This window comes from Kribbella sancticallisti (assembly GCF_039530625.1).
Lineage (GTDB): Bacteria > Actinomycetota > Actinomycetes > Propionibacteriales > Kribbellaceae > Kribbella > Kribbella sancticallisti.
The window spans coordinates 110662-157329 of record NZ_BAAAOS010000054.1; the positions used below are offsets into that span (position 1 = coordinate 110662).

The 46668-nt window shown below is 67.2% G+C and carries 37 protein-coding genes and 1 pseudogene; 24 read left to right on the plus strand and 14 right to left on the minus strand.

Features of this window, described 5'->3' with window-relative positions:
• The first annotated feature begins 516 nt into the window (after positions 1 to 516).
• The 4 genes and pseudogenes from ABD255_RS34040 (at position 517) to ABD255_RS43925 (ending at position 4252) form a co-directional block, all read left to right on the plus strand.
• Entirely contained in the window at positions 517 to 1431 is a 915-nt protein-coding gene (locus tag ABD255_RS34040) for a DNA processing protein DprA (protein WP_020385386.1), read from the plus strand.
• Positions 1428 to 2204 (plus strand): phosphoribosyltransferase, encoded by a 777-nt coding sequence (locus tag ABD255_RS34045; protein WP_020385387.1) that lies wholly within the window; start codon positions 1428 to 1430, stop codon positions 2202 to 2204. Before ABD255_RS34040 ends, ABD255_RS34045 begins: the two co-directional genes overlap by 4 nt.
• Positions 2205 to 3680: 1476 nt before the next feature.
• Positions 3681 to 4058: pseudogene (locus ABD255_RS43920) on the plus strand (GMC oxidoreductase); the annotation flags it as partial.
• Between the two features lie 86 nt (positions 4059 to 4144).
• The gene (locus ABD255_RS43925; protein ID WP_425554600.1) at positions 4145 to 4252 is read left to right on the plus strand and encodes a GMC oxidoreductase; all 108 of its coding nucleotides are present in this window, start codon (positions 4145 to 4147) and stop codon (positions 4250 to 4252) included.
• Positions 4253 to 4318: 66 nt separating this feature from the next.
• Here ABD255_RS43925 and ABD255_RS34055 read toward each other — a convergent pair whose 3' ends face one another.
• Both ABD255_RS34055 and ABD255_RS34060 read right to left on the minus strand, forming a co-directional pair.
• Positions 4319 to 6172, minus strand: coding sequence for a UvrD-helicase domain-containing protein (locus ABD255_RS34055; protein WP_344220885.1), 1854 nt, complete (start codon positions 6170 to 6172; stop codon positions 4319 to 4321).
• A complete protein-coding gene (locus tag ABD255_RS34060) occupies positions 6156 to 8237 on the minus strand; it encodes an ATP-dependent nuclease (RefSeq protein ID WP_344220886.1) in 2082 nt (693 codons plus the stop codon). Before ABD255_RS34060 ends, ABD255_RS34055 begins: the two co-directional genes overlap by 17 nt.
• 1130 nt (positions 8238 to 9367) lie before the next feature.
• Between ABD255_RS34060 and ABD255_RS34065 the strand changes: the two genes are divergently transcribed.
• From ABD255_RS34065 to ABD255_RS34080, 4 genes are read left to right on the plus strand one after another with little or no spacing between them, the layout of a single operon-like run.
• Positions 9368 to 11044 carry a DUF3375 family protein gene (locus ABD255_RS34065; protein WP_344220887.1) on the plus strand — a complete coding sequence of 559 codons (1677 nt, stop codon included), beginning with the start codon at positions 9368 to 9370 and terminating at the stop codon, positions 11042 to 11044.
• Positions 11041 to 11892 (plus strand): DUF4194 domain-containing protein, encoded by an 852-nt coding sequence (locus tag ABD255_RS34070; protein ID WP_344220888.1) that lies wholly within the window; start codon positions 11041 to 11043, stop codon positions 11890 to 11892. The genes ABD255_RS34065 and ABD255_RS34070 overlap by 4 nt, the downstream gene beginning before the upstream one ends.
• Positions 11889 to 15386, plus strand: coding sequence for an ATP-binding protein (locus tag ABD255_RS34075; RefSeq protein WP_344220889.1), 3498 nt, complete (start codon positions 11889 to 11891; stop codon positions 15384 to 15386). The genes ABD255_RS34070 and ABD255_RS34075 overlap by 4 nt, the downstream gene beginning before the upstream one ends.
• A complete protein-coding gene (locus ABD255_RS34080) occupies positions 15383 to 16549 on the plus strand; it encodes a Wadjet anti-phage system protein JetD domain-containing protein (RefSeq protein ID WP_344220890.1) in 1167 nt (388 codons plus the stop codon). Before ABD255_RS34075 ends, ABD255_RS34080 begins: the two co-directional genes overlap by 4 nt.
• Before the next feature lie 523 nt (positions 16550 to 17072).
• Here the strand turns inward: ABD255_RS34080 and ABD255_RS34085 are convergent.
• Both ABD255_RS34085 and ABD255_RS34090 read right to left on the minus strand, forming a co-directional pair.
• A complete protein-coding gene (locus tag ABD255_RS34085; RefSeq protein WP_344220891.1) occupies positions 17073 to 18020 on the minus strand; it encodes a nucleotidyl transferase AbiEii/AbiGii toxin family protein in 948 nt (315 codons plus the stop codon).
• Entirely contained in the window at positions 18017 to 18736 is a 720-nt protein-coding gene (locus tag ABD255_RS34090) for a type IV toxin-antitoxin system AbiEi family antitoxin (RefSeq protein WP_344220892.1), read from the minus strand. The genes ABD255_RS34085 and ABD255_RS34090 overlap by 4 nt, the downstream gene beginning before the upstream one ends.
• A gap of 286 nt (positions 18737 to 19022) precedes the next feature.
• Here ABD255_RS34090 and ABD255_RS34095 point away from each other — a divergent pair, with 286 nt between their 5' ends.
• From ABD255_RS34095 to ABD255_RS34110, 4 genes are all read left to right on the plus strand, one after another.
• The gene (locus tag ABD255_RS34095) at positions 19023 to 21419 is read left to right on the plus strand and encodes a TOTE conflict system archaeo-eukaryotic primase domain-containing protein (protein WP_344220893.1); all 2397 of its coding nucleotides are present in this window, start codon (positions 19023 to 19025) and stop codon (positions 21417 to 21419) included.
• Between the two features lie 136 nt (positions 21420 to 21555).
• Positions 21556 to 23541, plus strand: a complete 1986-nt coding sequence (locus tag ABD255_RS34100) for a thioredoxin domain-containing protein (protein ID WP_344220894.1) — start codon at positions 21556 to 21558, stop codon at positions 23539 to 23541.
• A gap of 225 nt (positions 23542 to 23766) precedes the next feature.
• Entirely contained in the window at positions 23767 to 25842 is a 2076-nt protein-coding gene (locus ABD255_RS34105; RefSeq protein WP_344220895.1) for a M4 family metallopeptidase, read from the plus strand.
• Between the two features lie 110 nt (positions 25843 to 25952).
• Positions 25953 to 27371: a M20/M25/M40 family metallo-hydrolase gene (locus ABD255_RS34110; protein WP_344220896.1), complete on the plus strand. Its 1419-nt coding sequence runs from the start codon at positions 25953 to 25955 to the stop codon at positions 27369 to 27371.
• 8 nt (positions 27372 to 27379) lie between these two features.
• Here the strand turns inward: ABD255_RS34110 and ABD255_RS34115 are convergent, their stop codons facing one another.
• Positions 27380 to 27898: a hypothetical protein gene (locus tag ABD255_RS34115; RefSeq protein WP_344220897.1), complete on the minus strand. Its 519-nt coding sequence runs from the start codon at positions 27896 to 27898 to the stop codon at positions 27380 to 27382.
• A gap of 44 nt (positions 27899 to 27942) precedes the next feature.
• Between ABD255_RS34115 and ABD255_RS34120 the strand changes: the two genes are divergently transcribed.
• Positions 27943 to 28413, plus strand: coding sequence for a nitroreductase family deazaflavin-dependent oxidoreductase (locus ABD255_RS34120; protein ID WP_344220898.1), 471 nt, complete (start codon positions 27943 to 27945; stop codon positions 28411 to 28413).
• On the opposite strand, the gene ABD255_RS34125 is transcribed toward ABD255_RS34120, so the two are convergent.
• Positions 28406 to 29590: a phosphotransferase gene (locus ABD255_RS34125; RefSeq protein ID WP_344220899.1), complete on the minus strand. Its 1185-nt coding sequence runs from the start codon at positions 29588 to 29590 to the stop codon at positions 28406 to 28408. The two genes, ABD255_RS34120 and ABD255_RS34125, sit on opposite strands and share 8 nt — an antisense overlap.
• Before the next feature lie 115 nt (positions 29591 to 29705).
• Here ABD255_RS34125 and ABD255_RS34130 point away from each other — a divergent pair, with 115 nt between their 5' ends.
• Positions 29706 to 30191, plus strand: coding sequence for a MarR family winged helix-turn-helix transcriptional regulator (locus ABD255_RS34130; RefSeq protein ID WP_344220900.1), 486 nt, complete (start codon positions 29706 to 29708; stop codon positions 30189 to 30191).
• A gap of 22 nt (positions 30192 to 30213) precedes the next feature.
• Here ABD255_RS34130 and trhA read toward each other — a convergent pair whose 3' ends face one another.
• The gene (gene trhA / locus ABD255_RS34135; protein ID WP_344220901.1) at positions 30214 to 30915 is read right to left on the minus strand and encodes a PAQR family membrane homeostasis protein TrhA; all 702 of its coding nucleotides are present in this window, start codon (positions 30913 to 30915) and stop codon (positions 30214 to 30216) included.
• Positions 30916 to 31135: 220 nt separating this feature from the next.
• On the opposite strand from trhA, the gene ABD255_RS34140 reads away from it, so the two are divergent.
• The 4 genes from ABD255_RS34140 to ABD255_RS34155 all read left to right on the plus strand — a co-directional run bounded on the left by ABD255_RS34140 (position 31136) and on the right by ABD255_RS34155 (position 36202).
• Positions 31136 to 31915 carry an isoprenyl transferase gene (locus tag ABD255_RS34140; RefSeq protein WP_344220902.1) on the plus strand — a complete coding sequence of 260 codons (780 nt, stop codon included), beginning with the start codon at positions 31136 to 31138 and terminating at the stop codon, positions 31913 to 31915.
• A 1453-nt stretch (positions 31916 to 33368) separates the two neighbouring features.
• Entirely contained in the window at positions 33369 to 34703 is a 1335-nt protein-coding gene (gene phoH2, locus ABD255_RS34145) for an RNA 5'-3' helicase PhoH2 (RefSeq protein WP_344220903.1), read from the plus strand.
• Between the two features lie 159 nt (positions 34704 to 34862).
• Positions 34863 to 35561 carry an aggregation-promoting factor C-terminal-like domain-containing protein gene (locus ABD255_RS34150; protein WP_344220904.1) on the plus strand — a complete coding sequence of 233 codons (699 nt, stop codon included), beginning with the start codon at positions 34863 to 34865 and terminating at the stop codon, positions 35559 to 35561.
• Positions 35480 to 36202, plus strand: coding sequence for a spermidine synthase (locus ABD255_RS34155; protein ID WP_344220905.1), 723 nt, complete (start codon positions 35480 to 35482; stop codon positions 36200 to 36202). Before ABD255_RS34150 ends, ABD255_RS34155 begins: the two co-directional genes overlap by 82 nt.
• Here ABD255_RS34155 and ABD255_RS34160 read toward each other — a convergent pair.
• On the minus strand, positions 36187 to 36612 hold the full coding sequence (locus ABD255_RS34160) for a DUF3224 domain-containing protein (RefSeq protein ID WP_344220906.1): 426 nt from the start codon (positions 36610 to 36612) through the stop codon (positions 36187 to 36189). The two genes, ABD255_RS34155 and ABD255_RS34160, sit on opposite strands and share 16 nt — an antisense overlap.
• A 79-nt stretch (positions 36613 to 36691) precedes the next feature.
• Between ABD255_RS34160 and ABD255_RS34165 the strand changes: the two genes are divergently transcribed.
• Genes ABD255_RS34165 through ABD255_RS34175 form a run of 3 tightly spaced genes read left to right on the plus strand, consistent with a single transcriptional unit; the run spans position 36692 to position 39004 of the window.
• Positions 36692 to 38095 carry a class II fumarate hydratase gene (locus tag ABD255_RS34165; RefSeq protein WP_344220907.1) on the plus strand — a complete coding sequence of 468 codons (1404 nt, stop codon included), beginning with the start codon at positions 36692 to 36694 and terminating at the stop codon, positions 38093 to 38095.
• Positions 38092 to 38784, plus strand: a complete 693-nt coding sequence (locus ABD255_RS34170; protein ID WP_344220908.1) for a DUF402 domain-containing protein — start codon at positions 38092 to 38094, stop codon at positions 38782 to 38784. Before ABD255_RS34165 ends, ABD255_RS34170 begins: the two co-directional genes overlap by 4 nt.
• 58 nt (positions 38785 to 38842) lie before the next feature.
• The gene (locus ABD255_RS34175; RefSeq protein ID WP_344220909.1) at positions 38843 to 39004 is read left to right on the plus strand and encodes a hypothetical protein; all 162 of its coding nucleotides are present in this window, start codon (positions 38843 to 38845) and stop codon (positions 39002 to 39004) included.
• A gap of 21 nt (positions 39005 to 39025) precedes the next feature.
• On the opposite strand, the gene ABD255_RS34180 is transcribed toward ABD255_RS34175, so the two are convergent.
• The 3 genes from ABD255_RS34180 to ABD255_RS34190 form a co-directional block, all read right to left on the minus strand.
• Entirely contained in the window at positions 39026 to 39223 is a 198-nt protein-coding gene (locus ABD255_RS34180; RefSeq protein ID WP_344220910.1) for a helix-hairpin-helix domain-containing protein, read from the minus strand.
• A gap of 21 nt (positions 39224 to 39244) precedes the next feature.
• Positions 39245 to 40912: a fumarate hydratase gene (locus ABD255_RS34185; protein WP_344220911.1), complete on the minus strand. Its 1668-nt coding sequence runs from the start codon at positions 40910 to 40912 to the stop codon at positions 39245 to 39247.
• A 120-nt stretch (positions 40913 to 41032) separates the two neighbouring features.
• Entirely contained in the window at positions 41033 to 41518 is a 486-nt protein-coding gene (locus tag ABD255_RS34190) for a hypothetical protein (protein ID WP_344220912.1), read from the minus strand.
• 143 nt (positions 41519 to 41661) lie between these two features.
• Between ABD255_RS34190 and ABD255_RS34195 the strand changes: the two genes are divergently transcribed.
• Complete coding sequence (locus ABD255_RS34195) at positions 41662 to 42351, plus strand: DUF1707 SHOCT-like domain-containing protein (RefSeq protein WP_344220913.1); 690 nt, start codon at positions 41662 to 41664, stop codon at positions 42349 to 42351.
• Here ABD255_RS34195 and ABD255_RS34200 read toward each other — a convergent pair whose 3' ends face one another.
• Positions 42352 to 42855 carry a hypothetical protein gene (locus ABD255_RS34200; RefSeq protein WP_344220914.1) on the minus strand — a complete coding sequence of 168 codons (504 nt, stop codon included), beginning with the start codon at positions 42853 to 42855 and terminating at the stop codon, positions 42352 to 42354.
• Between the two features lie 70 nt (positions 42856 to 42925).
• On the opposite strand from ABD255_RS34200, the gene ABD255_RS34205 reads away from it, so the two are divergent.
• Positions 42926 to 43726, plus strand: a complete 801-nt coding sequence (locus ABD255_RS34205; RefSeq protein WP_344220915.1) for a hypothetical protein — start codon at positions 42926 to 42928, stop codon at positions 43724 to 43726.
• Positions 43727 to 43735: 9 nt separating this feature from the next.
• Here the strand turns inward: ABD255_RS34205 and ABD255_RS34210 are convergent, their stop codons facing one another.
• Both ABD255_RS34210 and glpX read right to left on the minus strand, forming a co-directional pair.
• Positions 43736 to 44740 carry a carbohydrate kinase family protein gene (locus ABD255_RS34210; protein WP_344220916.1) on the minus strand — a complete coding sequence of 335 codons (1005 nt, stop codon included), beginning with the start codon at positions 44738 to 44740 and terminating at the stop codon, positions 43736 to 43738.
• A 115-nt stretch (positions 44741 to 44855) separates the two neighbouring features.
• The gene (gene glpX / locus ABD255_RS34215) at positions 44856 to 45890 is read right to left on the minus strand and encodes a class II fructose-bisphosphatase (RefSeq protein ID WP_344220917.1); all 1035 of its coding nucleotides are present in this window, start codon (positions 45888 to 45890) and stop codon (positions 44856 to 44858) included.
• 62 nt (positions 45891 to 45952) lie between these two features.
• Between glpX and ABD255_RS34220 the strand changes: the two genes are divergently transcribed.
• Entirely contained in the window at positions 45953 to 46558 is a 606-nt protein-coding gene (locus ABD255_RS34220) for a DUF4245 domain-containing protein (protein WP_344220918.1), read from the plus strand.
• Positions 46559 to 46668: the final 110 nt, after the last annotated feature.

The window sequence follows — 46668 nt, forward strand, 5'->3', positions numbered from 1 at the left end:
CGCGAACCAGCTCCGCCCGCACCGGCCCTCGTTCTTAGCCACGTTCCTATCCTTCCGGGCTCACGCCGTCCGGCTCGAACAGGTCGCTGGGCGGTGGTGACCAGGCCCCACCGGTGTTCCGCGATGGAGCCGAGCTGTACCGGCGTCGAATCAGCCGCAGCAACTGTCGTACCCAATTAAGGGAGCAAACGTGGTAGGCAGCTGGGTCCATCCAGCCAAGTAGGCGACCTGTGGCGCGACGCCTGATGGATATCCGCATGCGCCCTCGAGTTGAGTGGCCGCAACATGATCCGCCGGTGCGTTGCTGTGGCCTAGAGCTGTGGATACTTGCACAGCCGCTCTCTCATGTCGCCCTGTTATGTCGCCCTGCTTGGCGTTCTGTCGAATGTATGTTCGAATTGGCGGGAGTCATGTCACGCCTTGGGTGGCTCCGTGGTTCCCGAAAGGCGATCCGTGGGGCAGGGAATTGCTGGGGCTGGGTACGTGATGCCGGTATCGTCCAGCACAGGAGAGGTGGTGAGCCGGGTGATCGACGATGAGGCGCTGGCGCTGGTGGCGCTGCTGCGCCACACCGAGGCGCGCAAGTCATGGCGCGCGGTGGTGACCGAGGTCCGCGAGGCTGGAGCACTCGAGGTGCTCCACCGCCAGAATCCGCAGACGCTGCTCGATTCCGACCCAGTGGCGCTGCTGCTTAAGGCGGCACGGCAGGACTTGCACGCCTGGAGTGACCTGGCCCGTGTGCTCACGCTGTTCGACGACGACTTCCCGCCCCAGTTGCTCGAGGTGCACGACGTGCCGCCGCTTCTGTTCGCCCGTGGCCATCTGGCCGCACGTGGAGAGGCTGAGCTGGGCGCCTGCATTGTGGGGTCGCGCAAGGCGTCACCGGAGGCAGTGCGGATCGCCCGTGAAGTGGCGAACTCACTTGTGAGCATGGGGGTCGCGGTGGTGTCCGGTCTTGCCGAGGGCATCGACACTGCTGCCCACCAGGCGGCCCTTGCGGCAGGCGGCCGCACGGTCGCGGTCATTGGGACAGGAATCGATCAGGTCTACCCGGCTGCAAACAGGCAGCTACAGCAGCGCATCGAGCGCGAAGGTCTAGTCCTGTCGCAGTTCTGGCCAGGTAGTGGCCCGACCAAAGCGTCGTTCCCGATGCGCAACGCGACAATGTCGGCATATGGGATGTGCACGCTGATTGTGGCCGCAGGGGAGCACTCCGGAGCTCGGATCCAGGCCCGCCAGGCCGTTGCTCACGGTCGGCCGCTGATCCTCACCCGCGACGTTGCGAGCACCACCGAGTGGGGCCGCGACCTGGCTGGCTCGGCGTACGACGTGCAGGTTGTCAGCGATGCCGACGGCGCGGTTGAAGCAATCAGGGCAGTTCTCAAGCGCCCGCGGCAGCTCGATGAACTGTTGGCCGACCTAGTCCAGTGACTCAGCAGCTCGATCAGCTCCTGCCGGAGATCGCCGGCGTCATGACAAACCCGCTGCGGATCGCGGGTGTCACCTGTTCCATCTGTACCCGCGAGGTGACCTCGGGCTATCCCCTGTGCTTCAAGTGCCAAGCTCATCGCGCAGGCCATGAGGTCCCGGGGCAGCCCGGGTATCACCTGACCTCGAACCTCGCCGTGCCGCTGACCTATGCAGTGCAGGGCTACCAGGCATACACCGACGTGTACAAGTACAAGGACTCCGTCTCGTTCGAGGCCGCACAGCGGCGGCTCGCATTGCTCACCGCGGTTTTCGTCATAGCCCACAAGTTCTGCATTGACCGGTTCACCGGCCATCCCGTCACCTGTTTGGCGATCGTGCCGTCGCTGACTGGCCGTGCCGGCCAGCATCCTCTGGAGAAGTTCGCGCCGCTGCTTCCGGAAAACTGGCATCGGATCCGGCTCAGTGCGGCCTCCGACCTTCCGGCCGACGCCAATCACCGTCGTGAACCGAACCCAGCGTTCTACGAATGCACTTACGACCTCACCGGGCATCATGTCGTCTTACTCGACGACACCTGGGTCACCGGCGGCCACACGCAAGGAGCCGCTGTGCGGCTGCGTCAGGCCGGCGCCGCACGAGTGACCATCCTTGTTTTCGCCCGCCTCCTGAAGACCAGCTACGCGCCGACTGCGGAGTTCGTGCGCCTGTACAACCTTCCTCACCCGCCGTACACGAGTACGATCTGCCCAGTGACCGGTGGCCCATGCCCATGAACGTGCCGAGGGCAACGCGGCCACTGCCCGCCGGGTCTATGCACTGACCTGTCAATGGATCTGTCGATGACCTGGTGTCCGGTCGAACAAGAGTTGCCAGCGATCAAGACGCCTTGGAAGTGCGAGTGCGGACTTGCCGCAGAGGACCGCGTGGGATGCGCGGGTCTGCACGGCTAGCGGGTTCGCCAGTCGTTGGTGTGAGCGATGTAAAGGCTCCGGCGGAGTCATGTATCAAGTCATACCCCTCGAGGCTGCTGAAGGGTGCGATTCGGTACACGACTCGGCCACCCGTCGCCCCCAAAAAGTACGCACAAAAGTACGCACAACTTGAACTCCGCAACGATCCCTGACGAACCGACCTGAGCCCCAAACGATCGGACGAATCCCAGCTATACAAGGCTTTTCGCCGCCCAGCAGCCTCCCGACCAGGCATTATGTCGCGGATCCTTGAATAATGAGAAGGTCATCGGTTCGATTCCGATAGGCGGCTCCACCAAGGCCCCTCTGACCAGGCAAAACGCCTGAATCGGAGGGGCCTTCCCCATGTCTGGGATCTGCCAGGTACGGGCCAAAGTACGGAAAGCTGTATCGCATCTCTTGGGCGAATCAGGAGACCAGCACTGGGCGTTGTGGGACGTTGAGCACCGTTCAGCCGGCGGGACGAGCGCGCCTCGATCGACGGTCGGAACCAGATGGCTGAACTGGGAGCTCAGCAGCCAGGACGACACCGCGGCGGCGCGGCCTCACGCCGAGCATCTCTGATGCAGAGCGCCGACGGCGCTATCGGGGCGGGCGTCACCTGACCCTAGACACCGGTCTCTCAGGCGGTCCCTGGGCCTGCGATCTCCGGCATCGAGGCGCAGTTTGTGACCTGGTGGCCTTGCACCGGTTGCCGGGGCCCTGCGTGCCGAGATAAGGGACCTGCGAGCTCTGGCAAGCGCGTTCCTCGCTGGCACCGTGATGTGTCCGACCCCAATACCCCCTCCAAGGCGTCGCGCGGGACCGTCTGGTGGCCATACGGGCGAGCCTGGCGCGGCAGTGCGGCCGTCGGCGACATTGGAATGGAGGCTGGAATCCCTCAACACCCTGGTGGGCCGAGACCTGGTCATGCCGGGGCTCTGGTGTACCCCGGATGGACCCGCAGGCGGCCACACAAGACCGATCAGGCCGATCAGGGCACCTGCGAGGTCTCGGCCTGGTCATTCAGTCGCCCCAGCGAGACCGGCGGCCGGACGTGCCCCAGTCCTCGGTCGCCAGCGAGCCCACCATCCGTCCTCTACGTGCCCTGATCTAGACCCTGGGCCTTCACCGGTTCGCTCATGGCCCCACGCAGCCCACGTGGAGGCATAGCAACCAATGTGCTGCCTGTGTTGTCGTGGAGCCGGTGCAGCGATTGCGCCGTCGTGGGCGCTTGTTCCAGAGGTGTGCTTAGTTGCCGACCGCCCCGGCGTCGGGGCGAACCTGCAGGACCACGCGATGGTCCCGGTCGTCTACACGATCGCCGGGGAACTGCAGCCCAGCCTGCTCAACCACCTCGAGGCGGCCGCCCACATCAGCACCGGCCTGGACGGTCCGACGTCGGACATCCAGCCCGCACTGGTGACGGTGCCGGTACCGACGAAACTGCTCGACAAGGGCCATCCTGTCTGCACCCTCTACGCGTCGTTGCTGTCGCCCAGGAGTCGTGGCACCGTCAATCTGGCGGACGCATCAGCCCATACGACGCCGTTGGTCGACCCGGCCTTCTTCTCCGACCCTGCCGATCTCGACACGCTGGAGGCCGGCGTACGGATCGCCCGTGAGGTGGGAGCGGCGGAGTCGTTGTCGTACTGGCGCAAGGACGAGGCGTTCCCGGAACCCTGGGAGGCGTCCCGGAGGGTCGCAGCGCCTACATCCGGCTGGCCTACGAGAGCCAGCATCACCTGGTCGGAACCTGCCGAATCGGAATTTCGCCAACCGACGTCGTGGACCCCGAACTCCGCGTCCACGGTATCTCCGGCCTCCGCGTCGTCGACGCCTCGCTGATGCCGTCGGTACCTGCCGCCTAACCCGCACGCCACCGTCCTCGCCATCGCCGAAAAGGCCGCCGACCTTCCGAATCACCGCCTGATCATTCAGGTCTCCACCGAGGCGAGGTCCTCGGTGGAGACCTGGTGGGCGCCGGGTAGTAAGTCCTGCATTGCCGTGGTGGCTGCGTCGACGTCGACGGCGTACAGGACGATGGCCAGCGCCCGGGTGGCGCGCGAGGCGCAGACGTAGAGGAGGCGACGGGTGCGGTCGATGCTCGTCTCTTCGTCGGCGCCCCTGGCCGACTCCGTTTTCGAGAGGTTCTCCAGGCCGAGGTACTTGTTGTAGGAGAACTGGAAGTGCCGGCCTTCGTCGTCGTCGAGGACGACGATCACGTCCTTGTATTCCGCGCCCTTGACACCTTGCTGCGTCGAGTACGGCGAGTCGTTGCCGATATAGCGGGCGTAACCCTCCAGTTCGGCCACATCACACTGCATCAGTGCCGTGAGCATCTGATCTTCGTCATCCTCGGACTCCGGCGGTTCCTCCGTCAGGACCTGAAGCAGGCGGTCGTCGAGCTCGACCAGGCTGCGCTCGTGCGCCACCGAGAACGCCTTGCGAACAGACCCGGGACCGCCGTCCGCCACCGTCTTGACGAGTTCGTCCACACCTGCGGCGAGAGTCGCCAGAGTCGGTCGCACGGTGGTCTCGTCGACGTTCTCCGGCCGGAGCAACGGGCTCGACTTTCGCAATCGCGGTAGCAGCTCAGCACGGTTGCTGTTCGCCGCCTCGACCAGAGGTAGCAGGGTGCTGAGAAACGGTGTAAGTGGCCAGGCGTTCCCTTCGGTAAAGCCTTCCTGCAGCCGCGTTCCGTGGAACGCGTCGTACAAGGCCTGGAAGCCGAGCCGGCCGGCCGCCATCCGGTGCGTGATGACGAGCGTCTTGGTGTCCTTCTCGCAGTGCCAGGCGCCGATGCCGGAGTGCTGCTCCAGCCAGCCCCGCGCCTTCTGCAGTAATGCGTTGCGATCAGTGCCGAGGGGAAACACGAAGTACGTGACCTCGCCCTCGCGCTGCCGGTCGGCCGGGAGGCCGGAGACCTGTTCGAGGCCGTCGGCATCGGCCCGGATCGAGTTGATGACCTCGAGCACCCGCAGCGGTGACCGGAAGTTCTCCGGCTTCTCCACCCTGCGCCAGCCGTCCTCGGGGGCGATCGCGCCGATCCCCGTGCTGTAGATCTTCTGGACCGGGTCGCCGAAGAAACCCAGGCAGAAATGCGCCTTCTGTGTCACCGCGACGTGCCGGAGGCAGTCGACCACGGACTTGAAGGTGTCCTGGCTCTCGTCGACGAACACGAACGGGTACCTGCGGGCGATCAGCTTGCCGAACAGCGGCTTGGCCAGGATCAGCTCGGGCACCATCTTCAGGACGTCGGCATAACCGACGATCCCCTCGCCGTAGCTGGTGGCCACTCCGAACTGGAACTTCTCGACTTTGTCCATCTTCGCCAGCCCGTCGCGCCGACGCTCGATCCGCCGTTTGAGAGCATCCAGCGTCTTCTGCTGTGTCCGCGAGCCCGGATTCGCGTACTTGTCCTCGAGCTCGGCCAGAGCAGCTCGCCCGTTCTCGTCCAGCCAGCCCCGGATGTCGCCTTGGAAGGGCTCGACCAGGGTCCACAGGAAGCTGTGGATGGTCGAGACGTGCGCGATCGGGCTCTTCGCCAGATCATCCTCGATCTCCTGCCGGGCGATCTCCGTGTAGGTGATACACGCGATCTGCTGCCGGTTCGCCAGGAACTGCGCACCACGGGTGGAGATCACGTGGTGCAGCGCCTTCACCAGCGACGTCGTCTTGCCGGAGCCGGCGCCGGCGATCATGGTGAAGCCGGAGATCTCCGGGTCGGCGAGGATCTGCTGCAGTTCCTCGTCGGCCGGGGTGTTGGGACTGTCAATCCGAGGACTCATCGGTCACCTCCTCGGTGGGCACCACGCTCGGCGGCACGTCCAGGTCGCAGATCTCGTCGGCCAGCCAGTCCAGCCCTTCGGTGATGTAGCTGGGGCAGGTCCAGTCGACCTCGCGCTCGATCAGGGTCAGCGCGAACTTCGTCTTGTCGAGCGTGCGGACCCGCTCGAAGACGCCTTGGACGACAGCCTCGAGATCGGCCGGATCCTTCACCTTCAGTCTCAGCGACTTGTTGGCGTCGTCCTGGCTCCAGCTGAGGTTCTCGAACGCCAGCGCCTCCTCGAAGGTCCGGCCGGCGATGGTCAGCTTCTCGCCGTTCCAGGCGATCTCGTGCGGTGTCTGGTACGCGACCCGGACCGTCGCCTTTCCCGGACCGCCGCGGTATTCCTTCTTCTCCGGCTCGAGCTCCAGCAGCTTCTCGATGCTCTCCTCGGCGGGCAGCCACTGGATCAGTGTCTGGTTGGCCGTGATCGCCCCGGGCTCGTCGGTGGTGCATGCTTCCCGGGCCTTCGGCGGTCCGGAGATGCTGTCGATGTCAGTGATCACCAGGCAGTGCAGGCCGAGGAACTCGACGAGCTTCCTGAACCTGTGGGCGAACGCGCCACCGAGCTCGAGGATGGTCAGGTGGGAGGTCGCCAGCCGGTCGCAGAACTGGGCGATGATCAACGGCACCAGCAGCCGCTCGACGTTGCCCTCGACCAGGATGGCTGCGTCGGCGAAAAACAGGTCGCAGTGGGTCAGCTTGAGGTACTGCAGCAGGAACTTCCGGGTGTCGGCCTCGACCTCGTCGGAGAACACCGAGAGGTCACGGACGTCGCTGTAGCGGAAGGTGTCCTTGTCGCGCACTCTGGCGAAGTAGCGGATCGAGCTGAAGTCCTCGTACACGATGTGCGAGGAGTGGGTGGTCAGCACGAACTGCGTGCCGGGGTCCTCGACGTCGTCGATGATGCTCTTGAGCTGCCGGATGAAGACCTGCTGGAGCTGGGCGTGCAGATGCGACTCCGGCTCCTCGACCATGATCAGGTGCACCGGCGGCTGGCCCTCGGCCATCTGCTTGCGGGCCTCGTGGGCGGCGACGATCTCGACCACCATGTAGATCAGGTTCTTGAACCCGAGCCCGTTGTAGCGGTCGGGCAGGGTGATCGCCGGCTGACCGGCCGGGGCGCCGGGCACCACATAGTGCACCTGGGCGCTCGTGTTCATCAGGGTCTCGCCGCGGAGCTCGGTCTTCACCATCAGATCGGGATTGTCGATGCCCGGATATCCGAGTTTGTTGAGCCGGGTCACGATCGGGCCGAAGACTTTGTTGAAGTGTTTGTTGATGCCCACCTCGGTATCGGCCAGCGCCTGCAACGGCGCCTGCGCCGGATCGGGCTTTTCCAGATAGCTTTGGTAATAGCGCCCGAGGGTGCGGGAGAGATCCTCGTCGCGGCCACGCTGTTCGGTGTCGGCGAGGTGCCGCTGGGCGTGCAGGAGGTCGACCTTGATGATCGACCGCAGGATTTCCGTGCCTTTTTCAAGGACCTGCAGAGTCTGCCCGGGTTTCAGCAGCAACTGATCGTCGAACTGCCGGCGGTCAAGCTTGTAGTGCACGACGTGGTACTCGACTCCGAGCCGTTTGCGCAGGTAGTCGTGCAGGTCCTCGGGCCACTGTCCCGGCTCGTCCTTCATCGCCAGATAGTTCGCGTTCAGGTCGGCTGGATCCTTGGCATCAAAGGACAATCGGATGCCGACCGGCGCCGAGTCCTCCCACTCTAGGTCCGGCAGCAGGTCGATCACCCGGTGCAGGTTGGCCTCGTCGACGTCGAACCACAGGTCGAGGGTGATGTCCGGCAGGGCCGCGCCCTCAACGGCCGGATCGTACTCGTTGAACTGCTGCCAGCAGGCGGCGCTGAAGTCGTGAATCCCGAAGTTCACACCCTTGGTCAGGAAATACTGGAAGATGTGCATCGCCGACGTTTTTCCGGAGTTGTTGGCGCCGACGAAGATCGTTGCCTCGTCGTCCAGATCTACCGTGATCCGGCGCAGTCGCCGAAAGTTTCTGACCGCGAAAGACTGCAAGTGCATAGAAATTTCCCCCTACGGTATCGGTGCGCATTTCCGCCCCACACCGATCGAGATAGAGATTATGCACTGATTACCCAGAGTTGCCAACCCTTCGGCGTTGCCACGGCGGCCGGGACAGCGCCGAGGCCGGTCAGTCGTCGTCGGTGATCGTGCCAGTGACCGTCGGTGGCACCTGGTACTCCGCGTCGAAGACGCCGTCGACGCGCAAAAGAGGGTCGCGGTAGGCTCCGCGACCTTGTCGTCGATTAACGTGATGGGGATCTCGATGCTGGTCTCCCGCTGCTCGAACCCGGCGTCCGCCGACCCCGGTGCCGGCGGACCGGTGTCGTCCTCCTGGGCCATTTCGATCGGGGGACCACTGGGCACCTCACTGCTCGGTGTCTCGTAGTCCTGGTCGGCCACGGCAGTACCGTCCAGCACCTGACCATGGACCTGGACGAACTTGTCGCTCTGGGCGGACAGTCCGAGCTGGAAGCGCAGCGCGCCGGGTTCTCCTTCGCCGTCGCCCCGGTCACAGTCAGAGTCGGCGTGGCGTCATCGTCGATCACCTCCGCCCGGCCGAACGGCTTGCTCAGCACGGCGTCCTGCGGCAGCGAGAGCGCCACGCTGAACAGCAGGTCGCAGGAGTCGCGGACGTCACCCTCGACAGCGACCGTGACATTCTGCGTGGTCCGGCCGGGCTCGAATCGGAACTGCGGTGAGAACACCTGTACCGATGTTCCAGGAGGGACGGTCGTTTCGGGGACGGCAGCCGAACCGGAGCCGGGTAGCCGAGACCTGCGGTGCCGGTCGTCTCGACCTGCAAGGCTCGTTGTTGCTTGACTGAGCCGGCCCTGTGATGTGCGCCCGCCTCACCGGGAGCGCACCGACGACACAGTCCAGCAACTTCAGGCCAACGAGGAGAAACTCGTTGCCAACGTCCCCGGACAAGCTGGGGGATTGTTGACGGGGTGTCGCGATGCCGGGAGAGCCCTGCCGATGCCCGAGCGGGCCAAATGGGAGGTATTGCATCCAACACCACGGCGCCTGTGGAGCAGGCAGTCTCGTTTCGCCGGTCTCTCACGGTCGGCGTCTCACCGGCCTGGCGTTGCTACCCCCAGAGCTTCTGCGTCTTCATCTCTGCACGATAGGTGGCCAGGAAAGCCGGGTGTTGTCTCGGTGTGGGGAGAAGCGGTCATCACAAATTGTCGGCGCCCAGGGGCAGAATGAGTCGCGGTCAGACGATTGGTTGTAGGGGAGAGCCTGTGAGTGATGTCGTAGCTGAACTCGCACGTGTACGCGAGGCCTTCGAACGTCCGACGCTCACGCTCCTGCACAAGCCGCAGGCAGCGCTGGTCCTGACAGTTTTCAGGACGGCGTTCGGCCGTGACATGGCTTCGGTTCCGGCCGACCGGCTTCACACCCAGGTCGACGTGTATCTGGGTGAGCTGCGGCAGATCGGCCAGGATGCCCCCAAAGGGACCGGGCGCGATCTGTGCCGTAAATGGATGCGGGAGCAGTGGCTGACCCGGTACGAGGACGATGGTGGCGAGGTGTACACGCTGACGTCGCACGCTCAGGCAGCGTTGTCGCTGGTGAACAGCTTGATGCGAGACCGGGTCACGTTGAGCGAGCACCGGATCAACACGATCAGGTCGGCGTTTCGCTATATGAACACGGTCGTGAACCCCGATCGGGCCGCGAGGGTGGCGTTGCTGAACGACGAGATCGTGAAACTGGAACGGGAACGCGACCGGCTAGTCAACGGGGGAGAACTCGAGCTGGCCAGCGACGACACGCTGCTGGAGGGGTTCGTCCAGCTCCTCACCTTGATCGGTGACTTGCCGGGGGAGTTCAAACGGGTCGAGGAAGCTTACGAGCTGATGCGGCGGGAAATCATGGCGTCGTTCCGGTTGGAGGAGCGGCCGATCGGTGAGGTCATCGACGACTATCTGCGGCGCACTGCCGACCTGATGACCGCGACCCCGCAGGGGCGCGCCTTCGAGGGAGCGTTCGCGCTGCTGCGCGACGACGTCTTGCTCCAGGAACTCCACAGCGATATCCGGGACCTGCTGGAGCATCCGCGCGCTGCGAGCATCCTGAGCCGAAGTGACCGGGTCGACCTGCGGTCGACGGTCGAGGTGATCCGTGGCGGTATCGATGGTGTCCTGGAGTTTCGGTCTCGGTTGACGCGGACGTTGCGGGAGCAGATCGTGAACCAGGACATCGACCGGAACCGGGCGCTGTCGACGGTGCTGCGCCAGTTGGACAGCGAACTTGTCACCTGGGTCGCGGGCACCAACAGCCAGGCCCGGGTGCCGCTCGACCTGCTGCCGCAGCGACCCGAGGTGCATCATCTGAAGTTGCGTTTCTATGACCCGGCCAACGACGTCCCACCACCTCCGCTCACGAACGTCGCACCGGACGGGGATCTGCGCGCGCCGTCTCTGGAGGAGTTGCGTGCGCAGGGCGGCCCGACGTTTCCCCTGCTGCGGACAGTCTTGGTCTCACTGCAATCGTTGTGGACCGGCGACGAGGCTGCCGGTCGGGCCCGGTCGGTTGGTGAGGCATTCAACGAGCTGCCGGCAGACGACCGTCGCCCGGTCGAGGTGCTCGGTTTGCTGCACCTGCTGATGTCGCTCGATCCGGATGTGACCGAGCACGGCTACGAACAGTATGACGCAGTCCTGCCAGGCGGTACGGCTTTCCCTGTGATGGTTCCTCGCATCGTCGCCGATCCCGGTGGGGCGACTCCGATTGAGGCCCTGCCGCAACTGGTGGCCGATGGTGATCAGTCACCGCTGGCTCCGGAAGGCGCCGAGCTGTGACGGGCATCGACGGGACCGATGCTCCCGGTCACGACGATGACCTGTTTGCAGCCGGTGACCTCTACGGCGATCTCGAGGAACTCCTTGACGAACATGCCGGCGGTGGCGCTGCAGACGGGGTGCCGGTTGATGTCGCCGCCAGGCTCGACGACGGGCTCGGGGCTGATGAGAGTGTGGATTGGGTCTTGTTCGATGGCGATGAGGGACGTCTGGACCTGAACCAGCGGCGGGCGCTCGTCGCCGTCGTGAGCAGCCGTTTCATCACCGCCCAGTCCAAGCCGCGGGAGTGGCGTGCGCTGGTCGCGAACCCGGGGTTGATCAGGTCTCGGCTCAACGACATGTTCCTCGAGTTGCATATCGACCTGGATCGCGAAGTCGCCTATAAGCGTCAAGTCGCGCCGGAGGGGGAGCGGGGGAAGTTCCCGACCCTGCTGTATGACACCCCGTATACGCGCGAGGAAACGGTGGTGCTGGTGTACTTGCGCAGCCGCTATCTGGTTGAGCAGATGTCAGGTACACCCGGCCGGGTGCTGGTCGATGTCGACGAGATCGTCGAGCATTCTCGCTCGTTCCGGCCGCCGTCGCACACCGATATCGCCGGCATCGACGCGAAGACCCGCAAGGCCATCGACAACGTCCGTGTTGCCGGGCTCTTGGTCAAGACCGCCGATGAGCACCGGTTCGAGGTTCCGCGCGCCATCGAAGTCGTCCTCGAGATGGAGACCCTCGAGCGTCTCCTGGAGTGGCTGAGAAAAGCGAACGGATCCAGCGATCCGCCAGACGAGGATCGGTCCCCGGACTCGACGACGGACGACCCGACCGGCCAGACCCCACAGGAGCCTGCGTGACCACTATCACCGACCCGCACCAGACCGTTCCGCGGCCTGCTGCCGGCCGCAACGCCGGAACTCACCCGGATCAGCAGTGGAGGATCGCCAAGATCCAGGTCATCAACTGGGGTGGGTTCGAGGGCCTCAACACGTTGGAGTTCCATCCGCTCGGGACGTTGGTGACAGGGGCGTCAGGATGCGGCAAGAGCACTCTGCTGGATGCCTATCTCGCACTGATCATGCCGTACAACGTGCCCCTCAACGGCGCGTCGAACCAGGCCGAGGGCCGGGCCCGCAGCGAGGGGCAGCGCAACACGCTCAGCTACATGCGCGGCAAGATCGACGCCGACGCGGACCCGGTCACCGGTGAGGAGATCGCCCAGGTTCTGCGGGGCAAGAACCGGTCGACGTGGAGCATCATCTCGGCCGAGTTCCGCAGCGACCGCGGCAACCGATACACGCTGTTTCGAACGTACTTCGCGGCTGCGAGTGTCCGGTCCCCCAACGAGGTCCAGATGAGGATGTTCGCCGGCCCCGGCGAGATCGACGTGCAGGATTTAGCTGCCCTCGCCGCCACCGGGTTCAAACCCGCCACTGTCGAGCAGACGCTGCCCGGAACTCGGCACCACCTGCGCTACAGCGGCTTCTCGCAGACGGTCTATGCCGCGCTGGGGATCGGCGCGAACGGCGATGGCGGGAAAGCGTTGCTGATGCTCGCGCAGATCCAGGCCGGCGGGTCGATCAGCACGGTGAACGACCTGTACCGCAACCGGGTCCTGGAGAGGCCCGACACCTACACGAAGGCTGACAATGCCGTCGGGCACTTCAACAATCTCCAGTCGATGTACCTGAAGATGCGTACCGCCAAAGAGAAGTCGGACCGGCTCGCCCCGATCGTCGAGACCTACGACACCGCGGTCGCGAGCCAGCGCGAGCTCGAAGCCATCGACAGCGTCGGCATCACCCGAGACGGCGACACCCCCTACCTGGAATGGCGGCTGGCCACGGAAAGTCGCCTGATCGATGCCGCGCTGAACAAGAACCGCGACGAACGCACAGCTACCGACACCGAACACTTAGCGGCGCGGGCAACCGAGGACGGGCTCAGCGAGGAACTCCTGCAGACCCAGGAGGTCCGCCGCGCGCTCGGCGGTGACCGCCTCGACGAGCTGGACGCCTCCATTCTGCGCCTCGAAGCAGACCGGCGAGCAGCCGAAGAGGAGCGCGACCGGCTGCTGGGCAAGATCGGCCCGCTGGTAGAACAAGCCCAGGCAGCCGGCGAACAGTCGCCACTGGCCTCGGCGGCGGCATTGGCTGCCGCCGCGGCGGCAGCACAGACGCATGTCGCCGGCGCACCGTCGCGAGAAACCACGCTCCGCGCCGCCCGCGACGCGATCCAGGAACGCCGCTACCCGCTGCTGGACGAACTCAACCGGCTGAAACGCGACATCGCGACAATGTCCGGGCGTGAAAGCCGCATTGATACGCGCCTCGACGAGCGCCGCAACCAGCTGGCCCATGCTGCCGGGCTGCAACCGATCGATCTGCCGTTTGTCGCCGAGCTCATCGATGTGGCCGACGGCCAGGAGCGGTGGCGCACCGCCGTCGACAGCGTGCTGGGCGCGTTCGCCCGCACCTTGGTCGTCGACCAGGACTTCCTGGCCGAGTTCTCCCGCCGCATCGACGGCGTCAAACTCTCCGCACAGTTGCGATTCGAAGGAGTCGCGCTGCGCGACCACGAGGACCTGGTCGGCGACCCCGACCGCATCTCGGCACGCGTCGTCTACAAGCCAACGGCGTTCAGCCACTGGATCGCCGCCGAGATCGGCAAACGCGACGCGATCTGCGTCGAGCACGCCGACGGCTTGAATGGGCCTGGGTACCGCGTCGCGCTGTCCGGGCAGACCCGCAACGGCACGTCGGGAACGGTCGGCCAATCCGGTCGGCACAGCATTATCGGCTTCGCGAACGAGCAACTCATCGCCGACCTGAGCCTCGAGGTGGACGCACTCGAAACGCAGCTGATGGCGATCGACACCGAACTGAAGGCCCACGACGAGGGCCATGCCAAGTTCACTGCCCTGCTCAAAGCCAGCGAGCACCTCATCGATGCCGCCTGGGACCGGATCGACATCGAAGGAATCGAAGGCCGGATCAAGCAGCGCCACGACGACCGGTCCAGACTGCTGGCCTCCGACGTAGGACTGCACGAGGTCGACCAGAAGATCCTCGACCTCGACGGCCGGCTGCGCCGCGCGCGTCGCCTCACCTTCGACGCCGAAGGGAAGGTCGAGGCCGTCCAGAAGGTCTTCGGTGAACTCGTCGACCGTCAAGACGACCTCAACCGGGAAAGGGAACGCATCGAGGACTCAGGACGCTCGACGCTCACTGAGGACCACACCCGCCGCCTCGACCAGGCATTGACCGCCCTCGCGGCCGGGGCGCCGTTCGACCATCAGTCGTTTCGGCAGACCTGGGTCCGTGCGGTCAGCAACCATCTCAGTGAGCGGCTCCAGGCGGCGCAGCAGCGGCTGGGAGACATGCACCAGCAGCTGCGCACGATCTTCCAGTCCTACCTCGCCCAGTGGCCCGACCCGAACCTGTCCGACACAGCGGACGCCTACCCCGACTACAAACGCATCCTCGACGACATCCTCGCCACCGGACTACACGCACGGCGCGTCGCCTGGCTCGAAGCTGTCCGCGAGTGGACCGCCCAGGACCTCCTCCCGCTCAACGGCGCCGTGGAGAACTCGCTCAACGACATCGAGAAAAGGCTCGACGACATCAACACCATCCTTGCCATGTTGCCGTTCGGCGCCGGCCGTGACCGACTCCGGATCTCGTCTCGGCGCCTGGCGCCCGATGTGGTCGTCTCCTTCCGCAAAGAACTGCGCCGCCTCGCGAACGTCCCGTCGCGAGAACTCAGCGAGGATCAGCTCGTTCAGCGCTTCACCGAACTGCAGGAGTTCATTGGGCTGATCCGCCGTAGCGACGACAGACACCTGACCCGCGAGATGATCGAACGGAACCCGGGCCGCGACGCGCTACTCGATGTGCGTCGCCACATCGAGATCGAAGCGGTCCGCCACAGCCAGACAGGTGCCCGGCTCGCGACCTACCGGCGTCTATCGGAGAAGTCGGGCGGCGAAACACAGGAACTGATCGCGTTCATCCTCGGATCCGCGCTGCGGTACCGGCTCGGCGACGAAGAACGCGCACGGCCACGGTTCGCGCCGGTCTTCCTCGACGAGGGGTTCATCAAGGCCGATGCAGAGTTCGCCGGCCGCGCCGTTCAGGCCTGGCACGGACTCGGCTTCCAGTTGGTCATCGCCGCACCGTTCGACAAGGTCTCCGGACTCGGCGAGAACATGGGCACCCTAGCCACGGTAGGGAAGAGCCAGAAGACCGGGTTCTCCCAGATCATGAAGGTCGAACCGCTGGCCGCGTTCGAGCGCGACCCGTGGCTTGAGGCGACTGGAACGCTGCTCGATCCGGCCGACGAGTCATGAAAGAACCCGCGCAAATACTGACCTCGGTCCGCAATCGCCTCGAACGGTCCTGGTTCCACGAGGTCACGACCGGTCCGTGCGGCGACTGGCCGCACCCCTTCCCGCTGGGGGAGCCGACCGGCGCCGACCTAGAGACCGACTTCGCAGCGATCCACCGCCAGGCCGAGACCTGGTGGCGGTGGGCCGCCGACCAATACGCCGCCCTCGAGACGGCGAATCGGCGGGTGAGTGGAACCTTCCAGCAACTCCCGACCCACCTGCAGGTGGCCACAGTCGACGAGGCAGCCAGACTCCTCGGCGGGACCTGGCCCGACCGGCTCGCGCGAGGCCGCGCCCGCCAACTGGTGCTCGCCGAGCGGTTCCCGCTGCTCGGTGCCGGGCTCTCAACGACGGTCCGCGATACAGACCTTCTCGGCGACCAGGACTTCCAGACACTCTGCGCGGTCGGTGAATGGTTTCGTGACCATGGCGGCGAAGCCGCCGGCCTGACGCCCCGGCAGGTGCCGGTGCCGGGCGTGCACGCGAAATGGCTCAACACCAACCGCCGCCTCGTCGCCAGGCTCGCCGGGCTGGGCGACGAGGCGGCTCTCGGGCTACTGCCACCGCACCCCGCCCGCATCCACTTCACCTACCTGGACTCCGCCTACCTGGCAACGGGCGGCCGGCGCCATGACTCGGCGACCGTCGGTGACCACGCCGCGCCAGCTTACCGGCCTCGTGTCGTGATCATCTCGGAGAACAAGGACACCGCGATCCATTTCCCGCCGATCCCGGGTGGTATCTCCATTGAAGGTGTGGGCCGCGGCGGAGGCACCGTGGCGTCTTTCTCCTGGGTCCGCGACGCCCAGATCCTGGTGTACTGGGGCGATATGGATGCCGACGGGATGGAGATCCTTGACGGATTCCGCACCGCCGGACTGCCCGTCCAAAGCATCTTGATGGATGGCGACGCCTACGAGACCTGGGAACGGTACGGCACGAACACGGACCCGAAAGGTCGGCCGCTGGGACCCCGACCACCACGACTGGTGCCAACCCTGACCGATACCGAACGCGGGCTGTACCACGACCTGTGCTCACCTGGCTGGACCAGGCATCGCCGCGTCGAACAAGAACGCATACCGCTCGCGGTCGCGGCCCGGATCGTCGGGTCCTGGTGCTGACTGTCCGGCCCAGACCGTCGCGCCGCACCTGGGTCAACATGACGACGTGACCGTGACGCTGGAGGTGGCCGATGCGGAGGATCGTACCGAGCTGACCACCGCAACGACGGCGACTCCTCAGGCATCAGCAGCGGCCGACCGGTCCAGGCCCGACACGAACAGCGCATCCGGCGAACCTTCCTCGCGGGTACGGTCCCGGGCAGGCCAGTCGAGAAGTCGGGCGGCCAGCCGGAGATGTGGCGAGCTGGCAGAGGAATCGTTCGAGGACGTACCAGACCATGATTTCGTCGGTGGCACGCGTTTGCCGGCGTGCTGAGTTCCGCAAGTCGTTTAGATGCGACCGGCTCGGCATCGCGTTCAACTTCGGCAGACTGGTCGCTCGGACGGGAACGCGGTAGGCCAGCCACCAGCTGCGTGCAGCTTGAAGCAGACCCAACCAATCACGGCGAGCTCGTACCCGGACTTCGCCTGGATGATCAGCAGGACTACGAGACCTTCGCGGCAGGTCAGGGGCGACGACGGTCTAGTACAGGGCGCGGTCGGCGTAGCGGGCACCGTGGAGCTGTCTGATTGCGTCGAGGACTTGTCCTCGGCTGCTCGCGCCGCCGGCGAGGATCGCCAGCTCAATGTCGTCGAGTTCGGCGAGGAAGCCGTAGAGGCTGCGCAGTTGCTCGCTGAGCTCGTTCAGGCTGGGTGGCGGTACAGCGAGTAGACCGATGCTTTGTTCGTCGAAGTCGGCGGCTGTCCTGGCTCGGCGCCAGAGTGCGGGGTCATAGGCGACCGCGCCGGAGACTGGGGACCACAGCGTTGGCGGCGAGGCCAGACCGTACTGGTCGACCCAGTTCTTGAGTACGGCCAGGCGACGCACTGCTGCGCGGTCGAAGCTCGAGTGAGGGCTGTTGGTTGCGATCCACACCAGGTCGTACACATCACGTGCGGGTGTGCGCCGGGTGAGGCGCGCGATCTTTTCGGCCATGTTCTCCGTGAGCGCCATCACCGGTAGAGCGGTCGGCAGGTCGTAGGCGTCGTGGATGGCGAGCCGGATCCATCCCCGCTGGTCGGGTGGCAGCCACGGGGCTGGTCCGATGTCGAGCTTGGTCGTCAGATTGCCGACCCCACCGAACGGTGTGTCGTAGGCAACTTGTGGTCGTCCGCGATGGTCGTCAACGCGGTAGTGGAAGCCGTCGATCTCGAGACCGTCGATCTCACCGCGCAGCAGGTCGGACACAACGGTTGGGTCATCGGCGGGGTCACGGACCGAGAAGTCCAGATCGGTGGAAAAGCGTCCTGCGTTGCCCGCATAGAGCTTGCGCAGTGCGGTGCCGCCCTTGAATACGAGGTGCTCGAATGTGGCTTGCTCATGCAGGTGTGCGAGCAGGAGATCCTGTGCAACGTCGATCAGAGCGGCGTGCCGACCGCCGGGTCCCTGAGGGGTGTGACGTGCCAGCCAACCAGTGGTGATGCGGCTCATGTCGCCTCTGTGAGTTCGCGGGGGTCGAATGGCAGTAGGCCGTCGGCCACGTTGAAGCGCTTGTCAAAGCGCCGAGTGACTCGGGGTCGACCAAACCAGGTCACGTTGTTTGGTTTGGTCGGTTGCAGCAGGTCCGCTGTCTTTGGCGCGACGCCGCTGAGTAGATAGGCAAGTCGTGGGCGTACGGTGGTCGGTCGCCGGTGTAGTTCCTCGTCCAGATCGTTGACCGGGGACCGCTCGGCGAGGTCGGGGAGTGCCTCGGCGAACGTGGTCCAGTCCCGCACGTCGCCTGGCTTGGTCGCCAGGTGAGCCAGGATGGTGGCTGGCTGGTGGACCGGAAGTTGATCGAGGTCCGCTGGGGTGAGTCGAGCGGAGAAATGCATGACTCGCATGCGCTGCTTGAGCGAGTCGGGGACCACTGTCTTGACCGGCACTGCGATCTCGTGGCGATCCGGTGCGCGCTCGGCCAATCCGTGGAGCCACAGAGCGCTGCCCAGGGCAACTGTCGCTGAGTCGTGACCAGCCAGCATTGCGGCCCGCAAGTCGATGAACGGGTCGCCGTGACCGTAGGGTCCGGCGTGCGCACCGGGGGCGAACTCGTACACACCGCGTTGCCCGGTGGGTAGTAGCCACCCTGCCGCGCGCAGCCGGCCGGCGAGTATCTTCGGTGGAGTTCGAAGCCCAACCTCCTCGGCGAGGCGGGCAAGGTCGTCCATCCTGACCAAGGTGAGTTGACGGAGCTCCAGGTCAGCGACCAAATGTGCAAGGCCTCGCGACAGGGTCCGTGCAGGTACTGTCATGAGAGCCTCCCAGGTAACCATTTCGGATACCAATGTACCGTATGTGACAGCATTGTCAAGCCGGACGCCTGAGTAACCAGGTTAGATACCTTGAGGCTGTCAATGACAGTGTGCTGATGCGTTGTTCGCGCCTAGTGTGAGCTGTCAGCATGCTCGCTCATCGTGAAACGTATTCAGTATTTGCACCTGGCAGGATGGTCGCGTGAGAGTCGGTGACGATCGCGATGGCGGCGGCCTCGACCTGCGTCGTGAGCTGTCCGAGCTCCGGGCCGAGCGAGACCGGTTGCGGGTTGAGAATGCGCGGTTGTCGCGTCTGCTGGAGCTACGAGGCCAGGACACCACGCCCGCGGCCGAGCAACTCGCGGCCCCGATCGGGCCTGGTGGGCTGGTGTCGATGGCAGGCTCGACGACGCAGCAGAAGCTCGCCCTCTACCTGAGCCTGTTCCGTGCCAGGAACGACACGTACGCCAAGCATTGGGAGGATCCACGCACGGGAAAGAAAGGGTGGATGCCTGTGGCGGCGGGTGGGTGGCGCAAGGGTATGACTCGCGCGACCGCCCGCCTGCTCCCGCTGACTCCAGATGTCGTCGCGGAGCACCTGGCTGCGCGGTCGCGGCAGGATCTGTTCATCGGCCTGTACCCGATGCTCCCAAACAACACCTGCTGGTGGCTGGCCGCAGACTTCGACGGCAAGACCGCGATGCTCGACGCCCTTGCGTACGTCAAGGCCGCCCGAACTGCAGGCGTCCCCGCTGCGCTAGAGATCTCCCAGTCCGGTGCTGGGGCACACGTGTGGATCTTTTTCACCGAGGCGATCCCCGCACAGACGGCACGCGCGGTCGGGACTGCGCTGATCCACGAGGCCATCCTCCAGCGCGGCGCCATGAGCCTAGGCTCCTACGACCGTCTGTTCCCAAGCCAGGACGTACTGCCCGGCTCTGGTCCTGGCAACCTGATCGCCGCACCGCTCCACGGCAACCGCCGCAAGAACGGGCTCACGCTCTTCCTCGACCCGGCCACGCTGGAACCGTACGAGGACCAGTGGGCGTTCCTCTCGACGCTGGACCGGCTCACCCCGGGTGACGCCGCCCGTCTCGCCCGTAAGGCGGCACGCGCCACCGTTGGCAGCGACGTCACGACCCTGGCACGAGCCGAGTCCACCAAGGTGCACCCGCCCATGCCGCCGGTGGTGCGCGCCGAACTCGCCGCCGGCCTGGTTCTCGACGCGACCGCACTCCCGCCCGCTGCTCTTGCGACCTTCAAGCATGCCGCATCGATGGCGAACCCGAAATTCTACGAGCGGCAACGGCTGCGCAAGTCCACCTGGGAAACCCCGCGGTTCGTTACCGGCTACGACCTGACCCTGGACGAGAAGCTTGTCCTGCCTCGCGGACTCCGGCACCTGGTCACCGGCATCGTCGAGCGCAGCGGTGCCCGCCTCGATGTCACCGACAACCGGATGGCGGGCACGGAGATCGACGTCGCGCTCATCGGCGAGCTCGCCGACCGGCAGGCCGCGGCAGTCGGCGAGCTGCTCGCGCACGACGACGGCATCCTGGTCGCCCCGCCAGGATCGGGCAAGACCGTTATGGCGTGCGCGGTCATCGCCGAACGAGCGGTGTCCACACTGATCCTGGTCGACCGCAAGGCCCTCGCCGACCAATGGCGGACTCGACTGACCGAGTTCCTCGGCCTCAAACCAGGACAGCTCGGCGGCGGACGGACCAAGCTGACAGGGATCGTCGATGTCGCCATGCTGCCCACCCTGGCCAGGCATGACGACATCGAGAACCTGACTACCGGATACGGACAGATCATCGTCGACGAAGCTCACCACGTAGCCGCAGCTGCCTACGACCACTCGGTGAAGAAGATCGGCGCCAGGTATTGGCTCGGTCTCACTGCCACCCCTGACCGCCGCGACGGCCTCGGCGAGCTTCTGCGCTGGCAGCTCGGACCGGTCCGGCACACGATGACTGACGAGATACCAGGGACGCTGCCCGAAGCAGCCGACGCCAGTGCAGGACCGGCGCGAGTGCTGCATGTGCACGAGACCAGCTTCACCGCGGCAGACATTGCTCAGGATGCGCCGTCGCTTATCGCCGAGGCTCACCGGGCACTCACCGTCGACAAAAATCGCAACGAGAAGATCGTCGACGACGTCCACGCCGCTCTCACCCGGGGGCGGAACTGTCTGATCCTGACCCGCCGGGTGGCCCACCTCGAGACGCTGACCTCGCTCCTGGCTGGTCGTGGTCACGAACCGCTTGTGCTCCAGGGCGGCATGCCAGCCAAGGAGCGGCGTGCCATCGTCGAACGACTCGCCGACGCCAAGGCCGGGGACGGTGTCCTGGTTGTGGGCACCACACCGTTCGTCGGCGAAGGGTTCGACGCACCGGCCCTGGACACCCTGTTCCTCGCGGCGCCGATCTCCTTCGATGGACTCCTGCTCCAGTGCGCCGGGCGAGTCGTGCGCCCGGCACCCGGCAAGACCGTCGCTGAGGTCCACGACTACCACGATGTGCTCGTTCCGATGCTGGCAGTCTCGCTCCAGCGACGCATGCCCGGGTACAAGCGGCTGCGATTCGACCGGGCCTGAAGGCGGTCCCTCGGCTGATGCATCACAGATGGTCGAAGTGATGCAGTTGTCACTGGTAAACAGTGGCGGGGCCTGTTGCATCACCGTCATGCATCATTTGGTCGCTGGCGCGCTGTGCCGCTGGGTCTGCGAGAGGATGGCCGATGTGAACCGTCTCGGATCCTCCACAAGTCCCTACCTGCTCCAACACGCTGAGAATCCAGTGGATTGGTGGCCCTGGACTCCGGAGGCTTTCGAGGAAGCGCGGCGGCGCGATGTACCCGTTCTGCTATCAATTGGTTACGCTGCGTGCCACTGGTGTCACGTGATGGCGCACGAGTCGTTCGAGGACGAGGAGACAGCGGCCTACCTGAACGAGAACTTCGTCTGCGTGAAGGTGGATCGCGAGGAGCGTCCGGACGTGGACGCGATCTACATGCAGGCCACGGTCGCGATGACGGGCCACGGGGGCTGGCCGATGTCGGTGTTCCTGACGCCGACGGCCGAGCCGTTCTTCTGCGGCACCTACTTCCCGTCGGAGCCTCGGCCGGGGATGGCGACGTTCCGGCAGGTGCTGGAGTCGCTGGCCGAGGCCTGGCGGACCAAGCGACAGCAGATCGACGACATCGGCCGCTCGGTGGTCGACCAACTCGGGGCGCGGGCGAGCGCAGTACAGGGGGCGATCGAGCTGCCCGCGCTGGATCGGGCAGTGGAGTTGCTGGCGATGGACTTCGATCCGGTGGATGCCGGGTTCGGGTCGGCGCCGAAGTTCCCGCCGTCGATGGTGCTGGACTTCCTGCTCCGCCATCATCGCCGGACCGGGTCCGAGAACGCGTTGACGATGGTCGCGCAGACGTGCGAGCGGATGGCCCGCGGCGGCATGTACGACCAGTTGGCCGGGGGATTCGCGCGGTACAGCGTGGACGGGCAGTGGGTGATCCCGCACTTCGAGAAGATGCTGTACGACAACGCCCTGCTGCTCGACGTCTACACGCACTGGTGGGCGATCACCGAGGAGCCGCTGGCCAAGCGCGTCGCCACCGAGACCGCCGACTTCCTGCTCGCCGAGCTCCGCACCCCCGAGGGTGGATTCGCCTCCGCGCTCGACGCCGACACCGAGGGCGAAGAAGGCCTGTACTACGTCTGGTCCCCCGAGGAGCTCCGTGAACTGCTCGGCGACGACGCCGACTGGGTGATCGACCTCTGCAGCGTCACCGGCACCTTCGAGCACGGCACCTCCGTCCTGCAACTCCGCCGCGATCCCGAGGACCCGGCCCGCTGGCACAAAGCCCAAGCCGTACTGCGGAACGCCCGGCAGGCCAGGACCTACCCGGGTCGCGACGACAAGGTGGTCGCCGCCTGGAACGGGCTCGCGATCACGGCGCTGGCCCGGGCGGGCGTAGTACTGGAGAAGCCCGAGTACGTCGAGGCGGCGGTGGCCGCGGCCGAATTGGTCCGGGACGTGCATCTGGACGAGTCCGGAATCCTGCGCCGCACCTCGCGCGACGGCAAGGTGGGCACCGCGCACGGAGTACTGGAGGACTACGCGGCCTTCGCCCAGGCGTGCCTCACGCTGCTCGGTGTCACCGGCAACAGTTCGTGGTTGCGGATCGCCCAAGCCCTGCTGGAGCGGGTGCTCGGCCAATTCGTTGCCGATGGCATCTTCTATGACACGGCCGGCGACGCCGAGACGCTGGTGTGGCGTCCGCAGGACGCGACGGACAACGCCAGCCCGTCCGGGGTGTCCTTGGCTGCCGAGGCGCTGACGACGCTGGCCTCGGTGACCGGATCGGCCCGCTACGAGGAGGCCGCCCAGCAGGCGCTGGCTGCTTCGTCGGCTCTGGCCGACCGCGCTCCGCGGTTCGCCGGGCGCGGTCTGGCGGTGGCCGAGACGCAGGCAGGTGGCCCGCTGGAGATCGCGATCGTGGGGGAGTCCGGCGAACTGCTGCGCACCGCGCTGAAGGACGCGCCGTGGGGGACGGCCGTGGTGAGTGGCGAGCCGGGGGCCGACGACGTGCCGTTGCTTGCCGGGCGCGACCTCGTCGGCGGGCAGCCCGCGGCCTACGTGTGTCAGAAGTTCACCTGCCGGCTGCCGGTCGTGTTGCCGGAAGACCTTCGCCGTGAGGTGGACAGCGCTCGCTGACAACGCGCGCCAGTGCGGGTTTTCCCTGTCGTTTCGCCGGAATCCCTTGACTCAGCGCCGTGCGGGGGCCAGAGTCCTCCCTCAGTCGGATGTAACAGAACTCGCATGTCCTGACACGCAGTGTCACAAGTGAGCAGTGGCACTGCTGGGCCAGATACATCCGGCGTCCCCATTTGAACTGGTCGCTGCGCCCAAACAGCGACCACACCGTGAGGAGATGTTGTCTTGAAACGACTGACATCAGCAGGGGCGGTGGCCATCGTCGCAGCAGCGGGAATGGCCGGAGCCTTCACCGGGTCGCCCGCGGGAGCCGCCAACCGGACGGCTCCGCTCCCGGCTTCCGGCTTCAACCAGCCGGCCGCCGTCCAGGCCGAACAGGCGCTGACCGCGCAGACGGCCGCCGCCCTCGGCCTCGGAGGTGGCGAGGTGCTCAAGGTCCGCGACATCGTCAAGGATGCCGACGGCATCGAGCACGTCCGCTACGACCGTACCTACAACGGTCTCAAGGTCGTCGGCGGCGACCTGATCGTGAAGCGTGACAGCGACACGATCAAGAGCGTGATCTACAACCGCGGCGCGACCAAGGTGGGTGTCCCGTCCACCAAGCCGACGCTGTCGCAGGCCGCCGCGCTCGCCAAGGGCTCGAAGGCCGCGGACTTCAAGGCCACCAGCAACAAGGGGGCGCTGGTCGTCTTCGCCGCCACCGGCAAGCCGGTCCTGGCCTACGAGGTCGTCACCTCGGGCGTCAAGGCCGACCAGACCCCGTCGGTGCTGCACACCTTCGTCGACGCCAAGACCGGCGCCGTCCTGGCCCAGGACGACGAGATCAAGACCGGTACCGGCAACTCGATGTACTCCGGCACGGTGAGCATCGGCACGTCGGGCAGCTTCTCGATGACGGACCCGAGCCGCGGTGGCAACTGGACCACCGACCTGAACGGCGCGACCTCCGGGTCCGGCACCACCTTCACCGACCCCGACGACACCTGGGGCAGCGGCACCACCGCGAACCGCCAGACCGCCGGCGTCGACGCGCACTACGGCTCGCAGCTGACCTGGGACTACTACAAGAACGTCCACGGCCGCAACGGCATCTTCAACAACGGCCAGGGTGCGCGGTCCCGCGTGCACTACGGCAACGCCTACGTGAACGCGTTCTGGGACGGCACCCAGATGACGTACGGCGACGGCTCGGGCAACGCCCGGCCGCTGACCTCGATCGACGTGGCCGGCCACGAGATGAGCCACGGCGTCACCGAGGCGACCGCGAACCTGAACTACTTCGGCGACGCGGGTGGTCTGAACGAGTCCACCTCGGACATCTTCGGCACCGCCGTCGAGTTCTCCGCGAACAACTCGTCCGACCCGGGTGACTACCTGATCGGCGAGAAGATCAACATCAACGGCAACGGCACCCCGCTGCGCTACATGGACAAGCCGAGCAAGGACGGCCGCAGCTACGACTGCTACAGCGGCGCGGTCGGCGGCGCTGACCCGCACTACTCCTCCGGCCCGCTGAACCACTGGTTCTACCTGGCCTCCGAGGGCACCGGCAGCAAGGTCATCGGTGGCGTCACCCACGCCAGCACCGCCTGCGACGGGTCGACCGTCACCCCGGTGGGCCGCGACGTGGCGGCCAAGGTCTGGTACCGGACGCTGAGCACCAAGCTCACCTCGGGCAGCACCTACGGCAATGCCCGTGACGGTGCGATCAACTCCGCCAAGGAGCTGTACGGCACCGGCTCGGCGCAGTGCGCCGGCATCGCGGCGGCCTTCACCGCCATCTCGGTCCCGGCCGGCTCGGCCACCTGTGGCGGCACCGACCCCGAGCCGCCGACCGGTGACAACCTGATCAAGAACCCGGGCTTCGAGTCGGGAGCGGCCAACTGGACCGGCACGACGGGTGTGATCACCAACAGCAGTTCGAAGCCCGCACACGGCGGCACCTACAAGGCCTGGCTGCAGGGCAACGGCCGCAGCACCACCGAGAACATCGCCCAGTCCGTCGCCATCCCGGCGGCAGCCACCTCGGCCAGTCTCTCGCTGTGGATCCGGATCGACACCGCCGAGACCACCAGTTCCACGGTCTACGACACGGTGAAGGTGCAGATCGTGGACGGTGGCACGACCACCACGCTGGCGACGTACTCGAACCTGAACAAGAACACGTCCTACGTACAGAAGACCTTCAACGTGACCGCCTACAAGGGCAAGACCGTCTCGGTGAAGTTCCTCGGCCAGGAGGACTACTCGCTGCAGACCAGCTTCGTCATCGACGATGTCTCGCTGGTAGCAGGCTGATCCACCGGCCAGTCCCGCTGTGACCAAGTCCGGGGCGTACGACCTCCGCCCAGGTCGTACGCCCCGGCCTCTTTTGTGAGCCACGGTTTGTGAGGCAAAGGAGTTCCCCCATGCTCAAGTCCCCGCTGTACGGCGTACTCGGCGTCGGCCTGGTCGCCACCGCCGTCCTCGTCCCCGGCAGCTCCGCCCAGGCTGTCGAGTCGCCCGACATCTCCGTCACCAACGCCAAGGCGCACCTCGACCAGTTCCAGTCGATCGCCACCAGCAACGGCGGCAACCGCTACACCGGCCGCCCCGGCTACCTCGCGTCGGCCAACTGGGTGAAGTCGAAGCTCGACGCGGCCGGCTACACCACCTTCCTGCAGTCGTTCTCCACCTCGGCCGGTACGTCGTACAACGTGATCGCCGAGTGGCCGCACGGCGACGCGAACCACGTCGTGATGGCCGGCTCGCACCTGGACAGCGTCAGCTCCGGGCCCGGCATCAACGACAACGGAACCGGCAGCGCCGGCGTACTCGAAACCGCACTCGCCTACGCTGCCAGTGGCCAGAACCCCAAGAATCGTTTGCGTTTCGGCTTCTGGGGCGCCGAGGAGCTCGGCCTGCTCGGCTCGAAGTACTACGTCAACAACCTGCCCGCGGCCGAGCGCGACAAGATCGAGCTCTACCTGAACTTCGACATGATCGGGTCGCCCAACCCCGGCTACTTCGTCTACAACGACAACCCGGCCGGCAACGGCGCCCGCGACGACCTGACCAGTTACTTCACCGGCAAGAGCATCCAGACCGAGTACATCGACGTACAAGGTCGCTCGGACCACGCGGCGTTCCGCGCGCTCGGCATCGCCACCGCCGGGACGTTCTCCGGCGCCGAGGGGACCAAGACGTCCGCGCAGGCGGCCAAGTGGGGCGGCACGGCCGGGCAGGCGTACGACCCGTGCTACCACCGCTCCTGCGACAACATCAACAACCTCAACCTGACCTCGCTGGACCGCCAGATCGATGCCATCGGCCACATGATCTGGAACTACGCGCAGAAGGAGTACGGAAGCACCGAGCCGCCGGCCGGTGACAACCTGATCCAGAACCCGGGCTTCGAGTCGGGCGCGGTGAACTGGACCGGCACCACCGGCGTGATCACCAACAGCACCTCCAGGCCCGCGCACGCCGGCACCTACAAGGCCTGGCTGCAGGGCAACGGCCGCACCACCACGGAGAACCTCGGCCAGTCCGTGGCGATCCCGTCGTCGGCGACGGCTGCCGCGCTGTCGTTGTGGATCCGGATCGACACGACCGAGACGACCACCTCGACCGTCTACGACACGGTGAAGGTGCAGGTGGTCGACGGTGCCACGACGACCACGCTGGCGACGTACTCGAACCTGAACAAGAGTACGTCGTACGTGCAGAAGACGCTGAACGTCCTTGCCTACAAGGGCAAAACCGTCACGATCAGGTTCCTCGGCCAGGAGGACTCGTCGCTGCAGACGAGCTTCGTGATCGACGATGTGGCCCTGACGGCCAACTGATCGGGGGCCTAGACCGGCTTGCAGAGCTTGCCGGGCGCGGCGGCTTCGGTGAGCAGAGTGCTCACCGGGGCCGCCAACGGCTTCAGCTTCGGATCCTCGAGTCGGGCGAGTCCGCCGCCGGCCCCGACCGCGACGATCATGTCGTCGGGGTGTCGCACGGTCGGCTTCGTGACGCCGACACTCGCCCAGTCGACCTGGCCGGCCGCGGTCGTGAGGGTGTTGAGGAAACCGGCCTCGAGCTTGCAGCGGACGGGATCCTTGCCCCGCGAACCGATGCTGGTGATCCCGTCCGTCCCGACGACGATGTGGTCGTCGAACCCGGCGAATCCGCCGGTCCTGGTGACGGTCAGCGGCAACGCGCCCGGCGTACCGGTCGTCGGAGTACCGCTGGTCGGGGAACCGGGGGTGGGCATGCTGCTGGACGAGGCGGACGGCGAAGCGCCCGCGCCGGGGTCCGATTCGTCGCCGCACCCGGTCAGGACCAGGCCGGCGGCGGCTGCCAGAACTGCGTACCGGATGCTCTTCACACCCTCATCCATACCCACTCGCGGGGTGACGGCAGACTTCGTGCATGGGCTGGTACACGAATGTCATCCGGTCGTTAGGGCACCGGCCCTGGTTCGCCGCGGTCGGTCGCGCAGTGGTACCACTAGATCGCTGGCTGCAACGCACGACCGGCGGCCGGGTCACCATCCTCGGGCGATCCGCCTTGCCTACTTTGCTTCTGACCACCAAGGGCCGGAAGTCCGGCCTGCCGCGGACCGTGCCGCTGCTCTACGCTCCCGACGGTGACGCGTTCGTCGTCACGGCCTCCAACTGGGGTCAGAAGGAGCATCCCGCCTGGTCCGCCAACCTGCTCGCCTGCTGCGAGGCGACGGTCTTGCTGTCCGGTGGACGAGAGGTCCCGGTCCGTTCCGCCCTGGCAGAAGGGCCGGAGCGGGACCGGGTCTGGCCACTCGTCACCCGGGTCTGGCCCGCCTACGACACGTACGTCGAACGCAGCGGCCGGGCAATCCGGGTATTCGTCCTGACGCCTAGCTGATCGGCGACACCAGGTCGACCAGGGTGCGAGTGAGCCGCACTCGCTGCTCGAACAGCTTCAGGTCGTCATCGCCCGCCCGGCCCAGCGCCTCCAGTGGCAAGGCGGTGAAGGTGGCGCGGGCCAGCAGAGAGCCCAGATAGCCGTACCGCACCTCCTCCTCCGACACGGTCATCCCTTCGGCGGCCAATCCCTCCATGAACGCCGCAAGGATGATCTGGTGGATCGTCGGCAGTTCCCCCGGCTCCAACTCGCCTGCGTGGGCAAGGCCCACCAGCAGTTGGCCGAGGTCGAACCCGACGGCCTGCGGGCAGTCGAACCCCCAGTCGATCGCCACGAACTCGTCCGGCTTGTCCATCGGCACCAGCAGATTCTGCGGACTCGCGTCCCCGTGCTGGTAGCACTGCGGCAGCGCGTCCAGCGCATCCAGTACTGCGGGCAGCCGCTGCCCCAGGTCGAGCAGGTCTTCCCGCAGCCCGTGGTCACCCACGTTGCGGACGGCTTCCGCGAGCAGCGGGTGCTGCCACGTCTCCTCATTCGCCAGGGCGGGAAGAGCGGCCATCATCACGCGGCCGTTCGTGTAGTATCGCAAACCACTTCCGCGGGTCTCGACGTCGTCCCGGACCACGAACGGCCTGGTCAGGTGTGGCTGGCGCCGGGCGGACAACTGGCCGAGCAACTGCGCCGCCCGCTCGAACCGGTCCAGCTTCCAGCAGCCGGGCCGCTGGATCACGTTCTCCATCCACAGGGTGGCCCGGTCGTCGTCGTACTCGCTGATCCAGTACAGCCGCGGCAGTCGCAGGCCGTCCGGAAGCACCGACGCGATGTCGCTGCGGTGCACCGCGACCTCCAGCTTCCACGGCATGTTGCGGATGAAGTCGTCGCGGATCTGCTCGGGGACGAACTGGATGATCGGCGAATGCCGGACCGACTGGAGCTTCTTGACGAAGCAGGACCAGTCGACCGACTCCCCACTGGGCAGGCCGGCGGTGCCGAACACCCGGAGCAGCGCCTCGGTACTCGGGGTTCCGATCGGGTAGTCGACCGGTTCCACCCGGGCGCCGGCCGGTACGGCGTCGGGCCGACCGGTGATGGTCCGCACCAGACTGGCCAGCGCCTCCCCGGTCGGTGCGTCCCGGCCCAGCGCGGCCAGCCCGTCTGCTGTCGTCGTGGTGTTCATGGGTCCCCCCGGCCTCGGTGATGTTCCGATGCTGCCGCCGAACCTTCAGCTCATCTTCAGACCACCCGGACGAAAAAGTAAAGCAGCCTTACCATCCAGATAGTAAAGTTGCCTTATGACTTCCGTCAACGCCCTTTCGGGTCGCTCGGCCGGCGTCCGCGGGCCGCATGTCGCCGCCCTTCTGGGCCTCGTGCTCAAGCGGTTGCGACTGGAGGTTCTGGAGGACTCGGAGCGGCTTTTCCCCGGCCTGCGGGTGTCACATTTCCGGCTGCTGGAGCTGATGCCCGAGAGCGGGGCCCGGATCACCGACCTGGCCGAGATCGCGGGGATGACGAAGCAAGCGCTCGGGCAGCACATGGACTACCTGCAGGAGCGCGGCTACACGGCGTCGGAGCGGTTGCCGGAGGATCGCCGGGTCCGACTGGTTCGGCGTACGGCCAAGGGGGACGAGGCCGTGGTCTTCAGCCAGGCGGCGATCGGGCGCGTCGAGCGGCAGTGGCGCGATCAGCTCGGCCCGGAGCGGTACGACGTGTTCCGCGAAGCCATGCTCGAGTTGGGTGAGCCGCTCATCGACGACCTGCGCTCACTGCAGGAGACCTAGTGTCCTGAGTCAGGGCCTCGGCCTAGCCCGCCCGGTAGGTGGCGATGCTGACCGCGATGTAGTGGCAGATGAAGGCGGCCACGGTGCAGGCGTGGAAGATCTCGTGGAAGCCGAACCACAGGGGTGACGGGTTCGGCCGCTTCGTGCCGTAGATGACCGCGCCGATCGAGTAGAGGCCGCCGCCGATCGCGAGCAGCGTCACCACGGCCGCGCCGCCCAGGTGGTAGAAGTCGTTCATCCAGAAGATCGCGACCCAGCCCAGCGCCAGGTAGATCGGCGTGTAGAGCCAGCGGGGCGCGCCGACCCAGAAGATCCGGAACAGGATGCCCAGCACGGCGCCGCCCCAGACCATGCTGAGCAGCAGCACCCGCTCGTCGCCGCGCAGCAGCACCATGCCCAGCGGGGTGTAGGTGCCGGCGATCAGCAGGAAGATGTTGCTGTGGTCGAGTCGGCGCAGGATCGCCTCGCCGGTCGGACCCCAGTAGAAGCGGTGGTAGAGCGCCGAGATGCCGAACAGCAGCATCGCGCCCAGCGTGTAGACCGCGGCGGCCCAGCGGGCGCTCGAACTCGGCGCCAGGCAGATCAGCACGATGCCGGCCGCGGTGGCGAGCGGGAACGTGCCCGCGTGCAGCCAGCCGCGCAGTTTCGGCTTGAGCGGGGAGAGCGCGTCGGTGAGGCGATGGTGGCGCTCGGCGGGTGGGGTGGTGGTGGAATTGGCCGTCATCGCCATCCTCTCGTGCGCGCGTCGGGTACCTACGCAACCGTAACCTACGCAGGCGTAGGTTCAATGGTCCACAAGGATGAAATGTAGGCGATATCACCGGGACAGACAGACTCCCCGGAGTGTCTGATGCACGAACAGAGGCAAAAGTTCGCTCACTCTACGGAAACGTTTTTCTCCGCTAGCCTCGAAGCCTGAGAGTCTTCGAGGAGAACATCTGCCCATGCCCACACCTGGCAAAGCAAAGCTGCGCGACGTCGTCTACGGACTGTACGAGCGCCGGCTGGCGCGCTCGCTGTCACCGGACCGGATGCCCCGGCACATCGGCGTCATCATCGACGGCAACCGGCGCTGGGCCAGGGCCGCCGGCGACCCGGTGTCGCGCGGGCACGAGGCCGGGGCGACCAAGATCACCGAGTTCCTGCACTGGTGCGACGAGGTCGGCGTCAAGGTCGTCACGGTGTGGATGCTGTCCACCGACAACCTGACCCGCCCGGCCGAGGAGCTGGAGCCGCTGCTGCGGATCATCGAGCAGACCGTCGAGGAGCTCACCTCGATCGGCCAGTGGCGGATCCACCCGGTCGGCGCGCTCGATCTGCTGCCGGGCGCGACGGCCGAAGTACTGAAGGGCGCCGAGGCCGCCACCGAGAACGTCGACGGCATGCTGGTCAACGTCGCGGTCGGGTACGGCGGCCGCCGCGAGCTGGCCGACGCGGTCCGCTCGCTGCTGCTCGAAGAGGCCGCCAAGGGCATCTCGATCGAGGAGCTCGCCGAGCGGGTCGACGTCGAGCACATCGCCGAGCACCTGTACACGAAGGGCCAGCCGGACCCGGACCTGGTCATCAGGACGTCGGGGGAGCAGCGGCTGGGCGGCTTCCTGTTGTGGCAGAGCGCGCTGAGCGAGTTCTACTTCTGCGAGGCGCTCTGGCCGGACTTCCGTCACGTCGACTTCCTTCGCGCGATCCGGAGCTACGCCCAGCGAGAGCGCCGCTTCGGGACCTGAGTACGGCGACGTCCGCGACCTCAGCGTCCCCGCGGCCGCAGCGGCGGCACGTAGTACGGCGGCGGAGGTAGTAGGCGTAGGTGGCGGCGCCGAGTGCGGCTCCCCAGACGACCCAGAGCATGCCGGGCATCGCGAGGCCCCACAAGGAGCCCGCGTTGTCGCCTGGCAGCCGGATGTTCATCAGGCCGGCGGGGATCAGCACCACGGCCACGATCGACGCCGGGACGATCGCCACCGCCGGGCGGACCCGCCGGCCCGCCTTGAACCAGATCCAGCGGGGATAGACCTCACCCCAGCGGTGCACCAGGCCGTGCGTGAGGATGCCGCCGCCGATGCCCATCGCCGCCATCGCGAGGCCGATCTCGAGCATGCCGGGGGTGTCGACCATCATCTGGTGGAACTCGTCGGTGATGCCGAGCGGCCAGCCGAAGTACCAGGCGATCCGGGTGAACTCGTACGGGATGTTCGAGACCGCGGCGATCAGGACTGCCCAGCGACCCCAGCGGAGCGCCCCTGCGGGCGTCATCCAGGCTTTGACGGGCTTGTCGCCGCGTCCACAGCTGATGCAGGCCTCGTGGCGCCTGCGGTGATAGATGACGGCCGTAGCGGCCCATAGAAGGCCGCCCACGAACATGATCAGGATGTTCGCCCGGTGCCAGTAGAGGATGTCGCCGACACCGTCCTGCTCGCCTGGCACGCCGGTGAACGCGAAGACCACGATCGCGGGTGACAGAGCCAGCATCGCCAGCGGTGTGTAGTCGGGGATCACCAGCGCCAGGACGACGGCCATCACCACCGCGAAGACCTGGAGCCCGAGCCCCTTCGGTGCGCGCCGCGTCATCACCACGGCCACCACCGCGCCGATCAGGCCGAACGCCGCCATCAGCGGCGCCACGATCCCGGCCGGCGTCCCTTCGAGGATGGACGCGGTCGAATGGTCCTCGTCGAGCACGGCGAACGGGAAGTCGCCGCCGCCCGCGGTCCAATGGACACCCAGTACTCCGTACGCCAGCGACCACAGGGCCGTCGCGTATCCGATCGCCGTTTTCAGCATGCGATCAGCGTGCTGCGGCGCACCGCGGTACCGGTTCACTCCGCTGGGTGAACGGCGTCGCCCGGGTGGGGGAAACGTGTAACAAGCCGTTAACCCCGTGGGCGGGCGTGTCGGGCTGCGGCGTTCGCAGGACCGACCTACAGTCCTAAGTGACGGTCGGAGGGGAAGCCGGCTGTCCGGGAGGCCCGATCAGATGAGACGTAACTGCTCGCCGGTAGCCCCATGAGGGGTCGAACGGAGTGCCCGAGACCCTCGGTCTCATCCTCGCTGATTTCCGGTCACGCGCGGGTTGCGTGGCGGAGGGGGTCTGCACCAGATCCCCGGGCCCGGACCCGGTCCAACACCTAACCACTGGTGGACCGGGCGTGGTGCACGCTGCGGTCCGAGAGGACGTGCGACATGGCTGCCACCCACGCCAAGGCGTCAAACCCCTCATCCACGCCGGACCAGCGCACTTTCGTGCTGGACACCTCCGTGCTCTTGTCCGATCCGCACGCGATGGAGCGGTTCGACGAGCACGAGGTGATCATTCCGGTCGTCGTCGTCACCGAACTGGAGGCAAAACGGCATCACCCAGAGCTCGGCTACTTCGCTCGCACCGCGTTGCGCTTGATGGACGAGCTCCGGATCCAGCACGGACGGTTGGACGCGCCCCTGCCAGTGGGGGAGAAGGGTGGAACACTCCGGGTCGAGCTCAACCACACTGACCCGGAGAGCCTGCCGGCCGGTTTCCGGCTCGGCGACAACGACAGCCGCATCCTCGCGGTGGCGTGCAACTTCCAGGCCGAGGGCCGCGACGTCACGCTGGTGTCGAAGGACCTGCCGATGCGGGTCAAGGCCTCGGCCTGCGGCCTGGACGCCGAGGAGTACCGCGCCGAGTTGGCGCTGGAGTCCGGCTGGACCGGTATGGACGAGCTGGAGGTGCCGGTCAGCGACGTCGACGCCCTGTACGAGGACGGCGTGCTGGACATCCCCGAGGGCCGGGAGTTCCCGACCCACACCGGGCTCGTGCTGCTGTCGGAGCGCGGGAGCGCACTCGGCCGGGTGATGCCGGACAAGCGGATCCGGCTGGTCCGCGGCGACCGGGAGGCCTTCGGCATCCGCGGCCGGTCCGCCGAGCAGCGGGTCGCGCTGGACCTGCTGCTGGATCCCGACGTCGGGATCATCTCGCTCGGCGGCCGCGCCGGCACCGGCAAGTCGGCGCTGGCCCTGTGCGCCGGGCTGGAGGCGGTGATGGAGCGGCGGCAGCACAAGAAGGTCGTCGTGTTCCGGCCGCTGTTCGCGGTCGGCGGTCAGGAGCTCGGCTATCTGCCCGGCTCGGAGTCCGAGAAGATGGCGCCCTGGGCGCAGGCCGTGCACGACACGCTGGGCGCGCTGACCAGCGGCGACGTGATCGACGAGGTGATGGACCGCGGCATGCTCGAGGTACTGCCGCTGACCCACATCCGCGGCCGCTCGCTGCACGACGCGTTCGTGATCGTGGACGAGGCCCAGTCGCTGGAACGCAACGTGCTGCTGACGGTGCTGTCCCGGATCGGGGCGAACTCGCGGGTGGTCCTCACCCACGACGTGGCCCAGCGCGACAACCTGCGGGTCGGGCGGCACGACGGGGTCGTCGCGGTGGTGGAGAAGCTGAAGGGGCACCCGTTGTTCGCCCACGTCACGCTGACCCGGTCGGAGCGTTCGCCGATCGCCGCGCTGGTCACCGAGATGCTGGAGGACGTGCAGCTGTGAGACTTTCTGTAAAACAGAAGTAAGGATTTCGCGGTACCCGGTGCGGCCACAGCCTCTGTGGCCGCACCGTTCGTTGTGACGTTCTTGTGATCACGGTCTGTTTAGGTCAGAGTATGTTCCTGTTGCAGCCGACGGGGGTCGGGTTTCTCGGAAGGACAGATGAAAGCGAAGCGCTCCGTCGCGGTCCTCGCAGTCAGTGGGATCGCCGTCGTCTCCGTTGTCGCAGGCCTTGACCTCTTCAGCTCCCCCGGGAGCAGCGCCGCGTCGGACTCGGTCTCCGGACGCGCCCAGATGGCCGTACTGAACAGCGAGCGGGCCAAGGCCGCCGCGAAGCCGTCGGCCAAGCCGCTCACGGCCGAGCAGCAGGCGCAGGAGGTCATCCGGCTGCGCAACCAGATCGAGGCCGTCGACGCGGCCCGCAAGGCCGCCCAGGACCAGGCCGACCTGCGGCAGAAGGCGAAGAACACCGCGCTGGCCCGCTACAAGGCGCTGAAGAAGACCGACGAGAACTCCCGCGAGGAACGCGCCAGCCGCGACGCCGAGCGCAAGAAACTCGAGGGCACGCCCAAGGAGATCGCGAAGAACCTGCTCGCCGACCACGGCTGGTCGGACGGCCAGTTCTCCTGCCTCGAGAGCCTGTGGAACAAGGAGTCCCGCTGGCGGGTCACCGCGGACAACCCGACCTCCAGCGCGTACGGCATCCCGCAGGCGCTCCCCGGCAACCGGATGGCGGCGTACGGCAAGGACTGGCGGACGAATCCGGTCACCCAGATCAAGTGGGGCCTCGACTACATCGAGAACCGGTACGGTTCGCCCTGCAGCGCCTGGTCCCACTCCAAGGCCAAGGGCTGGTACTGAGCGAGATAGCGCGCGCCGTCAGTGAGCGGGGAGAACTCCTGCTGCGACGCCGGGAGGACGGGGCGCTGGAACTGCGCGTCAACGGCGTGTTCGTGATGGACGACGTGGAGACCTCCAGCGAGGAGTTGCTGGCCTCCGTCGCGCTCGACGCCGTACTGCGACCCGGGCGGGTGCTGGTGGGCGGGTTGGGGCTCGGGTACACCGTGCGCGCGTTGTTGCGTGATCAGCGGGTGCTCGAGGTGGTGGTCGCCGAGATCGAGCCGGCCGTCGTGCAGTGGATGCGGAACGGGCTGGTGCCGTCGGTGCTGGATGACCCGAGGGTGCGGGTCGAGGTCGGCGACGTGCGGGACGTAGTACTGGGTCAGGCGGACGGGTCTGTGGACGCGATTCTGCTGGATGTGGACAACGGGCCGGACTTCCTTGTCTACAACGAGAATTCTTCGCTCTACGAGAGTCTCTTCCTCGCCGAGTGCCGGCGTCGGCTGGCTTCGGGTGGGGTCCTGACGGTGTGGTCGTCGTCGGCGTCCGAGGCGCTGGAGCTGGCTGTCCGGGAAACCTTCGGCGCGTGTGAGGTGCGGCCCGTCCCGGTGCAATTGCAAGGACGGGCCGAGAGCTACTACGTCTATCAAGGCAGTTCGTAGTCGAGGGTCAGGCGCGGGCCCTGCTCGTCGTGCTCGAAGACGACGGTGCCGGTGAGGCCGGCAAGATCGCCTGACGCGGCAACGATCTGGCCGGGGGAGGAGTTCTGGTCCGCGGTCGCGCCGTGCACCATCACGAACGTTCCCTCGCGGCCGCTCAGGGTGCCGGTGAACCGCTCGACCGCCGTGTACGCCGCCGGCCCGCCCGGGGTGCCGACCATCAGCAGCTCAGCTGAACTGGTGCCCGCCAATCCCTCGTCGGTCGCCGCGTCGCCGCCTCCCTCGACTGGCTGCTGAGCCCCGGTGGCGGTGAACTTCTTGGCGACGGTGGCCCGCCCGAGCTCCAGCTCTTCGGCGTTGTCGTAGGTCGACTGGTCCCACTTGGTGATCTCGAAAGCCTGGGTGAACCGCATCCGCACTCCCTCGTGTGTCGTTGTCCACAACGGTTCTACCAGTCCGGGCCGACAGGCCGGATCGACGTACGCTGCAGGTATGGGTGACAACGTGGAATTCAGGATCGAGCACGACACGATGGGCGAGGTCAAGGTGCCCCGCGACGCGCTGTGGCGGGCGCAGACCCAGCGTGCGGTGGAGAACTTCCCGATCTCCGGCCGGCCGCTGGCGCCGGCGCTCGTGCACGCGCTCGCGCAGATCAAGGCGTCGGCGGCGGTGGTGAACGCCGAGCTCGGCGTGGTGGACCGCGAGTTCGCCGACGGCATCGTCGCGGCCGCGGACCGGGTCGCCACCGGGGAGTTCGACGGCGAGTTCCCGATCGACGTGTTCCAGACCGGCTCGGGCACGTCGACGAACATGAACGTGAACGAGGTGCTCGCCACCCTGGCGACCCGCGACCTCGGCGCCGAGGTTCACCCGAACGACCACGTCAACGCCAGCCAGTCCAGCAACGACACGTTCCCGTCCGCGATCCACGTCGCGGCGACGGCAGGCGTCGTGCGGGAGCTGCTGCCGGCGCTGGAGCACCTGGCCGAATCCCTGTCCAGCAAGGGATCGGAGTTCGCCGAGGTGGTGAAGTCCGGCCGGACGCACCTGATGGACGCGACCCCGGTCACCCTCGGCCAGGAGTTCGACGGCTACGCGGCGCAGATCCGGCGCGGTGCCGACCGGGTTCGGGCGACGCTGCCGCGGGTCGCCGAGTTGCCGCTCGGCGGGACGGCGGTGGGGACCGGGATCAACACGCCGCGCGGGTTCGCCGCCAAGGTGATCGCCGAGCTGAACCAGCGGACCGGCCTGGAGCTGACCGAGGCCGCGGATCACTTCGAGGCGCAGGGCGCCCGCGACGGCCTGGTGGAGTTGTCGGGACAGCTGAAGACGGTCGCGGTCAGCTTGACCAAGATCTGCAACGATTTGCGCTGGATGGGATCCGGGCCGCGGGCCGGCCTCGGCGAGATCTCGCTGCCGGACCTGCAGCCGGGCTCGAGCATCATGCCGGGCAAGGTGAACCCGGTGATCTGCGAGGCGGCGCTGATGGTCGCCGCCCAGGTGATCGGCAACGACACCGCGATCACCGTGGCCGGTGCCGGCGGCAACTTCGAGTTGAACGTGATGCTGCCGGTGATCGCCCGCAACCTGCTGGAGTCGATCCAGCTGCTGAGCAACACGTCCCGGCTGCTCGCCGACCGCTGCGTCGACGGCATCACCGCGAACGTCGAGCACGCGCGGGCGCTGGCCGAGTCGTCGCCGTCGATCGTGACCCCGCTGAACCGCTACATCGGCTACGAGAACGCTGCCGCCGTGGCCAAGAGCGCGCTCAAGCAGGGCAAGACGATCCGCGAGGTCGTGATCGAGAACGGTCACGTCGAGAAGGGGGACCTGACCGAGGAGCAGTTGGACGCGGCCCTCGACGTGCTCTCCATGACCCGCCCGGCGCAGCCGTGACGGCGGCCGAGGCGACGCCGGACGTGGGGTACTTCTGGGAGCCGGGCACGACGATCGAGTGGTGCTACGAGGGGACCGGCCGGCACAGCGACCTGCCGCACGTCCGCCCGATGACCGTGGTCCAGGACGACGAGGACGGGCTGGTCGCGTGGCTGGCGCCGGGGACCCCGCTGATCAAGCCGGTGCTCCCGGACGGTCGCGAGCCGCGGCACGCGGGTCCGGTGGGCATGTTCACCGAGGACAGGGTGCTCAAGCTCGACGTCTGGCGCGGCACCGGCATCCTGAAGATCGCCCCGGCCGGCAAGCCGTGGTCGGTGTGGTACTTCTGGGGCGACGACGACGGCTTCCGCGGCTGGTACGTGAACCTCGAGGCCGAGCACCGCCGCGATGTCGAGGCCCGGCGGACCAGCACGGTCGACTACGTGCTCGACCTGTGGATCCACCCGGACCGGAGGATCGAGTGGAAGGACGAGGACGAACTGGAGGGCGCCGTCACCGCGGGCCGGTTCACCCCGGACGAGGCGGAGCGGATCACCGCGGACGGGCACGCCGCGGTACGGGAGATCCAGGCGTGGACGTCGCCGTTCGCCGACGGCTGGCAGGACTGGCGCCCGGATCCGCACCTGAGGCTCCCCGAGGCCCCCACCGGGTACTCCGTCGCCCACATCGCGGAGGAGCTCCTCGGCTGACGCAACGGGTCGGTCACGGGGTGGCGCTTTTCGCCGGTTCCGGCCTTACCTTGGAAAGATGTACACGATCGAACTCGACGACGAGGAGCTGCGGCTACTGCGATCCGCTCTGGGGTCGTACCTTCAGGCCTTCGGCCACAACGAGGCGGACCAACTCCGCGCGGCGAAGCACCTGATGGTCAAACTCCCGGACCCGAACACCGCAGCCAACGCCAGCTAGTACGGGTCGACCCAAGGGGGGTCAGTCAGCGAGGGCAAGCCCTCGCTCGTCGAGCGCTGCCTCGAGGATGCGCACCGCTTTCGGCCCCACCCCGTGCAGGGCAAGCAACTCCCGCCGGCCGCAGGCGGCCACCTGCGCGAGGGTGGTGATGCCTGCCACGAGCAGGGCGCTGTTCGCCGGCCGCCCGATCGGCGGGAGATCGCCGATCGGGGCCGGCAACGTCGCGGGTGCTCAGACCGGCTAGCTGCGGGGGCGGACGGTCAGGGGGACCGGCTTGGCGGTCGAGGTGAAGAAGTCGTTGCCCTTGTCATCGACGACGACGAAGGCGGGGAAGTCCTCGACCTCGATCTTCCAGACCGCCTCCATCCCCAGTTCGGCGTACTCGATCACGTCGACGGACTTGATGCAGTCCTGCGCGAGCCGGGCCGCGGGGCCGCCGATCGAGCCGAGGTAGAAGCCGCCGTGGTCCTTGCAGGCCTGCGTCACCTTGGCCGAGCGGTTGCCCTTGGCAAGCATCACGAAGGAACCGCCGGCGGCCTGGAACTGGTCGACGTACGCGTCCATCCGGCCGGCCGTGGTGGGGCCGAACGAGCCGGAGGCGTAGCCCTCGGGGGTCTTGGCCGGGCCGGCGTAGTACACGGCGTGGTCCTTCAGGTACTGCGGCATCGGCTCGCCCGCGTCCAGCCGCTCCTTGATCTTGGCGTGGGCGATGTCGCGCGCCACCACCAGCGGACCGTTCAGCGACAGCCGGGTCTTCACCGGCAGCTTCGACAGTTCAGCGCGGATCTCGCTCATCGGCCGGTTCAGGTCGATCCGGACGACCGCGGCGTCGTCGCTCAGGTGCTCGTCGGTGGTGTCCGGCAGGAACCGGGCGGGATCCCGCTCGAGCTGCTCCAGGAAGACGCCCTCGGGGGTGATCTTCGCGAGCGCCTGCCGGTCGGCCGAGCAGGACACCGCGATCGCGACCGGGCAGGACGCGCCGTGCCGCGGCAGCCGGATCACCCGGACGTCGTGGCAGAAGTACTTGCCGCCGAACTGTGCGCCGATCCCGAACTGCTGGGTCAGCTCGAACACCTGCTGCTCCAGTTCCAGATCGCGGAACCCGTGCCCGAGGGGTGAACCGGTGGTCGGCAGCGCGTCGAGGTAGTGCGCGGACGCGTACTTCGCGGTCTTCAGCGCGTACTCCGCCGAGGTACCGCCGACGACGATCGCGAGGTGGTACGGCGGGCAGGCGGCGGTCCCGAGCGAGCGGATCTTCTCGTCCAGGAACTTCATCATCCCGTCCGGGTTGAGCACCGCCTTGGTCTCCTGGAACAGGAACGACTTGTTCGCCGAGCCGCCGCCCTTGGCCATGAAGAGGAACTTGTACGCCGGATCGGCGGAGCCGCCGGGGGTGGAGTAGAGCTCGATCTGGGCCGGCAGGTTCGACCCGGTGTTCTTCTCGTCCCACATGGTCAGCGGCGCCATCTGGGAGTAGCGCAGGTTCAGCTTCGTGTACGCGTCGTACACGCCGCGGCTGATCCACTCCTCGTCCACGGCTCCGGTGAGCACGCCCTCGGACTTCTTGCCCATCACGATCGCCGTACCGGTGTCCTGGCACATCGGCAGCACGCCGCCGGCCGAGATGTTCGCGTTCTTCAGCAGGTCGAGCGCGACGAACCGGTCGTTCCCGGACGCCTCCGGGTCGTCGATGATCCGGCGCAGTTGCGCGAGGTGCGCAGTACGGAGGTAGTGGGAGATGTCATGCATCGCCTCGGCGGTGAGCAGTTGCAACGCGGCCGGCTCGACCTGCAGGAAGGTCCGCCCGCCGGCGGTGAACGTGCTCACTCCCTCGGTGGTGAGGAGCCGGTACTCCGTGTCGTCGGCGCCCAGCGGGAGCAGGTCGGAGTAACTGAAGTCGGCGGACACCGGTGCGTACCTCCAGGCAAGTGGTCTGAGTTTGGTGCTCAGCCTAAGCCGCCTGGGTCGCCCCCGCTCCGACAGGGGACGGACTGTGCCGTCCCTCACGCCGGAGCGAGGGCCGCCGGATCAGTACCAGTCGGTGGCGGCGAGCGCCCAGGAACCGTGGACGTCCCGGCAGACCAGGGTCGCCTTCGCGAGCCGTCCGTTCAGGTTGTTGGCGATCTTGGTGTAGGCGAAGTCGATGCCGGGATCGACGCTCTCACCCACGACTCCGTCGTAGTTTCGGTCACCGTTGGAGTCGCGGTAGACGTAGACCGTACAGCCCTGCGGTGCGTTGCTGACCCGCCCGTAGGCACCGCAGCGGTGCGAGTAGTAGAACTCCAGCTTGACCTGGCGGCCCTGCCAACTGGCGTACTGGACCGAGCCGCCGGGGACGTCGGACGGAAGGAAGAAGGTGCCGCTGCACCCACCGATGGTCGGGTAGGAGCCCTCATAGGCGAAGGCGCCGTAGTTGCCCGAACTGTAGGGCGCGGCCTGAGCGGCGGACGGCTGGATCCAGAGTGCCGCTACCGCGGTGACGAGCGCGGCGAACACGGTCATCGTTCGTTTCAAGGTTTGTCTCCTCGGTGAAGGCTGAGCGGCCAGAATGACGCGGCGCCGGGTTCACTTCGACTGACATCTCAGGGTTTGCGTCAGGGGTGGACCGGGGTGATAACGCATCGGCGAGTGGCCGTTCTCGCGCGTAAGGTTTGGTCGTGGCCCAAGACGAGGTTCCCCAAGCGAACAGCCCGCAGGACTTGCCGCGGCAGGACGCGCAGCCGACCGGTGACGAGTTGGCACTGCGGCGCCGCGTCTCCGACCTCGAGCGGGAGGAGGTCGCCGACGTACTCCGGGAGGCCGCGGGTGAGGGCCGGCTGAGCTACACCGAGCTCGAGGACCGGCTGGAGACCTTGTACGCCGCCAAGACGTACGGCGAGCTGGTGGAGATCGCCGCGGACCTCCCGAACGGCCCGACGGCACCGACGTCGGCCACGGCTCCTGTGGGTCACCAGAGCCTGAACCAGGTCGCGCCGGTGATCAACGTCTTCCTGTCCGACTCCAAGCGGATGGGCAACTGGCTGGCCCCGCAGCGCCAGGAGGTGCACGCGGTCCTCGGTGACGTGACGCTGGACTACACCGAGGCCCAGATGCAGTACGACGAGTACTTCATCGACGTGAAGTCGATCCTCGCCGACGTGAAGATCCGCGTCCCCCAGAACGCCATCGTGCACCTGGACAGCAACCCGATCCTCGGCTCCGTCAGCGAGCAGGAGGCCGGCATCGGCGGCGTCGTCCAGCCCGACCAGACCCCGGTCAAGGTCTTCCACATCCGCGGCACCGCCATCCTCGGCGACATCAAGGTCAAGCGAGGCCCCCGCCTCAGCAAGCGCCTCCGCCTGACCTGATCACTCCTGTACTGCGCTCCGCCGCCGCGCGAGCACCTCGGTCAGCCAGCCGGCGAAGGCCTGCAGGTCTTTCACGTTGTCCTGCTGCACGTTGAGCGGATTCGCCCAGACGCTCTGGGGAATGACCGGCAGGGTCCGCATGATCTTCGGGCCGCCGCTCACGAAGCCGATCGTGGCCACGTCCTCCCACGCGAGCCCCGGCTTCCGCCTGCCGTACCGAATCCCCGTCCGGTCGACCGTGAGCACCGGCCGCCGCGTCACCAACTGCCAGCCAAAGAAAACCGCCACCGCCGCGTACAGCGCGAAATAGATCATCGCGAAAAGGCCTCCACCACCGGCGTCGCCGAAGGCATCCGACATGGTCCCGGCCCCATAGAGCCCCGCGAGCAGCATCAACCCGAGCCGAACCCAGATCCGTCGCCTCCGCTGCGGAAACACCACCCGTCCGCTCCGCTCGAACTCCTCCGCCCAAACTCCCGGCGCAGCCTCACCCATCACTGTCACGTGATCTCCCCAGCAGTAGTTCGCACACTGTAGGTGCGATTCAGCTCCCCGGGTAAGGGAGACTGCTCGCATGGCGCGGATCCGCTCGATGCTCAACTGGATCTTCGTCCGCGGTCCCGCCGCGTTCTACGAACTGGCGGAGTCCGGCTCGTGGCTCTTCACCCTGGGGACCCTCGGCGGTATGGCCGTCGCCGCTGGGCTCGGTGCCGGAGTCGGGGCGCTGGTCGGGCTGCTCGCCGGTACGTCGGTCTCAGCCGCCGCCGACACCGGCTTCATGATCGGCCTGTTCAGCTTGCTGGCCTGGATGGTCATGTCAGGCGTGGTGGTCGCCGTCCTGTGGATTCGCGGTATCGCCCCGGGCGCGCTCGCTACCGACCACGAATCGCCCCGCGGCCGGCACGCGGTAAAGGCCGAGCACGGATGGCGTCGCCCCGGTGAACCACTCGTGCCCGGTTCGCTGGTCGCGTTCTTCGGGTTGATGGTCGTGATCTTCGGATCGCTGGGTGTCAAGGCGTGGCACGATTCCCGGCCCTGGGACGAGCCGACCGCGGTCGTCGACGGTGCGGTGGTCGAGGTCGAGGAGCCGGGGTGGATCGACAAGGGCGCCGGCTCCGTACTCGTTCGGTACGTCGTGGCCGCGAAGGACCACGTGATCGAGATCGACCGGGATCCAGGCGAGCACTTCCTGCGGCTGGACGATCGGTTGCCGGTCGAGTACGCCGTCGCGCGGCCGGCGCGGGCTCGGGCTGTCTGGGAGGTCGAGTCCGCCCGCGAGGACCGCACGGGCTGGGCGGTCATGACTGGCCTGTGCGGAGTGCTGGGGGCCGCCAGCGGCGTGGGGTATCTGGTGGGGCGGCGCAAGCGGCGGTGATCGGCGGGGTCAGCCCCAGGTAGACGTGTGCTCGGCTGCGGTGGGTGGGTCGGCGCCGTGGCGGGTGCAGGTGATGGCTGCGGCCTTGACCGCGTAGTCGACGACGTCGTGCAGCGACTGCTCGTCCAGACCCTCCAGCCGTACTGCGCCCAGCAACCCGCGGGCGTGCAGCCCCGCGATCAGCGCCGACATGAACGAATCGCCCGCGCCGACCGTGTCGACCACCGTGATCGGGGGAGCGGTGACCTCGACGCGAGCCGTCCGGCTGACTCCGAGAGCGCCCTCGCCGCCGCGGGTGATCACCACACATCGGGTCCGGTCGACGGTCAGCAACTCGGCCGCGATCGCGTCCGGCGACATCCCCGGCCGGAGGAACTCGCAGTCCTCGTCGCTCAGCTTGACCAGGTCCGCCAGCGCAGCCAACCCTCGTACTGCGGCCCAGGTGCTCTCCGGGTCTGGGGTGATCGTCGGGCGGGCGTTCGGGTCGAGCGTCACGGTGACGGGCTGGTCGACCAGCGTGCCGAGGAACTCGCGGATCGCGTTCGCGCCTGGTTCGAGCACGGTCGCGATCGAGCCGGTGTGGACCGCGGGACATCCCCGGCGCAGCGACAGCTTCGGCGGCTCCCAGGTGATGTCGAACTGGTAGGAGGCGACACCTGCCGCGTCGAGCGTGGCGGTCGCAGTACTGGTGCGAAAGTTCGGGTCGACGGAGCCGGGGGAGAGTTGGACGCCGTTGCCGAACAGGTGCGCGCCGAGTTGGTCGCCGTACGGGTCGGTGCCGAAGCGGGTGACCAGTTCGGTCGGCAGGCCGAGCCGGGCCAGACCGACCGCGACGTTGGCAGGCGACCCGCCAGGCGTCGCCTTCGTGCCGTTCTTGGCGTTCCGCCCGGAGCCACCGGAGCCACCGGAGCCGCCCGGTCCCGAGCCGGAACCGCCCGGGTTGTTGGTGCCGGTGGACCCGTTGGAGACGATGTCCACCAGAGCCTCGCCGATGACGAGGACGGGCGCGCTCACGGGGCCTCCCGGCCTGGACTGAGGAGCGGAGGGAGCGAAGCGACTGGAGCGACGAGGGAAGGCCGGGAGTCATAGCCCCGTGACCCGCCGCGCCGGAGGCGCGGCATGAGCAGAGTCATCGGGCGTGCTCGAAGTCGATCGCGGAGTAGGCGCGCAGCTTGGACAGTTGGTGCTCGCTCTCGATGCTGCGGATCGTGCCGCTGCGCGAACGCATCACCAGCGAGTGGGTGCGGGCGATCGAACTGCGGTAACGGACCCCACGGAGCAGCTCACCGTCGGTGATGCCGGTGGCGACGAAGAAGCAGTCGTCGCCGCTGACCAGGTCGTCGGTGGACAGCACCCGGTCGAGGTCGTGACCGGCGTCGATCGCCTTCTGCCGCTCCTCGTCGTCGCGGGGCCACAGCCGGCCCTGGATCAGGCCGCCCATGCACTTCATCGCGCAGGCGGCGATGATGCCTTCCGGCGTACCGCCGATGCCGACCAGCATGTCCAGGCCGGTGTCCGGCCGGGCCGCCTCCACCGCGCCGGCCACGTCGCCGTCGCTGATGAACTTGATCCGCGCGCCGGTGGCCCGGATCTGCGCGGCCAGGTCCTCGTGCCGCGGCCGGTCGAGCAGGACCACCGTGACGTCGTCGACCGTGGAGCCCTTCGCCTTCGCCACCCGGCGGATGTTCTCCGCGACCGGCAGCCGGATGTCCACCACGTCGGCCGCCTCGGGGCCGACGACGAGCTTCTCCATGTAGAAGACCGCGGACGGGTCGTACATCGAGTTGCGCGCGGACACCGCCATCACCGCGATGCCGTTCGCCATCCCCTTGGCCACCAGGGTGGTCCCGTCCACCGGGTCGACCGCGACGTCGCACTCCGGCCCGTCGCCGGCGCCGACCTGCTCGCCGTTGTAGAGCATCGGGGCGTTGTCCTTCTCGCCCTCGCCGATCACCACCACGCCGTTCATCCCGACGGTGCCGATCAGCGTGCGCATCGCGTTCACCGCCGCGCCGTCGGCGCCGTTCTTGTCGCCGCGCCCGACCCAGCGTCCGGCGGCCATCGCGGCGGCCTCGGTGACCCGGACCAGTTCGAGGGCCAGGTTGCGGTCGGGGGCGTCGGCGCCGACCTCGAGATGGGCAGGGGGAGTGGACGGGTCGTTCATGCCACGGATCGTAGCCAACGGTCGGTGTCCCGCCGAGATCGGTCTCGGGGGACACTGGTCACATGAGCTCGACGAGTGAGGAGCAGGCCAGGGTCCGCGCGGAACAGACCAGGGCCCGGGCGGAGGCTGAGGCCTACCGTGCCCAGAACAAGGTGGACCGGGCCAAGGCACGTACTTTGACCAACATGGTCTGGGCGTTGCTGGCCTGCTTCATCGTGGTGGGATTCCTGTACTTCGTCACCTGGCGGCCGAAGGAGGAGAAGGTCCGCGCGATCGAGTACACGGCTCAGGTGGAGGACGCGAAGAAGGTGGCGTCCTGGATCCGCGGCCCGGATCCGATGCCGGCCGGCTGGCAGGCCACCAGTGTGCAATTCCGGGCGCCGGAGCAAAGCCCGATCACCTGGCATCTGGGAATTGTCACCGCGGACAAGAAATACGTCGGCCTGGAGCAGTCCAACGTCACCGGCAAGGCTTATCTGAACGAGGAACTCGGCAAGACCGCCGACGACGGTACGTCGACCGTCGCGGGCGTCACCTGGCAGCGGAAAACCCTGCTGGACAGGCGTGATGAGCAGGCGCTGGTGCTGGTCGGCTCCGGCGTCACCACCATCGTGACCGGAAATGCCGGATATCAAACCCTTGAAACGTTTGCCGCGACTTTGCGCTGACCGGCCCGGATTTGTTCAGCCGTTGACACGCTGAGCCACCCAGGGCCTCGGCAAAGTCGGCCGCTTGGGCGCGTGACCTGGGCGTTTGCTGATTGCTGACGCGGTGTGGC

Bases quoted from the DNA above. Each gene is read 5' to 3' on its own strand.
- ABD255_RS34110 (WP_344220896.1), top strand. From the start codon at position 25,953: ATGCTCAAGTCCCCGCTGTACGGCGTACTCGGCGTCGGCCTGGTCGCC.
- ABD255_RS34165 (WP_344220907.1), top strand. From the start codon at position 36,692: ATGGGTGACAACGTGGAATTCAGGATCGAGCACGACACGATGGGCGAG.
- ABD255_RS34080 (WP_344220890.1), top strand. From the start codon at position 15,383: ATGAAAGAACCCGCGCAAATACTGACCTCGGTCCGCAATCGCCTCGAA.
- glpX (WP_344220917.1), bottom strand. From the start codon at position 45,890: ATGAACGACCCGTCCACTCCCCCTGCCCATCTCGAGGTCGGCGCCGAC.
- ABD255_RS34150 (WP_344220904.1), top strand. From the start codon at position 34,863: ATGAAAGCGAAGCGCTCCGTCGCGGTCCTCGCAGTCAGTGGGATCGCC.
- ABD255_RS34160 (WP_344220906.1), bottom strand. From the start codon at position 36,612: ATGCGGTTCACCCAGGCTTTCGAGATCACCAAGTGGGACCAGTCGACC.
- ABD255_RS34130 (WP_344220900.1), top strand. From the start codon at position 29,706: ATGACTTCCGTCAACGCCCTTTCGGGTCGCTCGGCCGGCGTCCGCGGG.
- ABD255_RS34220 (WP_344220918.1), top strand. From the start codon at position 45,953: ATGAGCTCGACGAGTGAGGAGCAGGCCAGGGTCCGCGCGGAACAGACC.
- ABD255_RS34090 (WP_344220892.1), bottom strand. From the start codon at position 18,736: ATGGACGACCTTGCCCGCCTCGCCGAGGAGGTTGGGCTTCGAACTCCA.
- ABD255_RS34085 (WP_344220891.1), bottom strand. From the start codon at position 18,020: ATGAGCCGCATCACCACTGGTTGGCTGGCACGTCACACCCCTCAGGGA.
- ABD255_RS34100 (WP_344220894.1), top strand. From the start codon at position 21,556: ATGGCCGATGTGAACCGTCTCGGATCCTCCACAAGTCCCTACCTGCTC.
- ABD255_RS34205 (WP_344220915.1), top strand. From the start codon at position 42,926: ATGGCGCGGATCCGCTCGATGCTCAACTGGATCTTCGTCCGCGGTCCC.
- phoH2 (WP_344220903.1), top strand. From the start codon at position 33,369: ATGGCTGCCACCCACGCCAAGGCGTCAAACCCCTCATCCACGCCGGAC.
- ABD255_RS34125 (WP_344220899.1), bottom strand. From the start codon at position 29,590: ATGAACACCACGACGACAGCAGACGGGCTGGCCGCGCTGGGCCGGGAC.
- trhA (WP_344220901.1), bottom strand. From the start codon at position 30,915: ATGACGGCCAATTCCACCACCACCCCACCCGCCGAGCGCCACCATCGC.
- ABD255_RS34175 (WP_344220909.1), top strand. From the start codon at position 38,843: ATGTACACGATCGAACTCGACGACGAGGAGCTGCGGCTACTGCGATCC.
- ABD255_RS34140 (WP_344220902.1), top strand. From the start codon at position 31,136: ATGCCCACACCTGGCAAAGCAAAGCTGCGCGACGTCGTCTACGGACTG.
- ABD255_RS34060 (WP_344220886.1), bottom strand. From the start codon at position 8,237: ATGCACTTGCAGTCTTTCGCGGTCAGAAACTTTCGGCGACTGCGCCGG.
- ABD255_RS34120 (WP_344220898.1), top strand. From the start codon at position 27,943: ATGGGCTGGTACACGAATGTCATCCGGTCGTTAGGGCACCGGCCCTGG.
- ABD255_RS34055 (WP_344220885.1), bottom strand. From the start codon at position 6,172: ATGAGTCCTCGGATTGACAGTCCCAACACCCCGGCCGACGAGGAACTG.